Below are 56,570 nucleotides of genomic sequence, written 5' to 3'. Positions count from 1 at the left end.
GATCGGCCTCTTGCATCCGGTGCAAGATCCTGCCGGTTTCTGGTCATGGCACTCTCCCCCCTTGCGTCGACGTCCGCTGGCGTTGCGGCTCTGTTCCGAAGGAACCCCAGTTCCGTGGGTTCCCTGAAGACATCCGCGCGTGATCCCGCTTGCGTAGCCGCCTGGGTGAGGTTGCGTGGGTGACTTAGCGTAACCGTGAGCAAGTGCGCAGGCCGGGTCAAGGCGCGAGTTCGGCTGTATCAGTCTGAAATCATGCGTCAATCGGAGGGAAAACCGTCAACGGGTTTGTCTTTTCGCGGCTTGAGCGGGCAGTTTTCCGTCAGACCGACGGCGCAGGTATCCACCGGTCAGCACAGCGATCCCGACCGGGTCGCGGGTCCGGAACGACAAGTCCGAAACGGCCATGAAGTCCGGATTTTTCAATGGGCTGTTCGTGTTATGCGCGACCAGGCCGCCTTGCGGCCGGATGTCCCGACCCCGACCCGATAGGCGCCGGGATCCGTCGGGTCGCGCCGGACGCGTCCCCATCGGTCACGGTTGCCCGGCATCCCCGTTCGGGCGACCGACCGAACGTTCACGCAGCTTTGAACCGTGTTGGCTGCGTGCCGCGCAAGGTGCCGGCGCCCCTGCAATGGCCGGCGTTGCCCCGGCTTTCCGGCACCTCTGACATGTGTTCAGCCGGGTTTGCCCTGCTCCAGGACGGTCTGGACCGCCTTGGCCAGCGTTTCGACCGTGAAGGGCTTCTGCACCATGATACAGGGAGGAAAGTCGGCAAGGGAATCAGGCTGACCGCCATAGCCGCTGGCCAGGATGAAGGGCACGCCCCTTTCGTTCAGGTATTTCGCGACCGGCAGGCTGGTTTCCGAACCAAGGTTGATGTCCAGAACCGCCAGTGTCAGGCTGTGGGCATCGGCGATCCTGAAGGCCTCGGCGACGGAACCGGCGACATGGGCGGCCTTTGCCCCGAATTCGCCCAGGATGTCGGCGGCGTCCATCGCGATGATCAGGTTGTCTTCCACGACCATCACCGGCCCCGACAGCAGGGCCGTGGCATCCGGTTCCGGTGCGGGGGCAGGCGCGAGCGTTTCCAAAGCCTCGGTCCGGCGTTCCACGAAACGTTCGGCAACCCGGAACGTGGCATGCACGCCGGTCAGGCGAAAGTCGATCTCTGCCGTGCCGGCCAGTTCGAAGGGGATCGACTTTTCGATGATCGTGGTCCCGAAGCCGCGCCGGGTAGGGGCCTGGACCACCGGCCCGCCTGTTTCCTGCCACTCGATCCGGACAAGGCCGTCCCCCTCGAAGGCGCAGGCGACTTCGACCTTGCCCGAAGGCACCGACAGGGCACCGTACTTGACCGAGTTGGTGACCAGTTCGTGGAACACCAGCGCCATGGTCGAAAAGGCATCGGGCGCCAGGTCGATTTCGACCCCCCCGATGTCGATCCGGTCTTCGTCGCCATCCAGATAGGCGCGCAGTTCGGTCTTCAGCAGTTCGCGGAAGGCCACCGGTTTCCATTCGGTTGCCGTCAGCTGGTCATGGGCCTGCGCCAGGGCACGGATCCGCCCGTCGACCGCGGTGGTGAACCCGTCGAGCGAGGTCGCGGTCGCACGGGACTGTTTCACAAGCGACCGGATCAGGCCCAGGATATTGCGCACCCGGTGGTTCAGTTCGGCGATCAGAAGCTCTTGCTGATCCTGGGCGCGCTTGCGTTCCAGGTTCATCTCGTCCGACAGTTTCAGGATGACTTCCAGCAGCGTGACCCGGATGGCCTCGGCCGCGCGCAGCGCCGTGGGCGACCATTGTTCGGACCGGCTGCCGACCTCTTCCTTCCATATCTCGAAACTTTTCCGTGGGGTCAGCCGCGCGCCGAAGGACCCGACCTCGACCGGCTTGTTCGGATTTCCGGCCCAGGCGACCTGCCGGACCGCCTCGGTCCGGAAGAGGACGATGTAGTCCCGGGGCTTGCGCGAGATCGGGATGGCCAGGATGCCCGCGCAGCAGTCCAGCACGTCCCCGATGGACGGCAGGCGCGCGACCAGGTGATCGGTGGCATAGACCCGGGACGCGGCCGAAGTGTTCAGGAACCGCGCGATCTTCTGGAAGTCCTCGAAGCCGGGCGTCGATCCCTGGGTCAGGTACTTGCCTTCGGAATAGAGCGCGATGCCATCGAACTTGATGACCTTCTGGATTTCGGCAGCGATGCCGCCGAACCCCTGTTCAAGGTCCTGGTTGCTGCCCAGTTGCATCATCAGCTTGTCGTGCAGCTTCTGGGCGCGGCCCGTCGTCTCGGTCAGCGCGCGGGCTTCGCGCCGCTCGATCTCGTAGGCATAGAACTGCGCCAGAAGCTCGATCGCGGTGCGGCGTTCGTAATCGATGTAAAGCGGTTCGCGGTGATGACAGGCGAAGAGGCCCCAAAGCTCTCCTCTTATGACGATCGACACCGACATGGACGCCTGCACCTTCATGTTCCGCAGGTATTGCAGATGGATCGGCGATACCGCCCGCGTCACCGCCAGGGACAGGTCCAGCGGCTGTCCTTCGGGGCTGAACTGCGGCACGATGGGCGAGACCTCGTCTTCGACGTCGGCGATCAGGCGCAGAAGGCTGCGCTTGTACAATTCCCGCGCCTGGCGCGGAATGTCAGAGGCAGGGAAGTGCAGCCCCATATAGGTCACGGGGTCCTGTTCGTCTTTCGCTTCCGCGATGACGCTGCCGTCGCCTTCGGGGCCGAACTGGTAGACCATGACACGGTCGAAGCCTGCCAGTTCCCGCAGTTGTTTCGCTGCCATGGCCGAGACGTCGACGATCCCGCCCTCGGCCGAGACGCGGCGCATCATCGGCGTTACGATGGCCATCTCGTCATGGTCGGTGCCGCGTGTCTTGGGCTCGAACTCCAGCACGAAACTCAGGTTCGTCTGGTGCAGACTGATGTCGTAAAGTCTGCCGTCCTGGAACACGTCGAAGCCGAACACGCGGGCCATCGAATTTTCGGTGCTGGTCGCCCGCAGCCGTTCGCGCAGTTTATCGATCGTGCGCTCGGGCAGAAAGTCGTTCAACACGCAACCGACCAGATCCTCTGCCGGTAATCCAAGGATCTGCGCCGTGTTCTGCGAGGCGTGCTGGACGATCCAGTCGGCAGAAATCGCGATGAGCGCACCGAACGACTGGACATTGCCCAGAAGGTGAATGGGTTCGCGGTCGCAGTTGGTCAGGTCAACCGGTGTATCGGTCTGGATAAACGGGTCGGTCATGAAAGCTTTTCGGATTGAAGGTTCATGGTATCGACGCACGCCGAATAGAAGATCGCGAATGCCCTGCACGCGTCGTCGACGGTCTTGCGTCCGGCCCCGGTGTCGCCGGGCATTGTCGACAGGCGTGCCGCCAGAGCCTTCCACGCGGACAGGTCCGGTTCCCGTTCGAAGATGCCGGTACGGTCCCCGGGGCCGAGTTCCTTGCGAAGGACGGTCAATCCCAGCTGGGACCCGAGCGCCACATAGGCCACCGCGTCCGCGCTTAGCCGTCGGTGTCCGGCGTCGCCGTATTGCGGGCCCTTGCCATCGGCAAACCCGTGACGTCTTGCCATGTTGGCCATATGGGTCAAAAGAGGCTCTGCTTCCGCAGCCTCGCCACGGCAGGCCGCCTTCAGGCGGGCGAACCCGCGAAGCTGGATCGACGAAAAGGTTTGCCGGTCATCGCTGCGGCGCAGATCCAGACGAGACATCAGATCATCGACGCTGTCGTGCGATGCACGGGTTGCCAATCTTAGGGCGTGCCGCAGACTGGTGTCCGCATCGATGGTGGTCTCTCTCAATTTCTATCAATCTGACTGATCAAGGCGCATTTGTTGGTCGACTATGTCAACACGGAACTGGCGGGAAGGTTCCCCTATCTTTGATGGAAAGAAAAGTAGCTATCGCTTGCGCCGCTTCCAAACCCCGCTGCGCGAAGCAGACCGGGTGGCCTGACAGTCTGCCACCTTCTGCCCTGGCGGCACGTGCGTGGGGCGGGGCAGACCAGCCTATACCATAACTGGCAGGAAGCCGACGACGGAGAACCGCTCGCGCGGCCTTGCGGCCGGCGGCACCGCGATGTCAGCAGGCGGTGTCATCAGTGTGTGCGATAGGAGCGATTGCCGAGATCCCGAAGACAGGGTCATCGTAGGGGGACGAGGTGCTGCGAGGGGCGCGTCGACCGTGCCCAAATGGGGAAAGCAGGCAGCAGACGCGAGCGGTGCCCTGCCTCGAGATCAGGGTCGCGATCCGCCACCCAGCCCGGAGCGCGTCATTACCGCGTGCGGGGTCGATGCCCTTTGCCTCAGGCATCGACCTGAACGTACCGCTCCCGGCTGCGCAGTGGTAGGCCCGGGATCGGGTTCGCCGTCCGGGATTACCGGAACGCGCAGCCTTCCTTCACGCCGATGGCCTTGAAGATCATGGCCGCCGGGCAGAAGCCGGTGAAGGCCGACTGGATCAAGTTGACCCCGATGAAGACGGTAAACCACACCCACAGCGGATGAACGAACAACGTCAGCACCACGCTCAGCAGGATCATTGTGCCGGCAAAAGCCAGTACAGCACGGTCGAGGGTCATTTTTAGGTTCCTTGTCTAATGTCGTCCAATGGCGGGCATGCCGCTTCTTTCGGTCAGATAGGCGCGCGGACCTTCACATTCAATAACTTGAATTTAAAAATGACGCCAGGTTTTATGTGGGCCATCGGAGCGGCGATACGGCCTGCCCTTCTATCCTAGGGACCTGCGGTGTCCCGGACGCATCATCCCGCGAGGGTATCGTGCGGTCCCGGTGTGCTGGTCTCCGGTGACGGAACCGCCGGAGGGCGGACCGTCCCCGGTCCTGCACGGCCTCCGGAACCTGGGTTGGATCAGTAGGTGCAGCGCCCGCCCGAAATGTCGAAGGTCGCGGCGGTCGAAAAGGAACAGTCTTCGCTGCACAGCCACAGAATCAGGCGCGCGATCTCGGCCGTTTCGACGAAGCGGCCCATGGGGACATTTGCCAGCAGGGCGCGCTGCCGGTCCTCGTCCATGCCGCCGAAGATGTCGGTCGGGCTGGCCGAGGGCGTGACCGCGTTGACCAGCACGCCGGTCCGCGCCAGTTCCTTGCCCAGCGATTTGGTGAAGGCGATCTGCGCGGCCTTGGAGCAGGCATAGGCCGAGACGAAAGGATTGCCGTCCTTGCCCGCGGCCGAGGATACGTTGACGATCCGGCCCCAGCCCAGGGCGGCCATCTGCGGAACCAGCGCGGAACAGCAGTGGAACGTGCCCATCAGGTTCACGCCCATGACACGGGCAAAGGTGTCGGCCGGGTAGTCCCCGACCGCCGCCCGCGGACCCAGGATGCCGGCATTGTTCACCAGGATGTCGACCTTGCCGAACCGGTCCAGCGTCCGGGCCGCGGCGTCCTTCACCTGTGCCTCGTCCGCGACGTCAACGGGCACGGTCAGCGTGTCGTCCCCGACCTTCGCCGCCGCGGCCGCCAGCGGGTCGGGCTGCCGTGCCCAGAGAGCGACCCGCGCACCGCCCGCCGCCAGCTTCAGCGCCACGTCCAGCCCGATGCCCCGGCTGGCCCCGGTCACCACTGCCACCCGGCCGGTAAAGGCGCCCCCGGCTTCCGATATGCCTGCCATTGCGCTTCCTCTTGTTGTCTCGCCACAAAGTGTGCAATCGTTTCCTCAAACACATCGCAGCCGTCGATGCGCCGGGCAACAGCAATCTTCAGCCACGCCCGGGAAAACGGAGGGGAGATGAGGGTGGCGCGATCCGCGGATTGACGTGAGTTCATTTGAGCCCGTCGAAATGCCTGAGATACTCAGAATAATCACCGACAATGCGTTCTCCGGCGGCGCCTTGTCAGATCTGTGGTCCCGCCCGACAACGATCGGAGGGCCGCGCCGGACGTTGGGAGGAAACATGTCACTGACTCTGAAGACGAGAGATATCGTTTACGCAACTGCAGCATTTTCGCTTGCCGCAACCATTGCGGGAACGGCCCTGGCCGAGACCAAGCTGGTCTATGCCGGCTACATCTCGGAACGGTCGATCTCGACCGCGCTGGACGCGTGGTTCATGGACGAGGTCGAGAAGCGCAGCGAAGGCGACATCACGTTCGAACGCTATTACGGCGGATCGCTGATGAAGGCCCCGGACATCTATCCGGGCCTGGCCCGTGGGGCGGTCGATTTCGCGACCGGCGTGCCGCAGGCCTACAATCCCAAGGTCTATCCGCTGTCGAACGTGGTCCTGCCCTGGATCACCGAGAAGGCGGATGCCGTGGTCTATGCGTTCCGCGATCTTTATGCGGAAAACCCCGACCTGCAGAAGGAATTCTCGTCCCAGGGCGTGAAGATGATGTGGGCGTTGCCGTTCCCGGACGGTGGCATCTGGGGCGACTTCCCGGTCCATGAACCGGACGACATGGCGGGCAAGCGCATCCGTGCCGTGGCGGCCATCGCCTGGGGGGTCGAGGCCGGCGGCGGGTCGCCCGTGCCGATGAGCTTTGCCGACGCGGTCGAGGCGGTTAACCGACATGCCATCGACGCGATGGCCAACACGCCTTTCGACAGCGCGGTCAACAACGGCGTGCCGAAAGTTGTCGCCTATGCCTCTGATGCCGGGCGGCTGGGGATCAACAGCGTGTCGATCGCGTCGATGAACCAGAAGTCCTGGGACAAGCTGACCGACGATCAGAAGAAGATCGTGACCGAAGTAGCGGCCGAGGTGCCCGGCCATTATGTCGAACTGATCAATGCCGCCATCGCCAAGGCCGCGCAGCGCTTCATCGACGAAGGCGCAACAACCGAGGTGATCCTGTCCACGGACGAGGAAGCGGCTGCGTGGAAGGCCAAGATGGGCCCGATCATGCGCGAGAAGTTCATCGAACAGGCCTCGGCCGTGACCGAGAACGGTGGCGCGCTTTACGATCAGTTTGTCGCTCTGGTGAGCAAGTACGAACCCGAAGCGGTCTATACGCCGGGGCTGGCCACCTATGTGAAGATGAAGGCGGGCGAGTGATCCACGCCTCTCGGGGCCGGACGCAACCCGGCCGGCCCCGGTGACAGACAAGGGAGCCTGTCCGATGAAGTACTTTCACGCCATTTCGCGCTTCAGCGTCGCCGTGGGCTCGCTGAGCGGGTTGGCTACAGGTGCCATGATGCTGGTGATCCTGACCGACGTGATCGGCCGCGCCTTCTTTGCGTCGCCGCTGCCGCTGGCGACCGAGATCAGCGTCATGCTGCTGATCGCCAAGGTGTTCCTGGGCATGGCGGGCGCGCAGGCCACGGACAGTAATTTCCAAGTGACGATCCTGATCGACAACCTATCGCCCCGTGCCTTGCACTGGCAGCGGCTGCTGTCCTTGGCCGTGGCGCTGGCGGGGATCGGTATCATCGCTTGGTTCACTGCCAAATACGCCATTTCCGCCACGGAACAGGGAGAGGCGTCGTTTGGGGTCTATCACTGGCCGATCTGGCCGGAACGGATCATCCTGTCCGTCGGCCTGTGCCTTCTGGTCCTGCAGATTGCTGTCGACCTGGTGGGCAGTGCCATCTGGGGGGACGAGAAGATGAAGGCCGGCCTTCCGCACCATAGCGGCGCGATCTGAGGAACATCACGTGCAATCCATCGATCTCGCGCTTGGCTTCGGGCTTCTGGGCGGCATGCTCGTCCTGCTCGTCGCCGGCGTACCCATCGCCTATTCCCTTCTGATCGCGGGTCTGGCCGGGCTGATGCTGACCCGGCCCTGGATCGCGACGGAATTCCTGGTCTCGACCTTCCCCTATTCGGCCTCGGCGAACCTGGCCTATGTCGTGCTGCCGCTGTTCCTGTTCATGGGGCACATGAGCTTTTCGGCAGGCATTGCCCACCGCGCCTTCGACAGCGCGCGGGTCTGGGTCGGGGCGCTGCCGGGCGGCATGGCCATCGCCACGGTCTTTGCCTGTGCCGGTTTCGCCGCCGTGTCGGGGTCGAGCCTGGCGACGTCGGCCACCGTAGCGCAGGTCGCCGTGCCGCGGATGCTGAAGGAAGGCTACAGTCACGCGATTTCCGCGGGCTCCGTCGCCGCGGCCGGCACGCTGGGCGTGTTGATACCGCCTTCGGGTCTTCTGATCGTCTATGCGATCGCGACCGAGACCTCGGTCCCCGATCTGTTCCTGGCGGGGATCGTTCCGGGGATCCTGACGGCCGTCCTTTACGCCATCATGCTCTTTGGATGGGTGAAACTGGTGCCGGGTGCGGGGCCCGCGGTCCGCGGACCGCGCACGACCGCACGGCAAAAGCTTGAGGCCGCAGGCCAGAGTTGGGAGATCATCCTGCTGTTCCTGATCGTGATGGGCACGATCTATCTGGGCATCGGCACGGCGACCGAGGCCGCGGCCTTCGGGGCCGCCGGTGCGGTGCTGATCGTGCTGCTGCGCGGCGGCAAGCGGGGCGCCATCATCTGGCGCGGGTTGGTGGACACGGGCGTGACCACGTCCAGCGTTTTCCTGCTGATCATCGGCGCAGGCTTCTTCGGGCTGGCGCTGACGACGACTCAGGTGCCGCAGCAGCTGACGCTGTGGCTGACCCAGTTCGACCTGCCGAAATGGCAACTGACCCTGCTTCTGCTGTTGCCCTACCTGTTCCTGGGCTTCTTCGTCGACGCGATCACGATGATGCTTCTGACCCTGCCGATCATCTTTCCGGTCGTGCTGGATGCGGGCATCAACCCGGTCCTGTTCGGCATCCTCGTCACCAAATGTGCCGAAATCGGGGCGATCACCCCGCCGGTCGGCCTGAACATCTTCGTGGTCAAGAACACGGTGCCCGAGATCGACGTGATGAGCGCCTTCAAGGGAGCCATCCCCTTCGTGCTGGTCGAACTGGTGATCATCGCCCTGCTGGTCGCCTTCAACGACATCGCGCTGGTCCTGATCTGACGGAAGGCTCCGTTCGCCACCCCTTGCTCCACAGGTGAACGGCAACGGGCCGCCCGGGCTGTTCCGGGCGGCCCTTTCATCGCCCGGCACGGCAGGGTCAGAGCGTTTTCGTCACGGTCGCAAGGATCCTTTTCGTACCGGGCAGATGGGCGTCTTTCAGGTTCGGTGTGAAGAGTGTTGTGGCAGGTCGCCATGCGGGCCTTCTGCGCGGGGCTACCGAAGGAAAAAAGAAGGGCCAATGCCGGCGTGCCGCTTCTGTGGGCCATGGCGCCCTCGATGCCGGGAACGACAATGCCTATTGGCGCACGGGGCCGAAGATGTGGCTTGTGCGGGTCTGCTTTAGGACAGGCAGTCCCCTGATGGCCGGTCCGGACCCGGGCACCGCAAATGGCCCCTGGGCCATCTTCGGCACGAGCGAGGGGCATGCATCGCGCGGCGCGCTGCCCCGGGCACCACCTCAGGCGATGAAGGATCCGCCGTTGACGTTCAGCGTGACACCCGTGACATAGGACGACAGGTCCGAGCCGAGGTAGAGCGCGGCATTGGCGATATCCAGCGCCACGCCTGGCCGTCCCAGCGGATAGGCCTTCGCGGCCTCGATCTTGCCTGCGTCGGCTTCGGGCCCCCGGCGCGAGAAGTCGGTCATGATCAGGCCCGGGGCGATGGCGTTGGCACGGATCCCTTCGGGGCCGAATTCCCTGGCCATGGCCCGGGTCAGGCCCAGAACGCCCGCTTTGGCCGCACAGTAGTGCGGACCACCGAAGATGCCGCCGCCCTGCAGGGCGGACAGCGACGAGACGTTGACGATGGCGCCCGCGCCTCTGGTCAGGTGCGGCAGGACGGCCTGCGTCATCAGCAGCGTGCCCTTCAGGACCACATCGGTGACAAGGTCGTAATCGGCTTCGGTCACCTCGGCCACCTTCCGGCGCTGGGTCAGGCCGGCATTGTTGACGATGACGTCCAGCCGGCCCCACTTGTCCATGGCCGCTTCCGCCGCGGTCCTGGCATCCGCGGCCGAGGTCACGTCGCAGTGAATACCAATGGCGCTGTCGCCAAGGGCCTCGGCGGCGGCGCCAGGGTCTTCGGCCGGCAAATCGCACAGGACGACCTTCGCGCCATGTGCAATGAACAGCTGTGCCGTGGCACGACCGATCCCTTGCGGGCGCCCCGCGCCGGTGATGATCGCCACGCGATCCTGAAGCAATCCGTCCATGTCTGTCCTCCCAAGGAATGTCAGGCTGCCGCGCGGACACGGACCGCGCGTCTGACCATCTGCCGGAACCATTGGTTTCCGGGATCGGCATCGCGCGACGCGTGCCAGTAGAGATGAAAGTCCATCCGCCCGATTTCGAACGGCACGGGCAGAAGGTCCACGCCGTCTGAATCGCTGAACATCTCGGCCAGTCGCCGCGGCATTGTCGCTACCAGGTCGGACTGACGCACGACATTGTAGGCCGCCAGGTAGTGCTGGCAGCGAAGCTTGATCTGCCGCCGGTGCCCCAGGCGGCGCAGCTTCGAATCCTCGAAGCCGTCCCCTTCCTGCCGGACGCTGATCAGTACGTGATCGCATGCCAGGTAGGCCGACAGGTCGTGCCGATGACAGGCCAGCGGGTGGTCCCGGCGGGCGACGACGCAGAACTCCTCTTCCAGGATGCGCTCGCTCAGCACCTCTTCGGGCTGTTCCAGGCACACATCGACAGTCGCATCGATGGCACCCGAGGCCAGTCGCGTCGCCATCGCCGACCGTTGCACATGGGCCGACACCAGCGAGACTTGTCCGGCCTCCTCCAGCATCGCGTCTACCAGGGGCGGGATCAGCGAGGCCTCCAGCACGTCGCGCACGCCCAGCGTGAAGGTGCGTGCATTGGCAGTCGGATCGAATTCGGTGCCCTGGTCAAACAGCGCTTCCAGCCGTTCCAGGCCTTCGCGGGCTTCTTCGGCCAGCCTCTTCGCCAGCGGGGTGGAGACCAGCCGGTTGCCCTTTCGAACGAAGAGCGGATCGTCGAACAGCAGGCGCAACCGGCCCAGCCCATGGCTGATTGCCGACTGGGTCAGGTTCAGGCGCTCGGCCGCACGGGTGACGCTGCCTTCGCGGTAGACCGCGCAGAGGATCACAAGGATGTTCAGATCGGGTCGCCGCATTCGCCCACCGCGCCACGGACTCGCCGAGGCATCGCAATATAGAAAAACGTTTACGCACGCTAGGCACGCTCCGGGCACCTGTCAAGCGGGAGGCTGGGCGCCGGGAAGGCACGCAGAGGATCCGAGGAAATTCAGATATAACATTGAATAAATTATGTAAGTTTGAAGTTGGATGGCGCATCGTGTGGGCCCGGGCAAAGGAAATTCGGCGCCATGCTTGACAGCTCATTCGTTCTGCGCGCAACAATAGCAAACGATTCCGCGTTTGCACGGGCGCGCGGACAGGACCAGTCTCGCGGGAGGACGACCTTGACCACAACAGCGAACCTGCCGGAGTCGAAGCGGCTTCCCCTGCGCCAGCCGCCCTATGATGACGAGACCCGGAAGGCGATCGACAACACGGCCTTCAAGGGCCTGTCCCCAGGCAATCTGCGCTTGTCCATGGCCCATCATCCAGCGTTGGCCGGCCGGTTCCAGGCGCTGGCCCACGAGGTTCTGTTCGGAGCCGAGGTTGCGCTGCGTGCAAAGGAAATCGCCATCATGCGCACCACCGCGCGGGCGGGGGCGGAATATCCCTGGGGCATGCATGTCGCGATTTACGGCGACCGCTGCGCGCTGGACCGTGACATGTGCATGGAACTGGCGACCGCCGAAGACTGGCAGGCGCTGACCGATCTCCGTTGGACGGACGAGGACCGGCTGATGGTCCGCATGGCGGACGAACTGCACGAGGACGCGGATGTCGCCGACGCGACCTGGGCGCTTATGAACGAACGCTGGCCCGTGTCGCAGGTGATCGAACTGGTCTTTGCCTGCGGCGTGTATCGGCTGGCGTCCTACTACACTAAAACGACTGCGGTGCCGCTCGAAATCGGGCAGGCCCATTTTCCCGAGGGTCATCGCAGGGAGTAGACGACTTTGACGAAGCGCAGTCGCAAGACCATCAAGGATGTTGCCGCCGCCGCGGGCGTGTCGATCGGCACGGCCTCGCGCGCGTTGAACCGGACCGGCCGGGTCAGCGAGGCAACCGTGATCCGCGTGACGGACGCGGCGCGCAAGCTGGGCTACCAGCCAGATGCCATCGCGCAAAGCCTTCGCCTGAAGTCCACCAAGGTCGTGGGCATGCTGGTCACGGACCTGTCGAACCCGTTTTTTGCCAGTGTCATCCGGGCGGCGGAAAAACGGTTGCAGCAGGCAGGCTATGCCCTTCTGGTCGGCAATACCGACAACGAGGGCACGCGCGAAAAGTTCCTGATCGACCTCTTTCAGCGGCGCCGGGTGGATGGCCTGATTGTGGGCCCCTGCGAGACGGAAAACCCCGAAATGCTGGAAGCGCTGGACAGCGGCGACCTGCCTGTCATCGGCTATGACCGTGACTTTGGCGAGGGACAGAGCGGCCTGCATGTCGACCACCGCCGCGCGGCCTACGAGGCGACCCGGCACCTGCTTAACCTGGGTCATGAACGGATCGCCCTGCTGTCGTCGTCCAGCCTGCTGAGCCCGGGCCGCGAACGCATCGCCGGCCATGCCGAAGCTCTGGCGGAACGGGGGATCGCGCTGAACCAGGCGCTGATCCGGGCGCACAAATCGTCGATGGAATTCGTGGCCTCCGAGGCGCTTTCGCTGATGTCGCTTCGGCCGGCGCCCACGGCCTTTCTGTGCCTGGGCACGCGGATGCTGGCGGGCACCTTGCAGGGCCTGCAGCAGAACGGATTGAAGGTGCCTGGCGATGTCAGCGTGCTGGCGGTCGGCGATACCGACCTGGCGCGGCTTTACACGCCGGCGATCAGTTGCGTGACCTGGGACCTGGACCTGGTGGGCCAGATGCTGGCCGAACTGATGCTGCGCCGGCTGGGCGACGATCAGGGAGAACCGCAGCGGATCATGATCCCGACGCAATTCATCGACCGGCAGTCCTGCGGGGCACCGGGGCAGTGTTCCGGCCCCTGAAACGGTGCCGATCGGGGGGGAGGAGAGAGATGGCAGAGAGACTGAGGAACAGGGTGGCGGCGGTGATCGGCGCGGGCTCCATCGGGAGCGGGCCGTCGAACGGGTCTGCCGTGGCCACGACCTTCGCCCGCGAAGGGGCCAAGGTGCTGTGTGTCGACATCTCGGAGGCGGCGGCCGGCCGGACAGTGGCCGAGATCGAGGCGGCGGGCGGCACCGCCAGTGCCTTTGCCGCCGACGTGGCTGACACGACCCAGATAGACGCGGCGATTGCGGCCTGCATGGACCGTTACGGCCGGATCGATGTCCTGCACTACAATGTCGGCATCGAGGCCTTCGGGGAACTGACGCAGGTCACCGACGAAAGCTGGGACCGGGTCTTCGACATCAACCTGAAGGGGGCCATGGCGGCCGGCCGGGCGGCGGTGCCGCATATGATCGCGCAAGGCGGCGGGTCGATCATCAACGTCTCCTCCATCGCCAGCCTGCGGTGGAGCGCGATGCAATTTCTGTCCTATAACGTGTCCAAGGCGGCGCTGAACCGGATGACCAAGGTGGTGGCCCGCCAGTATGCGCCGCACCAGGTCCGCTGCAATGTCATCCTGCCGGGCCTGATCAATTCGCCCCACGCCGCGGCATTGTTCGATACCGAAGAAGAACGGGACGAGGCGATGAAAGCCCGCGATGCCCGATGCCCGATGGGTCGGCAGGGCACGCCCGAAGACATCGCCATGGCCGCGCTGTTCCTGGCCTCGGACGAGTCCCGTTACATCACGGGGCTCGAGATGGTGGTGGACGGGGGGGTGACCCTGTGAGCCTAGTCGAGGAATTCGAACCGGAAATGTTCGCCATCGGGCCGGATCCGGCCAGCAGTGGGGCCGGCGAAATGGCAGGGCAGCATCAGCTCTCCGCTGTCGGCCAGCCTGCGGGTCAGCGCCTCGCGCGTGGCGCGGGCATGGGGCACGTCCATGTCGCCGTTGTTCACCAGGTGCGGTTCGCGGAACTGGATCGGGTGATGGATCGCGTCGCCGGTGATCAGGCCCTGGCCGGAACGACCTTCGACATTGACGCAGAAATGGCCCGGCGTGTGGCCGGGCGTGGGAAGGAGCGTGATACGTTCTTCCAGCCCCAGCGTGTGGATGAAGTCAAAGTCGACCAACTCGGCCTGACCGGTCTCGACCACGGGCAGGACGCTGTCCGCCCAGGACCCGCGGTTGATCGGCGTTTCCGGGTCAGCTGCCTGCCGGGCGGCATGGCCGTCGAATTCTTTCTGTCCGAAGATGTAGCGGGCATTGGGGAAGGTGGGGACCCATCGTCCGTCTTCCAGGCGGGTGTTCCAGCCGACATGATCGACATGCAGATGGGTGCACATGACCATGTGGATGTCGGCTGTCGTCAGCCCGTGGCGCGCCAGATCCGCCATGTAGCGGTCGCCTGCCAGCTGGTTCCAGAACGGCGTGCCGGGACGGGTCTTGTGATTGCCGACGCAGGTATCGACCAGTACGTTGAAGCCGTTCGCGCGGATCAGGAAGCTGTGAAAGCTGAGGCTGATCAGGTTGGTGGCGCGGTCGAACAGGAAATCCTGCATCCAGGGCAGGTTCCGGTCGATGGTCGGCTGGTCGATATTGTGGAAAAGCCAAAACGGATCGAGCCAAAGGCCCGGGTTCTCGACAATCTTGTCAACGGTTACACCGCCAAGATCGATGGTCTTCATTTCGCCACTCCTTATTCCCCGCTGGCCCGAAGGAAGTCCGAGATTTCGCGGATATCTATTAATTCATTTCGCAGGGTGTTTCGACGATGTCGTAATATGACGGCATACGATATCAAATAAAAGAAAAAAATAACGACTATGAGATTCCGTCGAGCATTCGGCGGGATACGGATACCTGTCTTCAATTCGCGCCTGTCCAGTGACAGGCGAAACGCAGCGTCCGGGTGGCCTGGACATCGCAATCCGGCGCTGCAGATCACGGAAACGTTCAGGGAGGACATCACATGAACCGCACGACACAGACCCGTATCGCCAGCGCCCTTGCGGGGGTTCTGCTGGCTGCCACATCCATGCAATCTGCTGTTGCACAGGACTATTCCAAGGTGACCTTGCGCCATGCGTCGGGGCTGCCGCAGACGTATCCGATGGTTGTCACCACGACCAATTTCAACGAGGACGTCGAAAAGGCCACGGACGGAAAGGTCAAGGTCCAGATGTTCTGGGGCGGATCTCTGGGTGGCATGAAGGAAGCGCTGGACCTCGTTTCGAAAGGGGCTGTCGATATCTCTGATATCGTTCCGGGCTATTTCATTACCCAGCTGCCGCTCTATTCAATGACGAATGCAATTCCGCATACCTTTTTCGACCCGGCAGCCGCAACAGTCGCACTTATGGACGTCAGTGCAAGCAATCCGGAACAGGTGGCTGAATATGAAGAAAACAATATCAAGCCGCTGATCTTCCGGGCACTGGGCAATTTCTATTTCCTATGCACCAGCCCGGTGAAGACGATGGAAGATTTCAAGGGGCTTAAGATAAAGTCCTTCGGTAACTACATCCCGAAACTGGTGGAAGCCTTGGGCGCCACCCCCGTCAACGTCATCGTGTCGGACGCCTACGAGGCGATGAAGCGCGGTTCGCTGGACTGCACCTATTCGTCCTTCCCGGACATGGAGGCGTACAAGTTGCACGAGGTGGCGAAGTACATCGTCGACGTGCCGATGGGCGGGATCGTGGCCTATTCCGACAGCATGAACCTGGCCAAGTTCAATGCGCTGACACCCGACACCCAGGCCTTGTTGGTCGAGGAAGGCAAGAAGCAGACCCTGTGGTGGAACGACCAGATGGAAGCCGACGGCGCGCGTGCCAAGGCCGCGATGCTGGAGGCCGGCGCCGAGATGGTGACCTTTGACGACCCCGAAGCCTTGCACGCCGCTGTGCCGGACATGGTGGCTCTGTGGCTCGCGTCCATGGAGGAGCGCGGGCTGGGGGCCGAGGGCAAGTCCTATGCCGACGCCCTGATGGCCAAGTACCAGTCGCTCGCCAAGACCGAGTGAGCCTGGGCAGAAGCCCCGGACGGACCTGCTGTCGCGGCCGGTCCGTCCCATAGATCGACCCACGCGTCGGGAGGACCCATGCGCCTGATACTGACATCCGCCGACACCGCGATTCGCTGGTTGTGCTATGCGGCGCTGGCCATCGCGGCCGTTTTCATCGCGCTGATGGCCGTGATCGGCACAGCCGACGTCATCGGCACCTCGGTCCTTGGCCGCCCGGTGCCAAGCGCACTGGAGATCTCCGAAGTGGCGCTGGTGATCGTGGTCTTCACCGGGCTGGCGGCAGCACAGATGAAGGGGTCGCACATCACGGTCGACATCTTGTCGGGACGGTTCACCGGCTGGCTGCGCCGATTGTCGATGATCTGTTCCCGGTTGGCGGCCATGGCCTTTTTCGGGGCCATCGCCTGGTTCGGCATGGCCGAAGCGCTGCACAGCTGGCAGATCGACGAACATGCCTCGGGTGCCACGCCGATCGCGCTTTATCCGGGCAAGTTCCTGCTGGCGCTTGGCTGCGCCGTTGCCACCCTGGAGGCCTTCAGGCAGCTGCTGCACATCCTGGCCGGATCCGAGCCTACCATCTCCGCGCACGATGCCGGAGGCATGGCATGACCGACGCCCTGATCACCGGTTTCTGCGCCATCGGCGCCATGATCGCCTTGTCGGCCTTCGGCATCCCGATCGCCTTTTCGATCGGCATCGTGGGTGCGGTCGGGCTGTTCCTGGTCGGCGGCCCCACCTTCCTGTGGGTGATGGTCCAGTCGTTGCCCTATTCGGTGGCCAGCGAATACTCCTTTGCCGTCATCCCGATGTTCGTCCTGATGGGCACCATCGCGGCCTATTCCGGCATCATCGGCGAACTGTACGGCGCCGTGAACCGCTGGATGGAAGGCGTGCGCGGGGGGCTTCTGATGGCGACGACCATGGCCTCGGCCGGTTTTGCGGCGATCTCCGGGTCGACCATCGTGAACGCGGCCATGTTCACCCGGATCGCATTGCCCGAAGTCATCGCGCGCGGCTATCACAAGGGCCTGAGCGCGGGCGTCATCGCCGCGGCCGGAACCTTTGCCGCCCTGATCCCGCCGTCCCTGACCTTCGTCGTCTTCGGCATCCTGACAGAACAGAGCATCGGGCGCCTTTTCATGGCCGGGATCCTGCCCGGGCTCTTGACCGCGGGCTGCTACCTGATCGCGATCCCGACTATCGCCCGGCTCAGGCCCGACTGGATCCCGCCGTCGAAAACGCATTGGTCGCTCCGCGACAAGGTCGTGGGCCTGAAAGGCATCTGGCCGATGCTGGTCCTGGTTTTCATCGTGCTGGGGGGCATCTATTCCGGGATCACGCCGCCAACCACGGCCGGCGCCCTTGGTGCCACGGGCGCCCTCGCCATCGCCCTGGTGCGCCGCCGGATCTCGGCCGCGCAGATATGGTCGTCGATGCGGGAAACGGCCGAACTGACGGCGGTGCTTTTCGTCCTGATCATCGCAGGCCTCTTGTTCTCGCGCTTTCTGGTGCTGTCCGGCTTCGTGTCCGACCTGACCGACCTGGTCACCGGCAGCGGTCTGTCGGCAGGCGGCTTCATCGTCGTCATGGTGCTGATGTATTTCCTGCTGGGCATGTTCATCGACCCGCTGTCGATGCTGGTCATGACGGTGCCCTTCGTCTTTCCGGTCATCAACGCCTACGGGATGGACCCGATCTGGTTCGGCGTCATCCTCTGCAAGATGATCGAGATCGGCGTGATCACGCCACCTGTCGGCCTGAACCTCTTTGCCGTGGTCAGCGCCTCGGATGGCAGGGTCAGCATCGGCGAAGTCTACGTGGGTATCCTGCCCTTTATCCTGATCGAGCTTGGGGTGCTGCTGATCCTGATCCTGGCGCCGGGCATTTCCACCTTCCTGCCCGACACGATGATGTAAAGTCTGAAGGCGAGACCAAAAGCATAGGTCCCTGACCACCCGGTGGCCGAAGCTGGGCGCATGGCTGGCCAGGGCCAGAAGGTCAGCCAACTGCCTTGGACGCCTGCGGGATATGGTTCCGCGCCATATGGCTTGCGGTCTTGGCCACGATGCACCGTTCGGGTCCGGGGCGGGCGACCGACAACGCCCCGGTTCAGACCCCTTTCTCCTGCGGCGGCATCCGTTCGGGCGGTGGATCGCGCGGATTGCAGTCTGGCTGCGGCCCTTCAGAAGCCGACAGGACCGCTTTGCCATACGCTGCTTCTCCGCCCCGGACCTCGGGACGGTTGGTGAACGGGCAGGGGGAAGACTGGATCCTGCTCCTGTCACCATAATGGCGCAGTCGCCAAGCGTCCGGGTTCGAGGCCGAGTGCCGGACTTTTTTATACAAATAGATTGTTATACTTTATCTTATTGAAGTATATTCGGATATCGAGGGAGGAGACTTCGATGCCACAGCTGGAACCGCTGACAGCGGATGACGACCGCATTGCCGATCCCCTGCTTGAAGATCTGGTCGCCAGCTTCGGGTATCGCCCGAACGCGCTTTTGACACTGGCGCGCAAGCCCGGTCTGCTGCCGGTCCTGATGGATCTGGTCCAGCTGGTGGCCCGGGACGAGGCGCAGGTTTCGGTCGAAATGCGGTTCCTGGCCGCTTGCGAAGCAAGTCGCCGTGCGGGTTGCCTGTACAGCGCCTGCCACGCAGCGCATGCGCTGCTTCATTCCGGAACCGCGCCCGAAAAGATCGCGGCGCTGGAGCATTTTCCGACCAGCAGCCTGTTCAGCGACAGGGAGCGCGCCGCGCTCCACCTTGCACGGGCGGGCGGAACTCTGCCCGTGACGGGTGCGCAGGTCGCTTTCGATGCGGCCCGCACGGTTCTGGACGAGGCGGAAATCATCGACGTTCTGGCGGTCGTGGCGCTGTTCGGTTGGTTCAACCGTTGGAACAGCCTTGTCGGAAGCGCGCTCGAACCCATCCCGGCCGCTGTCATCCCCGAAATCCCGTGGTTGCAGAAGATGCGCGCCGTATCGGAGGCGTCGCAGCCGTAACGGCAATCCGAAACGGCAGTGCTGCGTCCCGCCCCGGACCGATCAGAGGAAACCGATACATGAAACTTGCGACATTCACTGCAGGCGACAGCCGGCACCGTCTGGGCGCCGTGGTCGATGACGGCGAAACGATCGTCGACCTTCAGGCAGCGGTTCAGTTCCTGTCCGGGCGGCCGGACGCGTCCTTCGCCTCGCTCCAGGCGCTGATCGAAGGCGGGGACGATGCGCTAGGCCGGGCCTACGACGTGCTCGACACCGCGCCGGGCAGGGCCCGCATCCGGCGGGCGGACGTCAGGCTGCAGGCACCGTTGCAGCCGCCGCCGCAGATCCGCGACTGTGCCTGTTTCGAGGAGCACTTCATCAATGCCTTCCGCGAGGCGCGCAAGGTTCGTGCAGCACTATTTGACGATCCGGACGCCGCCATGCGCGAGATGGAGGAGCGCCAGATCCTGTTCATGCCCAAGGAGTTCTACGAGAGGCCTCTGTACTACAAGGCCAACCGCTTCGCCGTGATCGGCACCGATGACGATGTGATCTGGCCCGGCTATTGCAACACCCTGGATTTCGAGCTGGAGTTCGGCTGCTATATCAAGAAGCCGGCCAAGAACGTTTCGGTCACCGGGGCACGCGACTTCATCTTCGGGTACACGATCTTCAATGACATGAGCGCGCGGGACGAACAGACCCTCGAGATGCCGGGCAACCTTGGGCCGGGCAAGGGCAAGGACTTCGATACGGGCAATCCCATGGGTCCGTGGCTGGTGACTGCGGACGAACTGACCGACCCTTATGCCTTGAAGATGGAGGCCCGCGTCAACGGCGAGATCTGGGGCGGGGGAACCTCTGCGTCGATGTACTGGAAATTCGAAGACCTGATCGCCCATATCTCCCGGGACGAAACGCTTTACCCGGGCGAATTTCTGGGGTCGGGCACGGTGGGCACGGGGGCCGGTATCGAACAGATGCGGTTCCTGAAACCCGGCGATGTCGTGGAACTGTATGTCGAGGGGATCGGCACCCTGAAGAACCGTGTTGTGCGGCCCGGCTGACCATCCGGTTCATGTCTTGCCGTCGGTCCGGCGCAGGTGCTGCGGGTCTACATGATGTTCCATGACCCGCCAGAACGCGTCGAGATCGGCTCGCGGACAACCCGCCAGCGCTGCATCGATCCAAGCATGCTGGGAACGCGACCAGTTCGAAAGGTGTCTGGCGCCGGTCTCTGTCAGATAGTGCCGGCGCAGGCGCCTGTCCCTGCCATCCAGACGCTGCTCGACCAGGCCAGAATTGACAAGCGGCCGGATCATCCGGGCCAGCGCCTGGGTCGAGATCCGCAGGAGCATGCCAAGCTCCCTGACCGTGATGCCCGGATACCAGCGGATGCAGTAAAGCGCCCGGTGATGCGCCCGGTCCAGCCCGATCGCCGTCATCTCGCCATGGGCGGCATCGGTAAGCTGCATCTGTGCGAAGGCGACCAGTTCCAGCAAGGGCAGCCGGTCTTCGGGCGGCGTGTCGGGCAGAGAACCGTCGTCCAAGCGCGACGCGGGCGGCAGGTCGTCCCTGCCAGGGTCGGGGCAACGTTTCGGCACGTCATTGCTCTCCCGCTGCTAGAGGGTCTGCGTGGCACCGGGTCATTTTCCGGAAGTACCTGCGCCGGCCCCGGGGGTCGTCAGTGAGCGGCAAATCCGGCCAAAAGCGTTTCCAGATCGTGCGTGATCTGGTCCGCGCCGCCCTGCCATGTAAACCGGCCGCTGTCGATCAGCGCAAAGGAATGTGCGACGCGCCGGGGCACCTGAAAGTTCTGTTCCACCAACACGATGCCGGTGCCGCTGGCCGCGATCTCGCGCACGGCATCGACGATCTGGTCGACGATGACGGGTGCCAGCCCTTCGGTGGGTTCGTCCAGAAGCAGCATCCGTGGGTTCGTCATCAGCGCGCGCCCGATCACCAGCATCTGCTGTTCGCCGCCCGAAAGCGACGTACCCTGCGCCGTGCGGCGTTCATGCAGCCGCGGAAAAAGGTCATAGACCCGCTGGCGCGTCCAGGGACCCGGTGCGTGGCTCAGCGCCGCGACATCCAGGTTCTCTTCCGCCGTGAGGCCCGAAAACACCTGCCGGTTCTCGGGCACGTAGGCCACGCCCATCCGGCTGAGAGCGTCGACCGACCGATTGGTTACGTCTTCGCCGAAGAGCCTGCGCCGGCCCCTGTCCAGCGGCAGGACCCCCATCATCGCCTTCAGCGTCGTGCTTTTGCCGGCACCGTTCCGGCCCACCAGCGCCACCACCTGCGACGGCGCCACGGCCAGCGACACGTCGTGGAGCGCTATGGCCTTGCCATAGCTGACCTGAGCCTCGATCAGTTCAAGCATCACGGTCCCCCGAACCCAGATAGGCCTCGCGCACGCGCGGATCGGCCTGCACTTCGGCCGCGGTGCCACGCATCAGGATCTCGCCGTTGATCATCACGATGATCTCGTCCGAGATGTTCATGACCACGTCCATGTTGTGTTCGACAAGAAGCACGGTGCGTCCGTGGCGAACCCGTTCGATCAGCGCGACGGTCTGATCGATCTCGGCCTGGCCGACACCGGCAAGCGGCTCGTCGAGCAGCAGCACGCTGGGATCCGACATCAGCGACAGGCCCAGTTCCACCGCGCGCTGGCGTCCGTGGCTCAGCATCGCGGCAGGTGTATCGAGCACATCTGTCAGCTCGACCTCCTCCGCCACGGCGCAGGCCTTTTCGTCAAGGTCGCGCCAGCCGGATACGTCGCGCCAGAACGGCTGGAACCGGAATTTATGCGGCTGCGCCCCAAGGCGGAGGTTTTCGCGCACCGTCATTTCGGGAAAGATGTTGATGATCTGGAAACTGCGCCCCAGTCCCATCGCTGCCCGCCGGTGGACCGGCACGCGCGAGATGTCGGTGCCGCCCAGCATGATCCGCCCGGTGGTCTGGGGCAGCCGCCCGCTGAGCGCGTTCAGCAGCGTCGTCTTGCCGGCACCGTTCGGGCCGATCAGGGCAACGACCTGCCCCGCTTTCACATCGATGGAGACCTTGTTCAGCGCCCGGAAGTCGTCGAAGAACACCGATACGCCGGCGCAGGAAATGGCGGTCGAAGTGGTCATCGCGACTTGTCCCGTCCCAGAAGCAGGCTCACCACGCCTTTCGGCAGGAAGATCGTGCACAGGATGAAGGTGATGCCCAGGATGCCGTACCAGTACTCGGTATAGCTCGACAGGACCTCCTTCAGCAGTTCGAAGAGCGTGACGCCCAGGATCGGACCGGCCAGTGTGCCGGTGCCGCCCAGAAGAGCCATGATCAGTACATCGCCCGAGACCTTCCAGCTGAGGAGCTGCGGGCTGACATACATCAGCAGCGCGCCCAGAAGCGCCCCGGCAAGCCCCGAATAGGCGCCCGAGATCGACAGGACTGCCAGCCGCAGCCGGGCGGTGTTGAAGCCGATCTGGCGGGCGCGTTCCTCGTTCTGTTTCAGGCCGGCGATGGCCTGCCCAAGGGGAGAGCGGTTCAGAACATGCATCGTGACGACAACCGCCAGCAGGATCGCCGCGATCAGCCAGAAGAAGTTCACCGTTTCGAAGAAATCGATCCCGCCGAACATCGGCCGCGGGACGCCTGCAATCCCGTCGTCGCCGCCGGTGAAGCGGCGCAGCCGGGTGACCATGATGATCGCCAGAAGCTGCGCCAGCATCAGCGTCAGCAGCGCGAAGTAAAGCCCGGTCACCCGCTGGCCCACCAGCCCCACGATCACCGCGAAGACGGCGCCGCACAGGATCGCCATCGCCAGCCCTGCACCAAAGCCCAGGCCAAGATCCATCGTGGCCCAGGTATAGCCATAAGCGCCGAGTGCAAAGAACGCGGCATGTCCGAAGGACAGGATCCCCCCGCGCCCGAAACAGAAGTCGAAGGCCAGCGCGAAGATCGACCAGATGACGATCAGCGACAGAAGGAAGAAGACGGATTCATTCCGGGTCACCAGGGGGGCTGCCAGCAGAAGAACGCAAAGCCCCAGCGCAATCAGGAAATCCCGTGTCCAGAAGCGGGTCATGCCGTACGCTCCTTCTTGGAAAACAGTCCCTCGGGCTTCAGCAGAAGCACGAGCACAAGCAGGCTGTAGGTGAAGACATCGACCCATTCCGCGGCCCATTGCTGGCCCACGGCGCGGCTCATCCCCACGACGAAGGCGGCGACGATGGCGCCCCTTATGTTGCCCAGTCCCCCGATGATGATGACGGTGAAGCAGTCCAGCAGGATCGCGTTCCCCATCTGAAGCTGGATCGGCAGCATCGGGCCGGCGATGGCGCCGGCGAAACCGGCCAGTCCTGCGCCCGCGGCAAAGACCATCATCCGCACCCGTTCCACCCTTATGCCAAGGGCCGCGGCCATGTCGGGGTTCACGCTGCAGGCCTTGACCGTCAGGCCGATGCGGGATTTCTCGATCCCCAGCAAAAGCGCGGTCATCACGATGGCACCCACGACGATGACGAAGACACGGTAGCGGGAAACCTCGGTCCCGAAGATGTCGATGCTGCCGACAAGGAAGGCGGCGGGCGAAAACTGCCGACCGCTGAGCCCCCAGAAGAACCGGACGACCTCGTCGATCACCAGGACGACGCCGAAGGTGATCAGCACTTGATAGACATGGTCCGCATCATAGATCGGGCGCAGGGTGACGCGTTCGATCACCAGTCCCAGCACAAGAAGCATCAAGGGCACGATGACGAGGGTCAGCCAGAAGCTGCCCGTCAGCATCGCCACCGAATAGGCCAGATAGGCGCCAAGCATGTAAAGGGCGCCATGGGCGAAGTTGATCACCTGCAACATGCCGAAGATCAGGGTCAGCCCCGCGGCAAGCAGGAAGATGAGCATTCCGATGCTCAGTCCGACGACAATGATAGCCATGAAAGGGGTCTGCTCCGGCACTCGGATACCACCGGGCCGAAGCCGCAGCGGGATTGTCATGGGAATGGAGGAACCCGGAACCGGCTGCGCCGGCTCCGGGCGTTGCGTGTCACTCGCAGGGCGCGAAGAGCTCTTCCGCTTCGAAGCTTTCGGCGATCTCCATCACGATCGGAAGCTCGCCCGACGGATCGGGAACCGCGGTGCCGAACAGCGCAACCTGTTCCGCCTGGTGATCGCAGGCGCGCATCACCTTCAGACCTTCGACCGAACTGTCGCGGACGCTGCCTTCGAAGGCATCGATCCAGGCTTCCTTGTCGAAAACGCCGGTCGCGTCCACGGTATCCAGCCACCAGCTCATCCCGTCATAGGCCTCGCCCGCGTACTGGTTCGGAAGCTCTCCGTACTTCTCGACGAAGGCCGCCACGAAATCGCGGTTCCGGTCGCTGTCCTGGGTGTGGTGATAGCGCAGGGTCGAATTGATGCCGACCGATCCGCGTTCGCCGACGACCATGCCTTGCGTTTCATCCATCAGCATCAGGCCCATGACGGTCATCTTCTCGCCCAGCCCGACATCCGCGCCCTGTTTCAGCGAGGTTGCGACGTCTGCACCGACAACGACCAGGCTCAGACCGTCCGCGCCGGATTCCAGCGCCTTGTTCAGGATGATGGCATAATCGGACGTTCCGATCGGAACGAACTCGGTGCCCACAACTTCGATCCCGTTCTTGGGCAGCTCGGTTTCAAGGATCTTGGCAAGGTCGCGACCTACGGAATAGTCCGCCATCACGATGTACATCTTCTCAAGGTTCTGGTTCTTCGCGAAGGCCAGAAGCGCCGCGACCTCCATCGCCACGTTGTTCGAGGTGCGGAAGGTGTAGCGCGACTTGTCGGCGCCGGTGATCCGGTCATCGGCGGACAGCGTCACGATATGCGGGACCTTGCGCTGTTCGGCCAGCTTCATGATCGCCAGCGTGGTGGTCGAGCTCGCCTCGCCGAAGATCATGTCGACGCCTCGCGCCATCGCCTTGGTGGCCTTCTGGATGGCCACCTGCGTCGAGGTTTCAGTGTCGTCCCAGACCACCTCGATCGGAACGCCCAGCACCTCGCCGCCGCGTTCTTCGATCGCGATGGTGGCGCCCCGGCGCATGTTCTCGCCCAGGATGCCGAAGGCGCCGCTCAGCGGGACCAGCCCGGCGATCCGGAATGTGTCCTGCGCATGTGCCGCGGTGCACGCACCGACCAGTCCCGCCGCAAGCAAAGCCTGCCGCGCCAACCGCGAAATCGAAAAACTCATCAGTCTCCTCCCAGAAACGTCTCGTAGCAATCTCCCCCGCTGAAGCTATGTAAATAAACATAGGTTAGTCAATCTTATTTATATAAATGTCCGGACGCAGATCACCCGCCAAAGGAATGCTCTGAATTTTCAGAGATTAAGTGGGATCAGTCCGAGGTCGTACCGATCCGGTGCCGGCAGGCCGGCCAAGCGCTTCCTGTTCGTGACCAAGCACCCACTGCCGTTCGTGTTCTTCGATCATGTGCCACAGGACCGTCCAGTATCCCTTGACCGATTCGGGGCCGGCCAAATCGAACGCACGGCGGACGCGGGCAAACTGGTGTGAGGTCAGTTGCTTCAGCAATTCGGACCCGCGAGCCGTGGTGTAGAGATTCCGCTGGCGGCGGTCCACTTCCGACGTGCGCTGTTCGATCAGGCCCATCCGGACCAGGTCCCCCATTGGACGGTGAACGTTCTGGTTGGTGACACGGATCAGCCGAAGAAGATGGCCCACCGGAACCCCGGGCATCGCGTCGACGAAGTACAGGATCCGATGGTGGACACGACCGATGCCCAGATCCAGCTCCTTGATCCGAAGGTCGGCATCCGCGATCAGGTTCAGCTGTGACAGGAACTGCAGTTCCATCGTCAGCCAGGGCGCTTTCGGGTCATCGGGGGATGGCAACGTGGGCAGTGGCGTCAGGCTGTCGTCCGGTTCCGGTGCCCGGTCGTCGCTTGGTGCATCATCCATATGTATCGGTCGTCCCTGAACGCAATTGGCGGGGACTTTGGCGAAGGCCGGAAGAATGCACAAGAAGCAAACTATATCTACAATTCGTTTATAACAACTGTATTGACCTAAATTGGCGACGCCCGTACAACTGCCATGCTGCGCCCAACCGCAGCCGGGGGGAAGCAGGCTGGACGAAGGCCAGGGGGACGCGGTCCCCGGCGCCGTTGCGTTCAGCCGGCGGAGGGATTATCGCGATGAGATTGCTGGATTATTTTGAAAAGGGGCTGGAAACCGGGCCGGACCGGGTCGCCTTCGTGGACACGCAAACGTCGCTGACATTCGGCGAGGCGGCCACCGTCGGAAAGAGGATCGCAGCCGCCCTGCATGCGCAGGGGCTGTCCGTCGATACCCGGGCCGCGCTGTTCAGCCCGAACGACGCGCGTGCGTTCAGCTGCCTTGTGGGCATGTTCTATGCCGGCGCTGTCTGGGTCCCGACCAATGCCCGCAACACGGTGGCGGCCAATGCGCATCTGCTGAACCTGACCGGATGCGAGATCCTGTTCTATCATTCCGCGTTGGAAGACGAGGCGCTGGACCTTGCGGCCGCCGTTCCGTCGCTTCGGCTGGTGGTGTGCCTGGACCGGGCGGGCCGCGACGGCGCCCACTCGATGGAAACGTTCACGGCCGGGGCGACCGGACCCGCACCCGACGTGCCCGAAGCTCCCGAACGGATCACATCGATCTTCCCGACCGGCGGCACCACGGGCCTGTCCAAGGGTGCCCGGTGGTCGCAGCGGCTGTGGGGCGTGATGGTCAGCGCCTTCTGGGCGAACATGCCCAGCGACGTGCCGGTCGTGCACCTTGTCGCCGGGCCGATGACGCATGCCGCCGGCGGGCTTGCCGTCATGGCGATGGCGCGGGGCGGAACCAATGTGGTGGTGCCGAGGGCAGATCCGCTGCTGATCATGCAGACCATCGAACAATACGGGATTACCCATCTCTATCTGCCGCCGACCGTGCTCTATGCGATGCTGGCGCATCCGGACGTGCGCAAGTTCGACTATTCCTCGCTCAGGCATTTTGTACTGGCCGCCGCCCCCTGCGCGCCCGAGAAGCTGCGCGAGGCGATATCGGTGTTCGGGCCGGTGATGTGTCAGTGCTATGGCCAGGCCGAGGCGCCGATGTTCATCACCTTCATGCCGCGTGAAACGTTGGCCGCGGCCCATGGCGACAACGACACGACCCTGTTCGCCAGCTGCGGGCGGCCCAGCCTGTTCGTCCGCGTGGCGATTGTCGACGACGCGGGGAACGAACTGCCGACCGGCGAACGGGGCGAGATCGCGGTCAGCGGGCCGCTGGTCTTCGACGGCTACCTGGACAATCCCGAGGCCATGGCCAAGGCGTTCCGGAAGGGCAGGTTGCTGACCGGGGATGTCGGTTATCGCGACGATCAGGGCTATGTCTACATCGTCGACCGCAAGAAAGACATGATCGTCACCGGCGGCTTCAATGTCTATTCGGCCGAGGTGGAGCAGGTGATCCTGTCGCATCCCGCCATCGACGAATGCGCCGTGATCGGCGTCCCCGATCCGAAATGGGGCGAGGCCGTCAAGGCGGTGGTCGAGGTCCGGCAGGGTTCAGAGGTCACCCCGGAAGAGATCATCGGCCTGGTCAAGGCACAACTTGGCGGGGTGCACGCGCCGAAATCGGTCGAAATCTGGCCCGAACTGCCGCGAAGCCCGGCGGGCAAGGTCCTGAAACGCGACATTCGCGACAGGTACTGGGCCCAGGAAACGCGCGCAGTCTGACCGGACCGCGCACAGCCATCCGATCCACAGGAGGGAGAGTGAAATGACAAAGGACAACAACGTCGTTGTCGCCGGCGTCGGCATGATCAAGTTCGCCAAACCTGGCCAGTCCGATCCCTATGACAGCATGGCCGCCGCCGCCGTGCGCGAGGCGCTGGCGGATGCCGGGCTGGGCTATGACGCGATCCAGTCCGCCTATGCGGGCTATGTCTACGGCGATAGCACCAGCGGACAGAGGGCACTCTACTCCGTGGGGATGAGCGGGATTCCCATCGTCAACGTGAACAACAACTGTTCCACCGGGTCCACCGCGCTTTACCTTGCGCGCCAGGCCATTGTGCACGGGATGGCCGATTGCGTGCTGGCCGTCGGATTCGAGCAGATGCGCCCCGGCGCCCTTGGCAATGTCTACGAGGACCGCCCCAGCCCGTTCGATGCCTTCGATGCGGCGACCGATGCCCTTGTGGGCCATGCAGAGGTCCCGCTGGCCCTGCGATATTTCGGCGGGGCGGGTCTGTCGCACATGGAGAAATACGGCACCAGGCTGGAGGACTTTGCCGAAGTGCGCGCCAAGGCCAGTCGCCATGCCGCCAGGAACCCGCTTGCCCTGTTCCGCACCGAGGTCACGGCCGACGAGGTCATGGCCAGCCCGGTGCTCTGGCCCGGCGCGCTGACCCGGCTGATGGCCTGTCCGCCGACCTGCGGCGCGGCCGCCGCGATCCTCGTGTCGCCGGCCTATGCGCGAAAACACGGTCTGAACGACGGCGTCAGCATGATCGCGCAGGAAATGGTGACCGACCGGCCCGGCACCTTCGACAGCGGCGACATGATGCGCGTGGTGGGCTACGACATGACCGCCGAAGCCTCGGCCCGGGTTTACGAAACGGCAGGCATCGGGCCCGAAGACATCGATGTGGTCGAACTGCACGACTGTTTCGCCCAGAACGAGCTGATCACCTATGAAGGGCTGGGCCTTTGCCCCGAAGGCGGTGCAGCCAGGTTCATCGCCGATGGCGACAATACCTATGGCGGGCAGGTGGTGACAAATCCGTCGGGCGGGCTCTTGTCCAAGGGGCATCCGCTGGGTGCGACGGGGCTGGCGCAGTGTTTCGAACTGACACATCAGCTGCGGGGCACCGCCGGTGAACGGCAGGTGGATAGTGCCCGAATTGCGCTTCAGCACAACCTGGGTCTGGGCGGTGCCTGCGTCATCGCCGCGTATCAGCGCAACTAGATCCGTCGGTCCCTGGCGGCGGCCCCGGTGTCCCGTCCGCCAGGGACTTGCGTATGGCAAGGCACTGCGCAAGCTTGGGGCCTGGGCTGCAGCAGGACGTCGTTGCCGGGCTCTCTACCGCTCTGAAAGGTCTTGAGTCGCGCGAGGGGTCGATCACTGGCTCTACGGCGCTGGTGGCGGTCATGGTCGCGCCCGTAGCGATGGGCATTGCAGGGGCTGTCGCCGCAGCCGCTTCAGCCTGCTGCGATAGCCCGAAGGCGCCTTGGCCGCTTCCCCGTATGCCGACGCCGGCAAGGCCAGCGCGTCGGTGTCGACAGCGCGCGCCGCGATCCCCTGCAATTCGGCGCAGCGCCAGACCGGGCGTCGGCACAAGCTGCGCCGCTTCACGCCGGAAGCGCGGGGGTGTCCTTTTCCACCCATGGAATGCCTCCTGCTTGCTCGGCGGCTGCCTCCTCGTTCCCGGGCGCGGTTCACACGACCTTGTCCGCAACGCATCGGGACAGGACCGTACAGACGGGTCTCCAGGACGGGATTGCGGAGCATGTGTCGCGGGGCGTCCGGCGACGATTCCGGTTAGGCGCGTTCGCGTTGTGGCGCGATCACCATGAAATTGGCCGATAAAGCCGAAGGTGCGGCGGTTTCGATGATCGTTCAACAGGTTAGAGCGTTCAATTTTTGGCCAAACCGCCCCCTTGCTAGGCGGAATGAACACCGCAATGCTTAACAAGCAATTTGTCGCACTTTGGCCAGGAGGAGAACGGCCAAAGCACCCCGACAAACCGGAGGAGACAATCCCTAGACGTTGGGCATGGCGCCTAACCTCTTAAGATCGTGCCGCTTTCTGCCCTGCCCGGTGGATTGTCGGAGCGGTGAAGCTATGAGGATGCGAATGAGTTTTTCACATATCAGCGTCGAGCCTTTGACCCCGACTATCGGCGGCATCATTCACGGGGTGGATCTGAACGCGGTCAAGAACCCGGCGGTCTACGAGGAGATAAAGCAGGCCCTGTGGAAGCACGGAGTCATTTTCTTCCGAAATCAGCCGATCAAGCCAGAGGCCTATCTGAACCTTGGCCGCGTCTTCGGCGAACCGGAAAAGCACGAATTCTTCCCGCATGTCGAAGGCTTTCCACAGATCCAGAAGATTTCGCACCAGGGGTACAGCAAACCCGACACCGACCGCTGGCACCATGACGTGTCGTTCCGGAAAAGTCCGACACTGGTGTCGATCCTGCGCGCCAACCAGCTGCCGCAGTCGGGTGGCGACACGATGTGGATGAACTGTGCCCGGGCCTTCGAGGAACTGGGACCGGGCCTGCAGAGCCTGCTTCTGGGGGTCGAGGCGGTGCATGACCTGCCCTGGTCGTTCCGCAAGAACGACAACTACGCGACCATTGCCGAGATGAACGGCGTCGACCGGCTGGAATACGAGCTGGACATGATCCGCAAGAGCCCCGAGATGGCCCACCCGGCCATCGTCAACCACCCGGTCACGAAGAAGCTGACGCTCTACGTGAACTCGATCTGGACGCGGAAGCTGCGGGGCATTCACCCCGACCTTTCGGACGCGCTGCTGGCAATGCTGTTCGAATGGGTGAAGAAGCCCGAATTCATGTGCCGCTTCCGGTGGGAACAGGATTCCATTGCGATCTGGGACAACCTGGCCACCCAGCACTACGCCGTCTTCGACTATGCTCCGCATTACCGCGAGATGCTGCGCATGACCGCCGGCAATTTCACCCCCGAACTGGACCGCGCCACGGTCCCGGCGGAAATGGTTCCGGCGTCCTGGCATTCTTCGCCGTCGGCCCAGCGGGCGCTGGACAGCATCGTCGACAAGTCGCGGCTGGCGCAGTCCAGCCCGCAGGAACGGGCTGCCGTCGGCGCCATCTTCGAAGCCCTGGACCGGGTCGATCTCGATGCCCTTGCCGCACGTGCCAAGCGCTGAAGGGAGGCAGGCCGATGAACATGGTTCCGGACCTCGACAAGGACCTGATGGCGCTGCAATCCGCGCGACATCTTCTGGCAAATGCGCGGCATGCAGCAACGGCCTTTGCCGCGTTCGACGAGGCGACAGCGAAGGAGATCGGGCGGACGATCGCGGAACGGATGTCCCTCCGGGCTGAGCATTACGCCAAGGCAGAGCTGCGTGAGGGCGGCTTTGGCAACTTGGCGGACAAGCTGACCAAGTTTCGGCTGACGACGCTGCCGTTGTACGAAGAGCTGAAGGACCTGAAGCTGGGCGGCGCCCGGCGGGTTGCGGCGGACAAGGTGGTGGAGATCTGTCGCCCCGCGGGCGTGATCGTGGGCCTGTCGAACTCGACCTCGCCCGTGACCACGGTCATCTTCAAGGCGATCTGCGCGATGATGACCCGCAATGCCATCGTCTTCAGCCCGCATCCCGCGCTTCTGGACTGCACGGTCGAGGCGGCGCGAGAGATCGCGGCGATTGCCGAGGCCGCCGGCGCGCCGAAACACGCGATCCAGGTGCTGGACACGCCCACGATGCAGGCCGTCGACGCGATGATGAAGTCGCCCTTGACCGACCTGATCCTGGCGACCGGTGGCGGACCGATGGTGCGCGCGGCCTATTCGTCGGGCAATCCGGCGCTGGGGGTCGGGCCCGGCAATGCGCCGGTCTATGTCGATGCCTCGGCCGACCTGGACCGCGCGGCCGAGATGATCCTGGAAGGCAAGGATTTCGACCACGGCACACCCTGTTCGGCGCCGTCGGTCATCCTGGCCGACCGGCCCGTGGCGGCAAAGCTGCGCGAGCTGCTGCAGGCCCGGGGCGGGCATGTCTTCTGCGAAGACGGCACCCGGGCGCTGCGCGATCATGCCTTCCCGGGGGGAAAGCTGAATGTCGCCATCGTCGGCAAATCGTCAGAGACCATCGCCAGCAGCGCGGGCCTGTCGGTGGCGCAGAACTGCCGCGCCCTGATCTGCCCGCTGGCGAACCCGGACCGGACCGAGCCGTTGCTGAAGGAAAAGCTTTCACCCGTTCTGGGCTTTACCGAGGTCGACGGGATCGACGGCGCGATCGACGTGGCGCGCGAGATGCTGACACTGGCCGGCGCAGGCCACACCTGCGGGATCTATACTGCCGATCCGGGGCAGGCGGTCCAGTTCGGGGTCATGCTGGATTACAACCGGATCGTCGTGAACGAGAACGTCACGACAGGCGCCATCGGCTTCAACACGGGGCTGCCCACCACGACGACCATCGGCACCGGCTTCGCGGGGCGCAGTTCGGTCGACCACAATGTGGGCCCTCTGGACCTGATCAACTGGAAGCGTGTGGCTTTCCCGCTGGAGCTCCGCGATCTGGACGCCGTTGCGCCGCCGCCCGCCACGGGCGCGGTCCCCGAAACCTGGAAAAACGAACTGCGCGCGCTTCTGCGCGAGGAACTGGCAAGGACGGTGTAGGCATCATGGCAAATCTTCGATCTTACATCTTCCTGGACCAGCTGCAGCCGCAGACCATGTGCCTGCTGGGTGCAAACATGCGGGGGTTTCTGCCGCGGGCCAACGATGCCGCCCTGATCGTCGAGGTGGCGCCCGGCATGGATATCGAGTGGATCACCGATGTCGCGCTGAAGCATGAGAACGTGAAGCCCGGGAACCTGGTCGTCGAACGGCAGTTCGGTTATCTCGAATTCCATTCGCCGTTCTCGTCTTCGGTCAAGTCGGCAGGGGCCGAGATCCTGGACAGCATCGGTGCCAGCGCATCCGATGCGATCCGGCCGGAAATCCTGTCGTCGCGGGTCGTGGACCGGGTCGACAACCTGCATTCCTTTCTGATCAACCGCACCAAGACGGGGTCGATGCTGCTGCCGTCGGAATCGCTTTTCATCCTTGAAACGCAGCCCGCGGCCTATGCGCTATTGGCGGTGAACGAGGCCGAGAAAGCCGCGGACGTGAAGCTGGTGGAATGCCGGTTCATGGGGGCGGCAGGGCGCATCTATCTGTCGGGCGAGGCATCGAGCGTCCGCGCTGCACAGGATGCGGCCGAACGGGCGCTGCAGATGGTCGAGGGGAGGGCTGTGTGATGTCAGCCGACCTGTCGACCCTTGTGCGCGAAATCGTGGCAGAGACCTTTGCAGGCACCGCCGGCGATAGCGCGGGCCTGGTCATCCCGGTGAAGGTCGAGACGGATGAGGACCGCGCCATCTTCGTCGAGCTTCTGCTGGCCATGGCCACGGCACCGGCGCTTGGGGATCTGCTGGGCAAGCGGGTGATCCGCTTCTGTGCCGGGCAGACCGGCAAGGGCCCTGCGCCGGAGCCTGCGAAAGCCCCGGCTCTGGCGAAACCCCTGCCATCCGCGAAGCCGAAGACGGAGCCGAAGCCCCAACCGAAGGTCCAGGCAAGATCCCAGGCAAAGCCCCAGCAGCGGCCCGACCTGCCGCGCGATATCGCCCCCAAGCGCGTGATCACCGAACGCATGGTCCGCGATCTGGGGCAGGGCGATCTTGTCGTGCCCGTCAATGCCGTGATCACACCCCTGGCGCGCGAGGCCGCGCGAAGGTGCGGCGTCACGATTCGGAGGGAGACGCCATGAAACTGGGCACCGTCACCGGGCGGGTCTGGGCCACGAAGCGGCTCGATCGATTGCCACCGGGGGCGTTGCTTCTGATCGCGCTCGACGGGTCGGAGGAGACCATCGTCGCCTTCGACACGCTGGGCTGCGGCGACGGTGAGCGTGTGATCGTGTCAGAGGACGACGGCGCCGCAGACCTGATCCTTGGGCAGGACACCGTGATCGACGCCCTGATCGTTGGGATCGTCGATACCCAAAGCTGAACTGAATTCGAGACTTCAAAGGAGAAACCCATGTCTCAGTCCATCGGAATGATCGAAACCCGCGGCTACATCGCCGCCTATGCCGCCGCCGACGCCATGGTGAAGGCCGCAAATGTCACGATCAGCGGCTATCATCAGGTCGGCGGCGGCCTGGTCACGGTCGAGGTGACCGGCGATGTCGGCGCCGTGAAGGCCGCGACCGAAGCCGGGACCGAAGCCGCCAACCATGTGGGTGAGGTCGTGTCCGTCCACGTCGTCCCGCGGCCCCATGCCGATGTCGCGAAGGCGTTCGGAAAGTAACCTTTTTCCGCGCACCAGCCGCATTCCCCCGCAACGACCGGAGGCCGAAATGAGCAAACCGCAACTGCGCGTGTATCTTCCAATTCCCGACCTGCAGCGCCAATTCGCGGCATTCCTCAGTTCGCCTTTGCCAGCCCGGGGATATGTACCGCTGGAAGGGACGAATTCGCTGTTCATCGAGATCGCCCCGGGCCTGTCGATCGAGCGCATGCTTGACCTTGCCCTGAAGAAGGAGCCCGGCGTCGAGCCGGGCATGCTTGCCGTGGAACGCCAGTTCGGCATGCTGGAGATCCACAGCGACGACACCCAGGCCCTGGACCGGGCCGGCAAGGCCATGCTGGACTGGCTGGAAACCGACGCAGACGCACAGATCCCGCCCGAGCTGATGTTTTCGGACATCATCGAGGACATTTCCGACCGTCATGCCGTCATGATCAACCGGGCCAAACAGGCCAGCATGCTGCTGCCCGGCCAGTCCCTGCTGATCATGGAGGTGACGCCCGCGCTCTACGGTGCCTATTTGGCCAATGCTGCGGAAAAGGCAGAACCCGGCAATGTTTTGGTCGATTGCCGATTGATCGGGGCCAGCGGACGCATCTACGTGTCCGGGACGCCCGAACGTCTTGCGCGGACGCGGAAAGCGGTCGAGGCCGGGATCAAGACCCTGTCGCGCCCCAAAGCGGCATCGACGGGCAAGTCGTAGTCAATCCCGGGGGCGATGCCATGCAGCACAGGACCGATCGCGAAGCAGGTGCTTCGGGCAAGCCGTCGCAGCGGGCCCCCGGCAAGACGCGCATCGCCATCGTGCTGCCGCCCAATGCGCTCGTCTCGGCGGTGTGCGGAGCCTATGACATCCTGTCGTCGGCCGGGATGATCTGGTCGACGCTGCGCTACGGCGTGTCGCGCGATCCGATCTTCGATATCTCGGTTGTCGCCCCCAGGGCCGGCCCCGCCGAATGTCTGTGGGATATCCAGATCTTCGCCCACAAGGCGCTGAGCGAGGCCACGGACAGCGACATCGTGGTGATCCCCACCTTCGAGGCCAGCACGGTCTCGCGGCCCCGGCCCGAGCTCGATCACCCGGACATGCTGGAAATCATGGACTGGCTGAAGGGCATCCATGATCGCGGCGGCATGCTGTGCAGCATTTCGACAGGGTCGCTTCTGCTGGCCGAGATGGGGCTTCTGGACGGGGAAGAGGCTACGACGCACTGGGCCTACGCACAGGCGGTCGAGGCCTGGTATCCGAAGGTGAAGTTCAACTATGAACGCGCCGTCTATCGCGTGGGTCCGGACCGGAGGATCTGGGTCGCCGGCGGCGGGACCTGCTGGCAGGATCTTGTCGTCCAGCTGATCGCACGCGCGGCGGGCCCGCTGGTGGCGGCACAGACCGCGCGGTCCTTCACCATCTTCGGGCAGCGCGGTGGGCAGCTGCCCTTCACCGAATTCCAGCCGCGCCTGGATCATGGCGATGCCGCCATTCTTCGGGCACAGACCTGGATCGATGAACAACACGCCGCGCCGGATGCCATTTCCGGCGCGCGCGAAGCCTCGGGGCTGACCGACCGGACCTTCAAGCGCCGTTTCAAGAGCGCGACCGGCCTGCCGCCCACCGTCTACCTGCAGAAGACACGGGTCATAGAAGCCCGGATGCTGCTGGAATCGACCAACCTGCGGATCGACGAGGTCGCCGAGGCTGTCGGTTATGGCGACGCGGCCTTCTTCCGTAACCTGTTCAAGAAGGTGCTGGGCCTTCACCCCAGCGAATACCGCGATCAGTTCAGCCTGCTCGGGGCGGAACCGGAAGACCGACTTCCGGGCGGCCGCGCACAGCGCCGCTGACAGAAAAGACAACTAGGGAGGAATAACATGTACCGAATTGCAAGCGCGGCCCTGGCCATCGCCATCGCATTGTCGACCACGCCGCTGGACGCCCGGGAAATCCGTTCGGGCGGCGCGGCCCCCGAAGCTTCGCCCTGGGGCAAGCTGATGAACGACTATGTCGCCCATGTCGCCGAGGTTTCGGGGGGCAAGCTGACGGTCAACCATTTCCACAACAGCGAACTGGGCGACGAACAGACCATGGCCCGCCAGACCGCACGCGGGCGGCTCGACATGGCGCTTTTGTCGAATACCGGCGCCTCGATGCTGGTGCCCGAATATGCGCTGACGGCGGCACCCTATCTTTACAGCAGCGCGGCACAGGCGGATTGCGTTTCGGACGAACACCTGACCAACGCCTTCGGCGACGCTTTCGAGGCGGCCGGCGTGCATCCCGTCGTCTCGATGTTCACCGGCAACCAGATCCTGCTGGGCAAGACGCTGATCCGGTCGCCCGACGATCTTCACGGCCTGAAGATCCGCACCGCGCCGACCATTCCCGATACCGTCTACCTGAAGACCGCAGGCGGAAATGTCGTGCCCCTGGGGACGGTGGACACCATGCCGGCGCTGAAGACCGGAAACGTCAATGCCGTCAGCTGGCCCGCCCTCTACGGGATTGCCGCCGGCTATGCCGCCGAGGCCCCGCAGATCACAGTGACCAATCATTCGGTCCAGGTCGGTCTGATGGTGGTTTCCAAGCGGCTCTGGGACAGTCTCAGCGACGAGGAAAAGGGTTGGCTGACGCCGCCGCCCGAAATGTTCGATGGCCTGCGCGAAACCGTCCGCCAGACCGAGAAGTCGCTTCTGAACAAGGTCGAGGCCGAGGGGGCAACCGTCTATTACCCGGATGCCGAGGATCTGGCCGCTTGGAAGTCCTTTGCCCCTGCCGCACAGAAGGCGATTGTCGCCGACATGGGGGGTAATGCGGCAGAGGTCTGGAAGACCCTCGTCGCCGCCACGGCCGCCTGCAGCGACTGATCCAGGGGCTGACGTGGAACGCGCATTGGGCATATTGACCCGTGTCGAAAGCGTTGTTGCCGCGATGGCTTACACCATCGTGGCAATTCTGCTGATCGGTGACGTGATCGGGCGGGAAGTCTTCAACGTCTCGATCCTGGGAACGAAGATCATCGCCGTCTACACGGCGATTGTCGCGGGCTTCGTCGGGTTCTCGCTGGCAACGGCGGCGAACGCACATCTTCGGCCCGAAGCCTTCGATCGGCTGGTGACGGGCCCCGCGGGTGACGCCCTTGCCCGGACCGGCGACGCGGTCACGGGGGTCTTCTATCTGGTGCTGGCCTGGTTCGGCTTCACCTTCGTGCAATTTTCGATGGAAGCCGGGGACCGGGCTGCGGTCCTCTACTTCGCGCTTTGGCCGATACAGCTGATCATCCCCTATACCTTCGTTTCCTCGGCCATACGCCACTTCGCCTTTGCCTGGCGGCCGGAACTGAAGCCGAACAACGTGGCGGGAGAACGCTGATGGCTGCGCTGGGACTTATCCTGCTCGTTCTGGCCGGGCTGATCATCCGCGTGAATGCGGTCGTCATCCTGCTTGGCGGTCTGGCCTATATCCATCTGGTCTGGGGGGACGGGCACCTGGAATACCTGGTCGAGGACATGTGGATCAGCCTCGACAACGATCTTTTGCTGGCCATCCCGATGTTCCTGATCGCCGGCAACATCATGACGCGCGGATCGATTGCCAAGCGGCTGATCCGTGTCACCACCCTGTTGACCGACCCGCTGCCCGGCGGCATGGGCGTCGCCACGATCCTCAGCTGTGCGATCTTCGCCGCGATTTCGGGTTCTTCTCCGGTGACGCTACTGGCCGTCGGATCTGTCCTTTATCCTGCGCTGCGCGAGGCCGGATACTCGAAAAGCTTCTCGCTGGGCGCCATCACCTCGGGCGGGACGCTGGGCATCATCATTCCGCCATCCATTCCGCTGATCGTCTACGGGCTGGTGACGGAAAAATCGATTGCCGACCTGTTCATCGCCGGGATGATCCCTGGGCTGTTGATGGTGGGTGCGCTGGGGTTCTACAGCTTCTGGATCAATCGCCACCTGCCGTCCAAACCTTTCGACTTCCCGGCGCTGATCCTGGCGCTGAAGGAAGGGATCTGGTCGCTGATGCTGCCCGTCATCCTGCTGGCCGGCATCTATTCGGGCTATTTCTCGCCCACCGAAGCTGCGGCGGTGGCCCTGGCCTACGGTCTTTTCGTCGAGGCGTTCATCCACCGCGAGCTGGGCATCCGCGACTTCTTCCGCACCACCGTCGACACGGCCGTCATGCTGGGCATGCTGTTTCCGATCATCGCCGTGGCGCTCAGCCTGAACACAGTCCTGACGATCGAGCGCGTGCCCCACAGCCTGGCCGACTGGGTGGTGTCCGTGACCGACAGCAAGATTGCCTTCCTGCTGGCCGTCAACCTGCTGCTGCTGCTGGCCGGCTGCCTGATCGACGCGGTGTCCGCGATCCTCATCCTGGGTCCGCTGCTGCTGGCGCCGGCGATGGCGTATGGCATCGATCCAATCCATTTCGGGGTGATGATGGTCATCAACCTGGAAGTCGGATTCCTCACTCCGCCGATCGGGCTGAACCTCTTCGTCGCGATGAGCGCCTTCCGCGTGACCTTCCTGGAAGTCGCCCGCGCCGTCCTGCCCTTTGTCCTGATCATCTTCGGAGTGCTGATGCTGGTGACCTTCATCCCCGGCATATCGCTGGCTTTGCTGAGATGACGGTCGATGCGCGCGCAATCGTCCGAAGCGGCGATAAAAAATGTCAGCGGGATACGCTGGATCCACCAGCGGCAGGGGCCGGGACGAACAGGCAGCCTATTCGGGGAATGACCCGGCCAACCTGAGCGAACCTTCCGGCCGGACACTCTCGAACGCGTCCGGGGATGTCGATCTATCCCCGGAACAATCGGCTGGGGTCAGGGCTCGTTCTCGCTTGAAGTCAGAAGAGGACGGGCGCGGCGAGTGCTATGGCTGAGGAGACGGTTTGCGGGCCACGGTCGTGCCGTGTCGCGACCCGCAAGATCAGCCCGCAGCGCGCCGCCGGTAATGTGGAAGGCCCCGCGCGTCTTCACCCGGAAAAACGCGTCGCGGACCGTTTGGTCGAAGGGCACGACAAAGCCTCTTGTCCTGCGCGCCGTCACCCCGGTCCGGTGCTTCAGGAATTGCGGCCGTCGTGGCGTGCATGGTTCACACGGATCCGGCCTTGGGCTTTCCGGATCCACCTCTGAAGGATGACAGCTTCGGCACCCGGCGCCTACGGCTTCGACGCGATGTCGACCAGCGTTCGGGCGGCCATGCCGGGGCTTGCGCCCATCCCGGTTGCCAGCGCGTTGCAGGCGGACAGGACCCCGTCCTCGTAGGTCGAGCGTGCGTCGCCGATGCGCGCGGTCATCGCGGCAACGGTTGCAGCGGCGATGCCTCGCTCCTGCAGGGCCGGCAGGCGCGAGGTCGCCTCGCCGCCTGCGTCGTTGAACAGGGCCAGGAACGCGTCGGCTTTCAGCGCATTCGCCGGATCGCCGCCGAAGATCGCGCCGTGCGAACCGGTGACGATGATCTGTCCCGCGTCCGCGGGTCGGACGAGGCTGGCGGAATCCACGAGAACAAGGCGCCGTCCGCCCGGGAACGGCTGCCGCTCCTCGCGGGCTTCCCCTGCCGGTCCCGCTGCGACGTCCAGCAAGGCCACGGCGTCGGCGCAGGCCATGCCGCTTTCGGCCCCAGCGGCCCTGGCCACCGCGTTGACATGCGAAATGACCCCGTGGTCCAGCATCGCCTGGGCATTGCCGATGGGGGCGCTGCGGTAATCCACGGCCGCTGCCGCCACGCCCGCTGCCCCAAGCCAGTCAAGCCCGCCGATGCCCGCCTGTTCAAGGCCGATGCCTGCGTCATGGAACACTGCCGCCCTGCAGCCCGAGCGGAAGGCGAGGCAGGCGGCGAAGACGCCGCCATGCGATCCGGTGACCACGACACGGCCGCTGGCATCGCCCAGCTTCGTGACGCTGTCGGCCAGCAGGGGCTCAGGCAACGCGGTCGCCCTTCTTGACCTTGACGGCGCGGCTGTCGGCGGCGGGCAGCATCTTGCCCGGATCGCGCGTCACCACCACGTCCAGAACCGTCGGTCGCCCGGTTTCGGCCAGTCCCCGGCGGATCGCATCGCCCAGGGCGTCCGGCGTTTCGACCCGGATGCCAAGGCAACCCATCGCCTCGGCGACCACGGCGTAATTCGTTTCGGCCAGGTCGCTCGACTGATAGTTGCCGTCGCCGTACATCAGGTGCTGAAGCGCCTTCACATAGCCCGAGGCCGCGTTGTTCACGACCATGATGACGGGGGCAAGCTTCATGCGGCGGGCGGTCTCGATCTCGCCCAGGACCATGTTGAAGCCGCCGTCGCCGGTGATGGCAAAGACCGCGCGTTCGGGCGCAGCAAGGCAGGCGCCGATGGCGCCGGGCAGGCCGTAGCCGATCGAGGCGAAACCCCGGTCCGGCACGAAGCCGCGGCCTGGCCGCTTGCTGTCATAGAGCAGCCCGCCCCAATGCGCCGCGAAGCCGCCATCGGCGATCAGGATCGCGTCGTCGGGCAGGTTTTCGTTCAGTTCCCCGATCATCCGGCCCATCGACACCGGGACCTCGGTACTGGTCAGGCGGGCACTGGCCATCTTGCGCCATTCGTCCATCTTCGTGACGACACCCTCGCACCACGCCTTCCGGGCCCCGGGCGCGGCCTTTCCTTCAAGCGCGGTGTGCAGGTCGCGGATGCCCTCGCGGGCATCCCCCCACAAGGGAAGTTCGGGCGAATAGGTGCGGCCGATCTCCTCGGCCACACAATCCAGGTGGATCACCCGCTTGCCCGGCCCCGGCACGGTATAGCGTTTGGTGGCGATTTCCCCCAGTTTGCAGCCGACGACCAGCAGGCAGTCGCTTTCCTCGATCAGCCCGTTGGCGATCCGGTCGTAGCGGCCGAACAGTCCCGCCGACAGGGGGCTGGTACAGGCGATTGCGCCCTTGCCGCTCATCGTGTGGGCCACGGGGATCTGCGCCGCTTCGGCGAAGGCCTGCAGGTCTTCGGCCGCTTGCGAGATATGCACACCGCCTCCGGCCAGGATCAGCGGGCGTTCCGCCTCGGCGAGCATTGCCGCTGCCTGAGCCAGGGCCGCGGCATCGGGACGGCAGCGCAGGGCGGGCGCGGCTTGGTACCGGGGGTCGCAATGGAAGTCGTCGTCTTCGAACCCGTAGGTTCCATGCGCGATGTCTTCGGGCACGATCAGGACGACGGGCCCGGGCCGCCCTGTCGTTGCCACGGTGAATGCGCGCCGCAGCAGTTCGGGGATGCGCTGGATCACTTCGACCCGGATCACTTCCTTCGCCGCAGGGCGCAGGATCTCGGCCTGCTGGGTTTCCTGCGTCATGTTCTTCCACGAATGATCGCGGTGGGTGTCGCCCACGATGGCCACGATCGGCGATCCAGCGTTCAGCGCCTCGACCAGACCGGTCACAAGGTTCGTGGCCCCCGGGCCCAATGTCGCGTCGACCAGCCCCACCCGGCCCGAGATCTTGGCATAGGCATCGGCCGCGAAGGTGCCGCAGCGTTCGTCGTTGATCAGGTGGTGGTTCAGCCCCAGCCGCCGGGCGGCATCGTAGAAGGGCAGCAGTTGAAAGCCGCCCATGCCGAAGACCGGCCCCGCCTTGTGGGCGAGAAGCGCCCGCACCAGTGCTTCGCCGCCGGTCATCTCGTTCGATTCAGTCATGTGTCAGGTCCATTCAGGTGATGCGATAGCCCAGCAGCCTTGGCAGCCACAGTGCGATTTCGGGGAATGCCAGGATCAGCCCCAGCGCGACGGTCATGGCCAGCAACAGCCAGCCAACCCAGCGGAATGTGGATTCCAGCGGGACGTTGGCGACCTTGGCCGTGACCATCAGGTTCACGGCGACCGGAGGCGTGAACTGCCCCATGGCGATGTTGATCGCCATCACGACGCCGAACCAGACATAAGACCAGCCGAAGGCCTGAACTATCGGCACCAGAAGCGGCAGCGCGATCAGATAGATCGACACGCCGTCCAGCACCATCCCGGCCAGAAGCATGAGGATCATCAGCAGGACAAGGATCACCCACTGGTTTTCGCTGACCGACAGCAGCGCCCGCGTGGTCGCGTCGAATGCCCCCATGGTCGAGCCCGCCCAGGCGAAAAGCCCGGCCAGGGACAGGATCATCATCAGCACGCCCGAGATCTTGGCGCTTTCGGCCAGTACGTCGTAGACGTCGCGCAGGCTCATCGTGCGGTAAAGGACGGTGCCCACGAAAAGCCCGTAGAATACGGCGACCACCGCCGTTTCGGTCGGCGTGAACAGACCTGACCGCAGGCCGCCCAAGATGATGACCGGCGCCATCAGCCCGGGCAGGGCGCGGCGCAGGCTGGCCCAGAAGGGGGGACGTTCGGCGATCTCCTGAAGGCCGAAATCGTGTTTGCGGCTCAGGATCATCGTTGGCACCGCGACGGCGGCACCCAGCAGGATCCCGGGCACAAGGCCGGCGGCGAAGAGGGCCCGCAGGTCCATGCCGGGGATGATCACCGAATAGACGATCATCGCGATCGACGGCGGGATCAGGATCGCGGTCGAGGCCGAGGCCGCGATGACGCTGGCCGTGAAGGGCCGCGGATATCCCGCCCGCGCCATCGACGGCAGCATCACCGTGGCCACCGCCGCGGCGTCGGCGGGGCCGGACCCGGACATGCCCCCCATGATCATGCAGACAAGGATCGCTACCAGCGCCAGTCCGCCCCGGCGCGGCCCGATCATGGCCTGGGCGAATTCCACCAGTCGTGCGGCAACGCCCGAGCGTTCGAAAACCGCGCCGGTCAGGATGAACAGCGGAATGGCGATCAGCGGATATTTGGCAATCGCCGCATAGGTGTTCGGACCGATCATGCCCATCGCGGACGCGTCGAGCCCGAAGAACACGCCGACCGCCCCGCCGATGCCAAGCGCGACGGCGATCGGGGTGCCGATCATCATCAGACCGACGAAAACAAGAAGCAGCATCAGGTTGACGGTGATCATCGCGACGCTTCCCGACGACGGAACAGAACGGCCCATCCGCGGCCCAGCACGCGCAGCAGGATCGCCACGCACAGGATCGGCATCCAGATCGTGTAGATCCAGCTGGGGTTGCCCAGGCCGGGCGTCGTTTCTTCCCAGTACCATTCCGAATAGGTGACGCGCGCGCCGTAATAGAGCACGAGCGAGAACATGAGCGTCGTCGCCAGAAGCGTGATCAGCTCGCAGATCCATTGCAGCGCCGGTGGCAGCCGGTCGAGAAGGAAGGTGATGCGGATATGCTGGTTTCCGGCGAACGCGGCCGAGGCGCCGACGAAGGTCATGAAGACCAGCAGGAAGACCGAGTATTCCTCGGTAAAGGCAAAGGACACGTTGGTCGCGTAGCGCACCACGACATTGCCGAAGGAAATCAGGCAGATCGCAGCCATTGCGGCGGCGCCAAGCGCCTCTTCGATACGGACCGGAACAATGGTGTGGGCGGTGTCCGCGTCTGAGGGGTTCACTTCGACGGACTCGCCGTCTGGCTCGGTCGCCATCGCGCGCTCCTGGTTTAGGTAGAGTTTCAAATCCCGGCGGGGACCGCACAGTTCGCGCGGTCCCCTTGGTGCATCAGCGGTTTGCGATCGATTGCTCGGCCTCGTTCACCAGCTCGACACCGATCTTCTTCTTCCACGCGTCGTATACGCCGCGGGTCGCATCGACGAATTGCTGGCGCTCGGCATCGGTCAGCGTGACCACGTCGACCCCATAGCCCTTGACCTCGTCGATCAGCGAGGTGTCGCCGTCCGTCAGACCCTTGCGCGCAACCTCGATCCCGTAGGCGCCCGCGTCCTTGGCAGCCTGACGCAGGATCTCCTGATCCTCGGGCGTGAAGCTGTTAAAGACATCGGGGTTGACCGCGAAGATCAGCGGGTCGGCAACATAGCCCCACAGTGTCACGTAGGTCTGGCCCAACTCGTGCATCTTCAGCACCGTGTAGATGGTCAGCGGGTTTTCCTGCCCGTCGACAGCACCGGTGGTCAGTGCCGGTTGCGCATCCGCCCAGCTCATCTGGGTCGGGTTCGCGCCAAGGGCGGTGAACATGTCGTTGTAGATCGGCGATCCGACAACCCGCAGTTTCAGCCCCTTCATGTCCGCGGGGGTGTGGATCGGATGCTTGGAGTTCGTGACCTCGCGAAAGCCGTTCTCGGCCCATGCCAGCGGGATCGCGCCCTTCTTCTCGATCACCTCGAACAGCTGCTCGCCTACGGGGCCCTGGGTCAGCGCGTCCAGCGCCTTGTAGTCGGGCATCAGGAACGGCAGCGAGAACAGGTTCAGTTCGTTGATCTGCGGCGACCAGTTGATGGTCGAGCCGACCGCCATGTCGATCACGCCTTGCCTCAGCGCGGTAAACTCGCGCGTCTGGTCCCCCTGCACAAGCTGGACGCCCGGGTAGATCTTCATGTTGATCCGCCCGTCGGTGCGTTCGGCCACAAGTTCGGCCCAGCGATTGGCGGTCAGCCCCCAGGGAAAGGGCGCCGGAACCACGGTCGAGACGCGATATTCGTCCTTGTAGTTGTCCTGTGCCATCGCGGGCCCGACGCCCAGCGTGGCGATTGCCGCCCCCGCGGCGATCCATGTCTTGACGTTCATCATGTTTCTCCTCCCATGATTTTTGATATCCGGGGACTCCCCGGCGGCCTCTGGTTTCAGGACACCTCGGCCGGCTGCACAGTCTTTCGCACCGCCGCGACGATCCGTTGCGGGCTGACCCGGGCCTCGTCCTCCATCGTCGGTGCATAGGCGATCGGGATCCGCGGCGCGCCCAGACGCGCGACCGGTGCCTTCAGGCGGAAATGCAGCGCCTCGGCCACGCTTGCCGCGATTTCGGCCCCGAAGCCCGACACCGCCACGGCTTCGTGCACAACGACCAGCCGCCCGGTCTTCTCGACCGAGGCCATCACCGTATCGCGGTCCCATGGCCAGAGCGTGCGAAGGTCGATCACCTCCGCTTCGATGCCTTCGGCCGACAGCGTCTCGGCCGCCTTCAGGCAGCCCTGCCGCATTCCCGACCAGGTGACCAGTGTGGCGTCCCGGCCTTCCCGGGCGATATCGGCCTTGCCGAGGGGCACGATGTGCTCGCCCTCTGGCAACTCGCCCTCCAGCGCCCAGAGGTTCTTGTGCTCCATGTAGACGACGGGATCGTCACAGCGGATCGCGGACTTGAGCAGGCCCAGATTGTCGGCCGGCGTCGCCGGGGCGACGACGACCAGCCCCGGAATATGCGTGTACCAGCTTTCCAGCGACTGCGAATGCTGCGCCGCCGACGACCGCCACATGCCCACGGGTTCGCGCACCACCAGCGGCACCCGCATCTGGCCCCCGAACATGAACCGCGCCTTGGCCGCCTGGTTCACCAGCTCGTCGATGGCGCAGAGCGCGAAATCGGAAAACCGCATCTCGACGATAGGCCGGGTCCCGGTCATGGCTGCCCCCACGGCGGCGCCCATGATGCAGGCCTCGGAAATCGGCGTATCCGCGATGCGACCTGCGCCGAACATGTCCTGCAGGCCCTTGTACTGTCCGAAGACACCACCCCGGCCCAGGTCTTCGCCCAGGGCCCAGACCGACGGGTCGCGCTCCATCTCTTCAATCACGGCGCGGCGGCCGGCTTCCAGATAGGTCGAATTGGTCATCAGTACGCCCTCTCGCGCGGGTCACCCACATCCTGCACATCGGTGAAGGCGCCCACGGCCTCCGGCCAGTCGGTCTCGCGCGCGGTGCGGGCGATATCGGCCATGGCCGCGGCTTCCGTGCGGTGCAGGTCGGTCAGCTGTGCCTCCTCGATCCCGGCCATCCGCAGCGCGACTTCCAGCCGGGCGATGGGATCGTTGCCGCGCCATTCCTCGACTTCCTGCGCCGGGCGATAGGCCGCCGGATCGACCGAAGTATGCCCCGTCATCCGGTAGGTATGGCAGGTCAGGAAGCGCGGCCCCTGACCGGCACGCACGGCCTCGATGGCCACGCGCGCCGCGGCATCGACGGCGATCAGGTCGTTACCGTCCACCTCGGCCGTGTCGATCCCCAGGCTTTCGGCCCGTGCTCCGGCGCCGGCACCCCCGGTCATGTCGCGCGTGCGCGTCGTGGCCGAGAAATTGTTGTCCTCGCAGACGAAGAGCACCGGCAGGTCGAAGACCCGGGCCCAGTTCAGTCCTTCCATGAAGGGGCCCCGGTTAACGGCGCCGTCTCCGAAGATGCAGGTCACGATCTGGCGCGAGCCCTGGAGCTTCAGCGCATGGGCCGCCCCGGTGGCAATCGGGATATTCGCGCCGACGACGCCGTTCGCGCCCAGCATGCCCACGCCGAAGTCCGCGATATGCATGGAACCGCCCTTGCCGCCGCAGGTGCCGCCCTCGCGGCCGAACAGTTCGCGCATCATCGCCAGGGCATCGGCGCCCTTGGCCAGCGTATGACCGTGGCCGCGGTGGGTCGACAGCATCAGGTCGGCCGTTTCAAGATTGCCGCAGACGCCCGCCGCTACCGCCTCCTGACCGATCGAGGGATGGATGGCGCCCAGCACCAGCCCTTCCTTCTGGCCGGCGATCGCCTCCTCCTCGAAGGCGCGGATGCGATGCATCAGCGCCAGGCGCTCCAGGAACCGCTCGCGGTCGAAATTGTCACGCCGCAGGCCCGGGTCTTCCTTCATGTTCTCTCCCCCTCCGTACCATTTCCGGTGGCCGCGCATCGCTGTCGCGACGCTGGCCGATCACTTTTCCCAGTTCGTCCGCTTCGGCCTTCAGCAGCGCCGCGATCTCCTCCAGACGCGGCGGTGCCACCCGTTCGCGGATCGCCGCGATCGACAGCGCTGCAGCCACCCGGCCATCCGCATCGATCACCGGCACACCCACGGCATTCATCGCGCTGACGATGTGACCATCGTTGACGACATAGCCCCGCACCCGCGATGCCCTAATCATCTCGCGCAGCGCATCGTCGCCGAAGGCGGGGAAGGGCCGGCGCGCCTCGCGCGTTCCGGCGATGATGCGGTCGATCTCCGCCTCGGTCTCGAAGGCCAGAAGCGCGAGCGAACCGGCGCCGACCCCCAGCGGACGGCGGTCGCCCACCGAAAGCGTCAGGGTGCGGATTGGATAGGCGCCGGTCTGGCGGTCGACGCAATGCGCCTGATCCCCGTCGCGAAGCGACAGGAATATCGTATCGTCCGTCGCCGCCGCCAGCCGTGCCAGCGCTGGCCGGGCGAGTTCAATGATGTGAAAACGCCGCGCGGCATTGCCAAGATTGAAGAGACAATAGCCCAGCCGGTAGCGCTTTCCCGACGCGTCGGTCTCTACATAGCCGACATCGATCAGCGCCCGCAGAATCCGGGAAACGGTCGACTTGCCCAGCCCGCTGGCCAGGGCGACGTCGGACAGGCGCATGCCTTCAGACGCGCCCTCCGACAGTACCTTCAGCACCATCGAGGCACGCCCGATCATCTGCACGGATGCAACACCAGTGTCCGGCAAGACTTTCCTCCCTCAAATGGGTCCCCAGCCCATTTGTTCCATTAGGTGGCACTGATTCGGCCAAAAAGTGAAACATTTTCTTCCAGCGGAGATGCACGCGGCCCGATGTGGCGACTGGCCCACCGTCAATGCGCCGATCTTCCCGGTAAGTTGTGTGGTCAGAAGCACTGGCCAAATCGAGAGCTGAGGCTGATCGACCGCCGCGCCCGCAGTCCGACGTCATGAACGCACGCCAGGCCCAGGTCACAGGTCACAGGTCACAGGCCGGATCTCACATAATGAGAGTTATGTTAAGTTATGTTTCGGAACTGTGTTGGGTGCGATCAGACTTAGACGTCGTTCTTGCGGGCCATTCCGGCCGCAAAGGTCGGCCCGTCTTCGCGCAGCGATGCGGTCGAAGAAACAGAGTTGAGGCCGCGCGGAAAACGCACCGGGTCCGGGCGTCCGGAAAAGGCCATGACAATGGGCGCGGACGGTGCGGCCAGCGAGACAATCATGGGCGCCGGGGCATTCCGCCGAACTTGCCTTATCCGGATGTCCGGGCCTCGTCCCTCGGCCTGGATGAAACGCCTTGCCGGCGATCCGCAGCGGGCGGGCTGAGGCAGAAGGCCCGGAGGGACCCCGGACCAAAAGGCCGGACCGCTGTCCGGTCCGGCCCTTCCTGCCAAAGCGACGGTGTTACGCCCAGCCGTCGGCCGGACGGGCGGGAAGACCTTCGATATAGGCCGCGACCTCGTCGGTCGGGATCACGTCTGCATATTTGCAGTTCAGGTCGAACAGGTTCATCGCGTGGCTCGATTCGAACCGGTCGAATGCGGTTTCTTCCGGGATCACGACCTTGAAGTTCAGCGAATAGGCGTCGACCGTCGTGGCCCGCAGGCAGCCCGACGTGGTGCAGCCGGTCATGATCAGCGTGTCCACATCCAGAAAGTTCAGGTGGCTCATGAAGATCGTGCCGAAGAAAGCCGAAGGCTTGCGCTTGCCGATCAGGATGTCCTGCGGCTGGGGGGCCAGCGGCGCCACGGTCTGTGTCGCGTGGCTGCCTGCGGTCGAGGTTTTCTCGGTCCCGCGGTGGCTCTTGCCGACCTGCACGCCGCTGTCGATCATGTCGGGCCGGCGTTCGGACACGGTGTAGAACACCGGCAGGTTCTTTTCGCGCGCCAGCTTCAGCAGCCGTTCGATATGGGGCACGGCTTTCCAGCCGGCCTCGCCGCAATGGGTGCGGTACTGCTTAAGGCCGTCTTCATGTTCCTGCCCCGGTTCGTCGCCGGTGAAGTTGTACTGCACGTCGATGATGAACAGCGCCGGCCGCTTGCCGAAGCCCCCACGCTTGCCATAGCCGGCCAGCTGGAAGATGCGCTTGTCCTTTTCGGTCAGGAACTTGTCCCAGATGCGTTCGGTCATGTCTTGCTATCCTTCAGACGGGCGTCAGTTGGCCCGGAACATGTAGTGGCCACCCGCGGTGCCCAGGTCCGGCGCCAGCGCGCCAGCCTCGGCGATCACCCGGCCGCGCAGGACGGTATGGGTGACGGAACCGCGGAACGTCATGCCCTCGTAGGGCGAATAGTCGGAATGCGAGGGGTAGTCGGCATGGGTCACGGCTGTCTTGCCATCCGGGTCGATCACGGCCAGATCGGCGTCGAAGCCCGGCGCGATCTGGCCCTTGTTCGGCAGGTTATAGAGCTTGGCGACATTGGCGCTGGTCGCCGCTGCCAGCGTCTCGATCGCAATGCCGCGCTTGTGGAAACCTTCGCTGACCAGCGCCGGCAGGATCTGCGCGATCCCCGGGAACCCGGCGGAGGCGGACCAGATGTCCGGCCCCTTCGTCGCCAGCTTGCGCGCAACATGGTCCGATCCGATGGTGCTGACCGATCCCGTCCGCACCCCTTCCCACAGCCGGTCCGCGTCTGCCTGGCTCCGCAGCGGCGGGTTCACCTTGCCGATGTCGCCGAGGGGGCTTTCCCGTGTCAGGCACAGGTAGTGGATGCAGGTTTCGACATTGATCGCCGGCCGGTCCGGGCCGCGCATCCGTTCGACCAGGTCCAGGCTTTCGCCGGCCGACATGTGGACAATGTTGACCGGGCACCCGGCCTTTTCGCCGAAGAAGGCCACCCGAAAGACGTTTTCGGTTTCCAGGAACCCGGGGCTCTGGTCGTCCCATGCGCCCAGATCCATTCGGCTTGCGGCCTTCACCGGATCGCGGAAGACCGGGATGACCTCGGTATTCTCGCAGTGGACGCCGACGACCCCGCCCTTCACCTGCGCGCCGGCCTTAAGCGCCGCGAACAGTAGCGCGTCGTCGACCTCGTCGAACCCCTTCGCCCGGCCGGTCGCGCCCTTGTACATCAGGTAGACCTTCAGGGACGTCACGCCGAAACGTTTGGCCAGCGCCGGGAAATCCTCGGCATGGCGGCGGGCGGTGACGCCGAAGTGGAAGCCGAAGTCGATGACCGACCGCGCCTCGCCATCCGCCTGCCAGCCGGGGGTGGACGCGGCCAGATCGTCCGAACGCCAGAAGGTCATCAGGCCGGTGACACCGCCGAGCGCCGCGGTGCGGCTTTCGGTGGTCCAGTCCTCTTCCTTGGCGCCAAAGCCCACATGGGTATGCGGGTCGATGGCGCCCGGCATGATCCAGCGGTCGGTGCAGTCGATCACACGGGCGCCTTCGGCGGCTTCGGACGGGTCCAGGATCGCGGCGATCTTCCCGCCCGTGATGCCGATGCTGCCGCGTTTCACGCCTACGCCGGGAAAGACGATTTCCCCGTTCTTCAGAACCAGATCGAATGTCATGTCCCAGCCTCTTTCTGCATGGCAATCAGCCGTTCGCCCGCGTCGTTCCAGACGTGTTGTTTCAAGATCCTGTCGCCTTCGAATTCGAACCAGTCGACAAAGCGGATCCCGTCAAAGGGCGATCCGTCGGGCCATTCGCCGTAAAGCGTCCCGGCGATCATGACCCGGACCCGGCCGTCCGAAATCCAGCCGTCGCGCGTCTCGATCCGCTTTTTCACGAAGCGGTAGCGGCCGGAGGAATTGGCCACGATATCGCGGATGTTTGCGAAAGTACGCCCACCCGGGAAAATCAGTTCAAGATCGGTTGCGACGACAAAACCGCCGGCCGTGTCCAGGTCGCGGGCTTCCATCGCTGCAAGATAGGCCAATGCCCGTTCGATGGCCGATGCAGGATCGGTCATGCGCGTTCTCCGTTTCGGTTGTCTGGCGCGGCAAGCGCCGATTGCAGGATGCCCGCGAAAATGCCGCCCTCGCCCAGCAGCGCGCGTTCATGGGCGCTCGTGACATCCAGGCGGGCTGAAAACTCGGTTTCTGTCCCGTCCGGCGCCGTGGCACGGATTTCCACCGGGGCGCCCTGCCCAAGGGCCGCATGCAGATTGGCAAAGCGGAAGGTCTCGAAGCCGCTCAACCCAAGGCTGTCGATACTGTCGCCCGGGGCGAAGATCATCGGCAGGATGCCCATGCCGATCAGATTGGCCCGGTGGATCCGTTCAAAGCTTTTCGCCAGGATCACCCGAACGCCCAGAAGCTTTGGCCCCTTGGCGGCCCAGTCGCGGCTGGAGCCCATGCCGTAGTCGCTGCCGGCCAGCACGATGGCAGGCGCACCTTCGGCCTTCAGCCTCTCGGCCGCGTCGAAAATCGTCATCGCCGGTCCATCCGGGGTCAACCGGGTGACACCGCCCTCGGCCCCGCCGGCCAGCCGGTTCTTCATCCGCTGGTTGGCAAAAGTGATCCGCGCCATGAAGTCGTGATTGCCCCGCCGCTGGGTCACAGCGTTAAAGTCCGCGGGGGCCACGCCATGGTCGATCAGGTATTGGCCGGCCTGCGAGTCCGGCAGAATCTCGCCCGAGGGCGTCACGAAATCGGTGGTCAGGGAATCGCCCGCCACGACCAGCGCCCGCGCGCCGTCCAGCCGGTCAGGCATCGACTGCGCATCCAGTTCGAAGAAGGGCGGCCGTTTGATATAGGTCGAGGCCGGGTCCCAGTCGAAGGTCGGGCCTTCGGGGTTCTCCAGATCCTGCCAAAGCCGGGTGCCGTCGAACAGCGTGGCATAGCTTTGCCGGAACCGGTCGGGCCGCTGGCTTTGCCGTTCCAAGGCTGCCACCTCGTCGCGGTCGGGCCAGATGTCGGCCAGCATCACCGGGCGGTTTTCGCGATCGAAACCCAGCGGTTCGCGCGCCAGGTCGATGTCGACCCGCCCCGCAAGGGCGAACGCCACCACCAGCGGCGGCGAGGCAAGGTAGGACGCCCGCGCCGACTTGTGGATCCGGCCTTCGAAATTGCGGTTGCCCGACAGGACGGCGGCACAGACCAGCCCGGCTTCGGCCACCGCCTCGGACACGCCGGGAGCAAGCGGACCGGACTTGCCCGAACAGGTGGTGCAGCCGAAGCCCACGATGTTGAACCCCAGCGCGTCCAGCGGATCCATCAGACCGGCGTCGGTCAGATAGTCCTCGACCAGCCGCGAGCCAGGCGCGAGCGAGGTCTTGACGTGACCCGGCACGTTCAGCCCCCGGGCCACGGCATTCCGCGCCAGAAGACCGGCCGCCAGCATGACCGACGGATTGGAAGTATTGGTGCAGGAGGTGATCGCCGCGATCACCAGGCTGCCATGGCGCAGGGTGACGGGACGGCTGTTGATCGTGACCTCGGCCTGGGCATCGACCGCCGTCTGGGACAGGCCGAAACCCTTGGGGCCGACCGGCGCGGTCAGGGACTGACGGAAATCCGCCGCTAGGCCGTCCAGCGGCACCCGGTCCTGTGGCCGTTTCGGCCCGGCAAGGCTGGGCACGATGGCTCCCAGGTCGATATCGACAACTTCGGTGAACTCGGGCTCTACCTCTCCCGGGCCGGACCAGAGGCCCGTGGCACGCGCATAGGCCTCGATCCCGGCCACATGGTCCGGGCTGCGACCCGAGGCGGCCAGATAGGCAACGGTCCGGGCGTCGATAGGAAAGAAGGCGCAGGTGGCGCCATATTCTGGTGCCATGTTGGCGATGGTCGCGCGATCCGGCACCGACAGGGTCGATGCACCGGGACCGCAGAATTCGACGAAGGCACCGACGACACCCGTCTGGCGCAGCCGTTCGGTGATCGTCAGGACAAGATCGGTGGTGGTCGACCCGGCAGGCAGTTCGCCCGTCAGCCGCGCGCCCACCACGCGGGGGATGCGGACTTCGTAAGGCAAGCCTAGCGCCGCGGCCTCGCCATCGATCCCGCCGACACCCCAGGCCAGCATGCCGATACCGCCGACCATGGTCGTGTGGCTGTCGCAGCCCAGCACGAATTCCGTGGTCAGCAACTCGCGGCCGTCGGGCAGCATCACCGGTGCCACCACGCGGGCGATGCTTTCAAGGTGCACCTGATGAATGATGCCGGATCCTGGCGGCACGACCGACAGCCGGTCAAAGGCCTGTTTTGCCCATTTGAAGAAGCTGTAGCGTTCGCGGTTGCGGCGGAATTCCTCGGCGATGTTCCGGGCGCGGGCATTGGGATGACCGGCCACATCGACAATCAGCGAATGATCCACGACCAGCGTCACCGGCACCGCCGGTTCCACCCGGCCCGGATCGCGGCCTTCGGCTACCAGCACGTCGCGCGCCGCTGCAAGATCCATCAGGGCCGGCAGGCCGCTGCTGTCCGGCAACATCACCCGCGCTACGGCCAGCGGCACGGCGATTTCGGCCGTGTCCGCGCCCCAGTTCGTCAGCGCCCGGATCGCCGCCGCGACATCGGCGCCGGACAGCGCCTGGCAGGACAGGTTTTCAAGAACCACGCGCAGGCTGCGCGGCAGGGGTTTCTTCCGACCGGACAAGAGCCGCGGAAGATCGATGGCAATGGCGTCGCCCGCCGACCCTCCGAAAGAGAGCAGCGGAATTCCGGCAGCATCGGTCACAATCGCTTCGTCCATGCCGGATGGATAGGCCGAACCCGCAAAAGTGTCAACAGTACAGGCAAAGAAGGGTGCCATGGCGGAGTATTTCGTTTACTCGCCCCGAAACAGGCGCTATGTTCCCCAAAAGTGTTGACAGAATGGAGGGAGAATGACCGGTCCGCAGCGTACGCTTGTCGACACCGTCTTCGATGGCATTTTCCAGCTCCTGGTGTCCGGGGAAATCCCCTTGGGCGGTGTCGTGAACGAGGTCGCGCTGGCCGAACGGTTCAAGGTCAGCCGCGGACCCGTGCGCGAAGCCGTCAAGGCGCTTCAGGGCCGGGGCCTGATCGTGAAGGAGCCCTATTTCAAGGCCCGTGTCGTCGATCTCGATGTCGAGGACATGATAGAGATTTTCCAGCTGCGCGAAAGTGTCGAGGGGATGAGCGTCAAGCTCGCCACGAAGGTGATGTCGGACGAGGCCATGGACGCCCTTCTGCAGGATTTCGAGATGGCCCGCGGCAACGGACGCGTACTCGACCTTCATGTGCGTATCGCAGAGGAAAGCGGCAATCGCCGCATCCAGTCACTGTTGTGCGACGAGCTTTACTATCTGCTGCGGCTCTACCGCGCACGGTCCGGGTCGACCCCGGGACGACACGACAATGCCTCGGCCGAGCATTGGCAGATCCTGCGCGCGATGCGCCTCAGGGATGCCGACCTGGCCGAGTCGCTCATGCGGACGCACATCTCCCGCGCCACCGAGGCGCTGCAGCGCCTGCTGGTTACAGACCCTTCGCCCGTGCCGCCATCCAGGCGCGACGGGCGACGCAGAAAGGAAGAAGAATCGTGAAACCCACCAAACGCCTGCGCGAGTTGCTGGCCGGCGACGACATACTCGTGTCTCCCGGTGTCTATGACGGCTATTCCGTCCGGCTGGTCGAGAAGATGGGCTTCAAGACCTGCTGCACCACCGGGGCGGGCCTTGCCAATTCGCGGCTGGGGCAGGAAGACGTCGGCATCATGGGCCTGACCGACAACCTGGATGCCTGCCGGGTGCTGGCCGGGTCGGTGTCGATCCCCGTCATGGCCGATGCGGATACCGGGTACGGCAACCCGGCGACGGTCTGGCACACGACGCGGATGTTCGAAGAAACCGGCGTTGCCGGCATCAACATCGAAGACCAGGTCAGCCCCAAGCGTTGCGGTCACATGGCCGGCAAGGACGTGATCGACATGCGCGAGATGGCCCGCAAGATCGAGGCCGCCTGCGACGCCCGCCGCGACGACGACTTCGTCATCCTGGCCCGTACCGATGCCATCGCCCTTGAAGGGCTGGAAGGCGCGATCCGCCGGGCCAAGCTTTACGAAAAGGCCGGGGCCGACCTGGTCTTCGCCGACGCGATCAAGGGCGAGGACCAGATCAAGGCGCTGGTCGATGCGGTGGACATCCCCGTGTCGGTCAACATGGGCTTCGGCATCCGGTCCCGGCCGACGACGCCGCTGATCCCGGTCAAGCGGATGGCGGAACTGGGCGTGCGGCGCGTGACCCTGCCCCGGATGCTGCCCGCGGCGGCGATGAAGGCCATGGAAACCGCCCTGCAGATCATGATGGACGCGATCCCCACGGGCGAAGTCGTGGACCGGCCGGACCTGCTGTCCTCGATCGAGGATATCTGGGGCCTGATGGGCTTCAACGAATTCCGCAACCTGGAAGCACGGTTCAACGATCTGGACGGTGTCGAAATCGGGGAACCCGAGGCCGAGCGTCAGGCGGGCTGATCCTCTTCCCACGCCACAAGAAAGGCCCGGTCGCGCAAACGACCGGGCCTTTTCTTTTGTCTCCTGCAAGGGCAGCGTCCGGACCCCGGACAAGGGTGCCCAAATAGAATGCGGCCCGACCGATGACCGGCCGGGCCGCAAGCTGTGGACAGCGCCCGCTGGGGCAGGCGCCATCCGTCATTCCATCTTCAGGGTCGGCAGAAGCTCGGCAAAGAACGCGTCTTCTGCTTCCAGCACCTCGGTGAAGGCGGCCGCATCTGCATAGTCGACAGCGGTCAGGCTGCTTTTCGCGAAGGTCTGGAAGGTTTCGCTTGCCGCCGCGGTTTCGGCCGCCGCGGACAGGGCTGCGATCACCTCGGTCGGGGTGCCTGCGGGCGCCCAGATGCCGGTGTTGGGCGGCAGGGCCAGGTCGACGCCGCTTTCAATCAGGGTCGGCACGTCAGGCGCGACAGCGGTACGCTCGTCGCTCAGCTGCGCCAGCGCGGTCAGCTTGCCGGCCTCGGCCTGCGGCAGGATCGCCGAGGCGAACCCCAGAACCAGGTCGACATCGCCTGCAACGGCTGCGGCCACCGCGGGCGTCACGCCGTTAAAGGGAATGTGGAACAGCTCGATTCCGGCGGCGCGGGCAAAAGCCTCGGCCGCGATGTGGGTCGCACCGCCGGTCCCGGCAGAGCCATAGCTGACCTGGCCCGGGTTTTCCTTGGCATAAGCCACCAGTTCCTCGACCGTCTTGAACGGTGCGTTGGCGCGGGCCCCCATCATGTTCGGGCCGATGGCCACGCGAGCCACGGGCGCCAGCGAATCGAAGTCATAGGGCAGGTCGCGCTGGTGCGGGGCCACGGTCTGGACCGAGGAGACAGCGAAAAGCAGGGTATAGCCGTCCGGATCGGCGCTGGCGACAGATGCCGCACCGATGGTACCGCCGGCGCCGGGCCGGGTTTCGACCACGACCGGCTGACCCAGTTCGTTCGACATCTCGGCGGCCAGCGTGCGGGCCATGGTGTCGGTGGACCCCGGCGAATAGGGCACGACAATTGTGATCGACCGCGTCGGATAGTCCTGGGCGGATGCCGACATCGCGCCGAGCGCCAGCATGGCCGCACCGAGCGCGCCGCGAAGAGCGAATTTCATCTGCAGACTCCTTGTCTGTTCATTGTCCTTGATTCGACGGCTGGAAACTCCGCGAACCGCGCCGTGCCGGCGCCATGGATGCGCCCGCCCCGGGCAGCGCATGTCGGGTAAGAAACTCGGGCCACCCGTCACATGGCGTTTCGATCACAGCATAAAGTGTCAACACTATGAGAGAA

General features: G+C 64.6%; 54 protein-coding genes. 26 read left to right on the top strand and 28 right to left on the bottom strand.

What is annotated here, in order from left to right:
* Window positions 1-674: 674 nt before the first annotated feature.
* The 4 genes from FQK05_RS20300 to FQK05_RS20285 all read right to left on the bottom strand — a co-directional run bounded on the left by FQK05_RS20300 (window position 675) and on the right by FQK05_RS20285 (window position 5,642).
* Entirely contained in the window at window positions 675-3,251 is a 2,577-nt protein-coding gene (locus FQK05_RS20300) for an HWE histidine kinase domain-containing protein (protein WP_158970300.1), read from the bottom strand.
* On the bottom strand, window positions 3,248-3,811 hold the full coding sequence (locus tag FQK05_RS20295) for a heme oxygenase-like domain-containing protein (RefSeq protein WP_158970298.1): 564 nt from the start codon (window positions 3,809-3,811) through the stop codon (window positions 3,248-3,250). Before FQK05_RS20295 ends, FQK05_RS20300 begins: the two co-directional genes overlap by 4 nt.
* Window positions 3,812-4,386: 575 nt before the next feature.
* Complete coding sequence (locus FQK05_RS20290; RefSeq protein WP_158970296.1) at window positions 4,387-4,590, bottom strand: YgaP family membrane protein; 204 nt, start codon at window positions 4,588-4,590, stop codon at window positions 4,387-4,389.
* A 290-nt stretch (window positions 4,591-4,880) separates the two neighbouring features.
* A complete protein-coding gene (locus FQK05_RS20285) occupies window positions 4,881-5,642 on the bottom strand; it encodes an SDR family NAD(P)-dependent oxidoreductase (protein ID WP_158970294.1) in 762 nt (253 codons plus the stop codon).
* Between the two features lie 283 nt (window positions 5,643-5,925).
* Here FQK05_RS20285 and FQK05_RS20280 point away from each other — a divergent pair, with 283 nt between their 5' ends.
* The 3 genes from FQK05_RS20280 (at window position 5,926) to FQK05_RS20270 (ending at window position 8,927) form a co-directional block, all read left to right on the top strand.
* On the top strand, window positions 5,926-7,026 hold the full coding sequence (locus FQK05_RS20280; protein ID WP_158970292.1) for a TRAP transporter substrate-binding protein: 1,101 nt from the start codon (window positions 5,926-5,928) through the stop codon (window positions 7,024-7,026).
* A gap of 64 nt (window positions 7,027-7,090) precedes the next feature.
* Window positions 7,091-7,615: a TRAP transporter small permease subunit gene (locus tag FQK05_RS20275; RefSeq protein ID WP_158970290.1), complete on the top strand. Its 525-nt coding sequence runs from the start codon at window positions 7,091-7,093 to the stop codon at window positions 7,613-7,615.
* A gap of 10 nt (window positions 7,616-7,625) precedes the next feature.
* Entirely contained in the window at window positions 7,626-8,927 is a 1,302-nt protein-coding gene (locus FQK05_RS20270; RefSeq protein WP_233270600.1) for a TRAP transporter large permease, read from the top strand.
* A gap of 457 nt (window positions 8,928-9,384) precedes the next feature.
* On the opposite strand, the gene FQK05_RS20265 is transcribed toward FQK05_RS20270, so the two are convergent.
* Both FQK05_RS20265 and FQK05_RS20260 read right to left on the bottom strand, forming a co-directional pair.
* Window positions 9,385-10,140 carry an SDR family NAD(P)-dependent oxidoreductase gene (locus tag FQK05_RS20265; RefSeq protein WP_158970288.1) on the bottom strand — a complete coding sequence of 252 codons (756 nt, stop codon included), beginning with the start codon at window positions 10,138-10,140 and terminating at the stop codon, window positions 9,385-9,387.
* Window positions 10,141-10,160: 20 nt separating this feature from the next.
* Window positions 10,161-11,069 (bottom strand): LysR family transcriptional regulator, encoded by a 909-nt coding sequence (locus tag FQK05_RS20260; RefSeq protein WP_158970286.1) that lies wholly within the window; start codon window positions 11,067-11,069, stop codon window positions 10,161-10,163.
* 309 nt (window positions 11,070-11,378) lie between these two features.
* Here FQK05_RS20260 and FQK05_RS20255 point away from each other — a divergent pair, with 309 nt between their 5' ends.
* Genes FQK05_RS20255 through FQK05_RS20245 form a run of 3 tightly spaced genes read left to right on the top strand, consistent with a single transcriptional unit; the run spans window position 11,379 to window position 13,831 of the window.
* On the top strand, window positions 11,379-11,981 hold the full coding sequence (locus FQK05_RS20255) for a carboxymuconolactone decarboxylase family protein (RefSeq protein ID WP_158970284.1): 603 nt from the start codon (window positions 11,379-11,381) through the stop codon (window positions 11,979-11,981).
* A gap of 6 nt (window positions 11,982-11,987) precedes the next feature.
* A complete protein-coding gene (locus FQK05_RS20250) occupies window positions 11,988-13,019 on the top strand; it encodes a LacI family DNA-binding transcriptional regulator (RefSeq protein WP_158970282.1) in 1,032 nt (343 codons plus the stop codon).
* Window positions 13,020-13,048: 29 nt separating this feature from the next.
* Window positions 13,049-13,831 carry an SDR family NAD(P)-dependent oxidoreductase gene (locus tag FQK05_RS20245; protein ID WP_158970280.1) on the top strand — a complete coding sequence of 261 codons (783 nt, stop codon included), beginning with the start codon at window positions 13,049-13,051 and terminating at the stop codon, window positions 13,829-13,831.
* A gap of 2 nt (window positions 13,832-13,833) precedes the next feature.
* On the opposite strand, the gene FQK05_RS20240 is transcribed toward FQK05_RS20245, so the two are convergent.
* On the bottom strand, window positions 13,834-14,730 hold the full coding sequence (locus FQK05_RS20240) for an MBL fold metallo-hydrolase (protein WP_158970278.1): 897 nt from the start codon (window positions 14,728-14,730) through the stop codon (window positions 13,834-13,836).
* A 284-nt stretch (window positions 14,731-15,014) separates the two neighbouring features.
* On the opposite strand from FQK05_RS20240, the gene FQK05_RS20235 reads away from it, so the two are divergent.
* The 5 genes from FQK05_RS20235 to FQK05_RS20215 all read left to right on the top strand — a co-directional run bounded on the left by FQK05_RS20235 (window position 15,015) and on the right by FQK05_RS20215 (window position 20,124).
* Window positions 15,015-16,067: a C4-dicarboxylate TRAP transporter substrate-binding protein gene (locus FQK05_RS20235; protein WP_158970276.1), complete on the top strand. Its 1,053-nt coding sequence runs from the start codon at window positions 15,015-15,017 to the stop codon at window positions 16,065-16,067.
* A gap of 78 nt (window positions 16,068-16,145) precedes the next feature.
* The gene (locus FQK05_RS20230) at window positions 16,146-16,679 is read left to right on the top strand and encodes a TRAP transporter small permease (RefSeq protein WP_158970274.1); all 534 of its coding nucleotides are present in this window, start codon (window positions 16,146-16,148) and stop codon (window positions 16,677-16,679) included.
* A complete protein-coding gene (locus FQK05_RS20225) occupies window positions 16,676-17,986 on the top strand; it encodes a TRAP transporter large permease (protein ID WP_158970272.1) in 1,311 nt (436 codons plus the stop codon). The genes FQK05_RS20230 and FQK05_RS20225 overlap by 4 nt, the downstream gene beginning before the upstream one ends.
* Before the next feature lie 489 nt (window positions 17,987-18,475).
* Window positions 18,476-19,075, top strand: a complete 600-nt coding sequence (locus FQK05_RS20220) for a carboxymuconolactone decarboxylase family protein (RefSeq protein ID WP_158970270.1) — start codon at window positions 18,476-18,478, stop codon at window positions 19,073-19,075.
* A 59-nt stretch (window positions 19,076-19,134) separates the two neighbouring features.
* On the top strand, window positions 19,135-20,124 hold the full coding sequence (locus tag FQK05_RS20215) for a fumarylacetoacetate hydrolase family protein (protein ID WP_158970268.1): 990 nt from the start codon (window positions 19,135-19,137) through the stop codon (window positions 20,122-20,124).
* A 9-nt stretch (window positions 20,125-20,133) separates the two neighbouring features.
* On the opposite strand, the gene FQK05_RS20210 is transcribed toward FQK05_RS20215, so the two are convergent.
* The 7 genes from FQK05_RS20210 to FQK05_RS20180 form a co-directional block, all read right to left on the bottom strand.
* Window positions 20,134-20,661, bottom strand: a complete 528-nt coding sequence (locus tag FQK05_RS20210; RefSeq protein ID WP_233270599.1) for a MarR family winged helix-turn-helix transcriptional regulator — start codon at window positions 20,659-20,661, stop codon at window positions 20,134-20,136.
* Between the two features lie 80 nt (window positions 20,662-20,741).
* A complete protein-coding gene (locus FQK05_RS20205; protein WP_158970264.1) occupies window positions 20,742-21,440 on the bottom strand; it encodes an ABC transporter ATP-binding protein in 699 nt (232 codons plus the stop codon).
* The gene (locus FQK05_RS20200) at window positions 21,433-22,194 is read right to left on the bottom strand and encodes an ABC transporter ATP-binding protein (RefSeq protein WP_158970262.1); all 762 of its coding nucleotides are present in this window, start codon (window positions 22,192-22,194) and stop codon (window positions 21,433-21,435) included. The genes FQK05_RS20205 and FQK05_RS20200 overlap by 8 nt, the downstream gene beginning before the upstream one ends.
* Window positions 22,191-23,135, bottom strand: coding sequence for a branched-chain amino acid ABC transporter permease (locus FQK05_RS20195; protein ID WP_158970260.1), 945 nt, complete (start codon window positions 23,133-23,135; stop codon window positions 22,191-22,193). Before FQK05_RS20195 ends, FQK05_RS20200 begins: the two co-directional genes overlap by 4 nt.
* Complete coding sequence (locus tag FQK05_RS20190) at window positions 23,132-23,989, bottom strand: branched-chain amino acid ABC transporter permease (protein ID WP_158970258.1); 858 nt, start codon at window positions 23,987-23,989, stop codon at window positions 23,132-23,134. The genes FQK05_RS20195 and FQK05_RS20190 overlap by 4 nt, the downstream gene beginning before the upstream one ends.
* Before the next feature lie 109 nt (window positions 23,990-24,098).
* Complete coding sequence (locus tag FQK05_RS20185) at window positions 24,099-25,283, bottom strand: ABC transporter substrate-binding protein (protein ID WP_158970256.1); 1,185 nt, start codon at window positions 25,281-25,283, stop codon at window positions 24,099-24,101.
* 136 nt (window positions 25,284-25,419) lie between these two features.
* A complete protein-coding gene (locus FQK05_RS20180; RefSeq protein WP_158970254.1) occupies window positions 25,420-26,013 on the bottom strand; it encodes a MarR family winged helix-turn-helix transcriptional regulator in 594 nt (197 codons plus the stop codon).
* 236 nt (window positions 26,014-26,249) lie between these two features.
* On the opposite strand from FQK05_RS20180, the gene FQK05_RS20175 reads away from it, so the two are divergent.
* The 13 genes from FQK05_RS20175 (at window position 26,250) to FQK05_RS20115 (ending at window position 38,763) form a co-directional block, all read left to right on the top strand.
* Window positions 26,250-27,803: a class I adenylate-forming enzyme family protein gene (locus tag FQK05_RS20175; protein ID WP_158970252.1), complete on the top strand. Its 1,554-nt coding sequence runs from the start codon at window positions 26,250-26,252 to the stop codon at window positions 27,801-27,803.
* Window positions 27,804-27,846: 43 nt separating this feature from the next.
* Complete coding sequence (locus tag FQK05_RS20170) at window positions 27,847-29,037, top strand: lipid-transfer protein (protein ID WP_158970250.1); 1,191 nt, start codon at window positions 27,847-27,849, stop codon at window positions 29,035-29,037.
* A gap of 889 nt (window positions 29,038-29,926) precedes the next feature.
* A complete protein-coding gene (locus FQK05_RS20165) occupies window positions 29,927-30,985 on the top strand; it encodes a TauD/TfdA dioxygenase family protein (protein WP_158970248.1) in 1,059 nt (352 codons plus the stop codon).
* A gap of 14 nt (window positions 30,986-30,999) precedes the next feature.
* The gene (locus FQK05_RS20160; RefSeq protein WP_158970246.1) at window positions 31,000-32,463 is read left to right on the top strand and encodes an aldehyde dehydrogenase family protein; all 1,464 of its coding nucleotides are present in this window, start codon (window positions 31,000-31,002) and stop codon (window positions 32,461-32,463) included.
* Window positions 32,464-32,468: 5 nt separating this feature from the next.
* Window positions 32,469-33,086: a BMC domain-containing protein gene (locus FQK05_RS20155; RefSeq protein WP_158970244.1), complete on the top strand. Its 618-nt coding sequence runs from the start codon at window positions 32,469-32,471 to the stop codon at window positions 33,084-33,086.
* Window positions 33,086-33,595, top strand: coding sequence for a hypothetical protein (locus FQK05_RS20150; RefSeq protein WP_158970242.1), 510 nt, complete (start codon window positions 33,086-33,088; stop codon window positions 33,593-33,595). The genes FQK05_RS20155 and FQK05_RS20150 overlap by 1 nt, the downstream gene beginning before the upstream one ends.
* Window positions 33,592-33,837 (top strand): EutN/CcmL family microcompartment protein, encoded by a 246-nt coding sequence (locus FQK05_RS20145; protein WP_158970240.1) that lies wholly within the window; start codon window positions 33,592-33,594, stop codon window positions 33,835-33,837. The genes FQK05_RS20150 and FQK05_RS20145 overlap by 4 nt, the downstream gene beginning before the upstream one ends.
* A gap of 30 nt (window positions 33,838-33,867) precedes the next feature.
* Window positions 33,868-34,137: a BMC domain-containing protein gene (locus tag FQK05_RS20140; RefSeq protein WP_158970238.1), complete on the top strand. Its 270-nt coding sequence runs from the start codon at window positions 33,868-33,870 to the stop codon at window positions 34,135-34,137.
* Between the two features lie 49 nt (window positions 34,138-34,186).
* Complete coding sequence (locus FQK05_RS20135; protein ID WP_199252721.1) at window positions 34,187-34,840, top strand: hypothetical protein; 654 nt, start codon at window positions 34,187-34,189, stop codon at window positions 34,838-34,840.
* Window positions 34,841-34,860: 20 nt separating this feature from the next.
* Window positions 34,861-35,979: a GlxA family transcriptional regulator gene (locus tag FQK05_RS20130; protein ID WP_158970236.1), complete on the top strand. Its 1,119-nt coding sequence runs from the start codon at window positions 34,861-34,863 to the stop codon at window positions 35,977-35,979.
* 27 nt (window positions 35,980-36,006) lie between these two features.
* A complete protein-coding gene (gene dctP / locus FQK05_RS20125; RefSeq protein ID WP_158970234.1) occupies window positions 36,007-36,999 on the top strand; it encodes a TRAP transporter substrate-binding protein DctP in 993 nt (330 codons plus the stop codon).
* Window positions 37,000-37,012: 13 nt separating this feature from the next.
* Window positions 37,013-37,504, top strand: coding sequence for a TRAP transporter small permease (locus FQK05_RS20120; protein WP_158970232.1), 492 nt, complete (start codon window positions 37,013-37,015; stop codon window positions 37,502-37,504).
* On the top strand, window positions 37,504-38,763 hold the full coding sequence (locus FQK05_RS20115) for a TRAP transporter large permease (protein ID WP_233270598.1): 1,260 nt from the start codon (window positions 37,504-37,506) through the stop codon (window positions 38,761-38,763). The genes FQK05_RS20120 and FQK05_RS20115 overlap by 1 nt, the downstream gene beginning before the upstream one ends.
* Window positions 38,764-39,298: 535 nt before the next feature.
* Here the strand turns inward: FQK05_RS20115 and FQK05_RS20110 are convergent.
* The 13 genes from FQK05_RS20110 to acnA form a co-directional block, all read right to left on the bottom strand.
* On the bottom strand, window positions 39,299-40,066 hold the full coding sequence (locus FQK05_RS20110) for a hypothetical protein (RefSeq protein WP_158970230.1): 768 nt from the start codon (window positions 40,064-40,066) through the stop codon (window positions 39,299-39,301).
* Entirely contained in the window at window positions 40,059-41,786 is a 1,728-nt protein-coding gene (locus FQK05_RS20105; protein ID WP_158970228.1) for a thiamine pyrophosphate-binding protein, read from the bottom strand. The genes FQK05_RS20110 and FQK05_RS20105 overlap by 8 nt, the downstream gene beginning before the upstream one ends.
* 13 nt (window positions 41,787-41,799) lie before the next feature.
* Entirely contained in the window at window positions 41,800-43,101 is a 1,302-nt protein-coding gene (locus tag FQK05_RS20100; RefSeq protein ID WP_233270597.1) for a TRAP transporter large permease, read from the bottom strand.
* A complete protein-coding gene (locus FQK05_RS20095) occupies window positions 43,098-43,634 on the bottom strand; it encodes a TRAP transporter small permease (RefSeq protein WP_158970226.1) in 537 nt (178 codons plus the stop codon). The genes FQK05_RS20100 and FQK05_RS20095 overlap by 4 nt, the downstream gene beginning before the upstream one ends.
* Before the next feature lie 73 nt (window positions 43,635-43,707).
* Window positions 43,708-44,730, bottom strand: coding sequence for a DctP family TRAP transporter solute-binding subunit (locus FQK05_RS20090; RefSeq protein ID WP_233270596.1), 1,023 nt, complete (start codon window positions 44,728-44,730; stop codon window positions 43,708-43,710).
* Window positions 44,731-44,786: 56 nt separating this feature from the next.
* Window positions 44,787-45,773 (bottom strand): alpha-ketoacid dehydrogenase subunit beta, encoded by a 987-nt coding sequence (locus FQK05_RS20085; protein ID WP_158970222.1) that lies wholly within the window; start codon window positions 45,771-45,773, stop codon window positions 44,787-44,789.
* Complete coding sequence (locus FQK05_RS20080) at window positions 45,773-46,783, bottom strand: thiamine pyrophosphate-dependent dehydrogenase E1 component subunit alpha (protein ID WP_199252719.1); 1,011 nt, start codon at window positions 46,781-46,783, stop codon at window positions 45,773-45,775. The genes FQK05_RS20085 and FQK05_RS20080 overlap by 1 nt, the downstream gene beginning before the upstream one ends.
* The gene (locus FQK05_RS20075) at window positions 46,755-47,600 is read right to left on the bottom strand and encodes an IclR family transcriptional regulator (protein WP_158970220.1); all 846 of its coding nucleotides are present in this window, start codon (window positions 47,598-47,600) and stop codon (window positions 46,755-46,757) included. The genes FQK05_RS20080 and FQK05_RS20075 overlap by 29 nt, the downstream gene beginning before the upstream one ends.
* A gap of 329 nt (window positions 47,601-47,929) precedes the next feature.
* On the bottom strand, window positions 47,930-48,097 hold the full coding sequence (locus FQK05_RS20070) for a hypothetical protein (RefSeq protein WP_158970218.1): 168 nt from the start codon (window positions 48,095-48,097) through the stop codon (window positions 47,930-47,932).
* A gap of 181 nt (window positions 48,098-48,278) precedes the next feature.
* A complete protein-coding gene (locus FQK05_RS20065; protein ID WP_158970216.1) occupies window positions 48,279-49,004 on the bottom strand; it encodes an isochorismatase family protein in 726 nt (241 codons plus the stop codon).
* Between the two features lie 24 nt (window positions 49,005-49,028).
* On the bottom strand, window positions 49,029-50,390 hold the full coding sequence (locus FQK05_RS20060) for a dihydroorotase (protein WP_158970214.1): 1,362 nt from the start codon (window positions 50,388-50,390) through the stop codon (window positions 49,029-49,031).
* Window positions 50,387-50,791, bottom strand: a complete 405-nt coding sequence (locus FQK05_RS20055) for a nuclear transport factor 2-like protein (protein ID WP_158970212.1) — start codon at window positions 50,789-50,791, stop codon at window positions 50,387-50,389. The genes FQK05_RS20060 and FQK05_RS20055 overlap by 4 nt, the downstream gene beginning before the upstream one ends.
* Entirely contained in the window at window positions 50,788-53,580 is a 2,793-nt protein-coding gene (gene acnA, locus FQK05_RS20050) for an aconitate hydratase AcnA (protein WP_158970210.1), read from the bottom strand. Before acnA ends, FQK05_RS20055 begins: the two co-directional genes overlap by 4 nt.
* A 73-nt stretch (window positions 53,581-53,653) precedes the next feature.
* Between acnA and FQK05_RS20045 the strand changes: the two genes are divergently transcribed.
* Window positions 53,654-54,334 (top strand): GntR family transcriptional regulator, encoded by a 681-nt coding sequence (locus FQK05_RS20045; RefSeq protein ID WP_158970208.1) that lies wholly within the window; start codon window positions 53,654-53,656, stop codon window positions 54,332-54,334.
* A complete protein-coding gene (locus tag FQK05_RS20040; RefSeq protein WP_158970206.1) occupies window positions 54,331-55,263 on the top strand; it encodes an isocitrate lyase/PEP mutase family protein in 933 nt (310 codons plus the stop codon). The genes FQK05_RS20045 and FQK05_RS20040 overlap by 4 nt, the downstream gene beginning before the upstream one ends.
* A gap of 177 nt (window positions 55,264-55,440) precedes the next feature.
* On the opposite strand, the gene FQK05_RS20035 is transcribed toward FQK05_RS20040, so the two are convergent.
* Window positions 55,441-56,394 (bottom strand): Bug family tripartite tricarboxylate transporter substrate binding protein, encoded by a 954-nt coding sequence (locus FQK05_RS20035; RefSeq protein ID WP_158970204.1) that lies wholly within the window; start codon window positions 56,392-56,394, stop codon window positions 55,441-55,443.
* Window positions 56,395-56,570: the final 176 nt, after the last annotated feature.

It is taken from the genome of Chachezhania sediminis, from assembly GCF_009765275.1.
In the GTDB taxonomy this organism is placed as follows: Bacteria; Pseudomonadota; Alphaproteobacteria; order Rhodobacterales; family Rhodobacteraceae; genus Chachezhania; species Chachezhania sediminis.
Note: the sequence above shows the minus strand (reverse complement) of the source record. Positions and strands in the feature narration are given on the sequence as shown.

Excerpts from the sequence above, each read along its gene's own strand:
- FQK05_RS20190 (WP_158970258.1), bottom strand. The coding sequence starts at position 23,989 with ATGGCTATCATTGTCGTCGGACTGAGCATCGGAATGCTCATCTTCCTG.
- FQK05_RS20180 (WP_158970254.1), bottom strand. The coding sequence starts at position 26,013 with ATGGATGATGCACCAAGCGACGACCGGGCACCGGAACCGGACGACAGC.
- FQK05_RS20105 (WP_158970228.1), bottom strand. The coding sequence starts at position 41,786 with ATGACTGAATCGAACGAGATGACCGGCGGCGAAGCACTGGTGCGGGCG.
- FQK05_RS20145 (WP_158970240.1), top strand. The coding sequence starts at position 33,592 with ATGAAACTGGGCACCGTCACCGGGCGGGTCTGGGCCACGAAGCGGCTC.
- FQK05_RS20140 (WP_158970238.1), top strand. The coding sequence starts at position 33,868 with ATGTCTCAGTCCATCGGAATGATCGAAACCCGCGGCTACATCGCCGCC.
- FQK05_RS20260 (WP_158970286.1), bottom strand. The coding sequence starts at position 11,069 with ATGCGGCGACCCGATCTGAACATCCTTGTGATCCTCTGCGCGGTCTAC.
- FQK05_RS20080 (WP_199252719.1), bottom strand. The coding sequence starts at position 46,783 with ATGAAGGAAGACCCGGGCCTGCGGCGTGACAATTTCGACCGCGAGCGG.
- FQK05_RS20200 (WP_158970262.1), bottom strand. The coding sequence starts at position 22,194 with ATGACCACTTCGACCGCCATTTCCTGCGCCGGCGTATCGGTGTTCTTC.
- FQK05_RS20175 (WP_158970252.1), top strand. The coding sequence starts at position 26,250 with ATGAGATTGCTGGATTATTTTGAAAAGGGGCTGGAAACCGGGCCGGAC.
- FQK05_RS20240 (WP_158970278.1), bottom strand. The coding sequence starts at position 14,730 with ATGAAGACCATCGATCTTGGCGGTGTAACCGTTGACAAGATTGTCGAG.
- FQK05_RS20275 (WP_158970290.1), top strand. The coding sequence starts at position 7,091 with ATGAAGTACTTTCACGCCATTTCGCGCTTCAGCGTCGCCGTGGGCTCG.
- FQK05_RS20055 (WP_158970212.1), bottom strand. The coding sequence starts at position 50,791 with ATGACCGATCCTGCATCGGCCATCGAACGGGCATTGGCCTATCTTGCA.
- FQK05_RS20115 (WP_233270598.1), top strand. The coding sequence starts at position 37,504 with ATGGCTGCGCTGGGACTTATCCTGCTCGTTCTGGCCGGGCTGATCATC.
- FQK05_RS20155 (WP_158970244.1), top strand. The coding sequence starts at position 32,469 with ATGGCAAATCTTCGATCTTACATCTTCCTGGACCAGCTGCAGCCGCAG.
- FQK05_RS20100 (WP_233270597.1), bottom strand. The coding sequence starts at position 43,101 with ATGATCACCGTCAACCTGATGCTGCTTCTTGTTTTCGTCGGTCTGATG.
- FQK05_RS20085 (WP_158970222.1), bottom strand. The coding sequence starts at position 45,773 with ATGACCAATTCGACCTATCTGGAAGCCGGCCGCCGCGCCGTGATTGAA.
- FQK05_RS20070 (WP_158970218.1), bottom strand. The coding sequence starts at position 48,097 with ATGATTGTCTCGCTGGCCGCACCGTCCGCGCCCATTGTCATGGCCTTT.
- FQK05_RS20185 (WP_158970256.1), bottom strand. The coding sequence starts at position 25,283 with ATGAGTTTTTCGATTTCGCGGTTGGCGCGGCAGGCTTTGCTTGCGGCG.
- FQK05_RS20225 (WP_158970272.1), top strand. The coding sequence starts at position 16,676 with ATGACCGACGCCCTGATCACCGGTTTCTGCGCCATCGGCGCCATGATC.
- FQK05_RS20265 (WP_158970288.1), bottom strand. The coding sequence starts at position 10,140 with ATGGACGGATTGCTTCAGGATCGCGTGGCGATCATCACCGGCGCGGGG.
- FQK05_RS20170 (WP_158970250.1), top strand. The coding sequence starts at position 27,847 with ATGACAAAGGACAACAACGTCGTTGTCGCCGGCGTCGGCATGATCAAG.
- FQK05_RS20090 (WP_233270596.1), bottom strand. The coding sequence starts at position 44,730 with ATGAACGTCAAGACATGGATCGCCGCGGGGGCGGCAATCGCCACGCTG.
- dctP (WP_158970234.1), top strand. The coding sequence starts at position 36,007 with ATGTACCGAATTGCAAGCGCGGCCCTGGCCATCGCCATCGCATTGTCG.
- FQK05_RS20130 (WP_158970236.1), top strand. The coding sequence starts at position 34,861 with ATGCAGCACAGGACCGATCGCGAAGCAGGTGCTTCGGGCAAGCCGTCG.
- FQK05_RS20135 (WP_199252721.1), top strand. The coding sequence starts at position 34,187 with ATGAGCAAACCGCAACTGCGCGTGTATCTTCCAATTCCCGACCTGCAG.
- FQK05_RS20290 (WP_158970296.1), bottom strand. The coding sequence starts at position 4,590 with ATGACCCTCGACCGTGCTGTACTGGCTTTTGCCGGCACAATGATCCTG.
- FQK05_RS20280 (WP_158970292.1), top strand. The coding sequence starts at position 5,926 with ATGTCACTGACTCTGAAGACGAGAGATATCGTTTACGCAACTGCAGCA.
- FQK05_RS20060 (WP_158970214.1), bottom strand. The coding sequence starts at position 50,390 with ATGACATTCGATCTGGTTCTGAAGAACGGGGAAATCGTCTTTCCCGGC.
- FQK05_RS20065 (WP_158970216.1), bottom strand. The coding sequence starts at position 49,004 with ATGACCGAACGCATCTGGGACAAGTTCCTGACCGAAAAGGACAAGCGC.
- FQK05_RS20300 (WP_158970300.1), bottom strand. The coding sequence starts at position 3,251 with ATGACCGACCCGTTTATCCAGACCGATACACCGGTTGACCTGACCAAC.
- FQK05_RS20235 (WP_158970276.1), top strand. The coding sequence starts at position 15,015 with ATGAACCGCACGACACAGACCCGTATCGCCAGCGCCCTTGCGGGGGTT.
- acnA (WP_158970210.1), bottom strand. The coding sequence starts at position 53,580 with ATGGCACCCTTCTTTGCCTGTACTGTTGACACTTTTGCGGGTTCGGCC.
- FQK05_RS20205 (WP_158970264.1), bottom strand. The coding sequence starts at position 21,440 with ATGCTTGAACTGATCGAGGCTCAGGTCAGCTATGGCAAGGCCATAGCG.
- FQK05_RS20045 (WP_158970208.1), top strand. The coding sequence starts at position 53,654 with ATGACCGGTCCGCAGCGTACGCTTGTCGACACCGTCTTCGATGGCATT.
- FQK05_RS20215 (WP_158970268.1), top strand. The coding sequence starts at position 19,135 with ATGAAACTTGCGACATTCACTGCAGGCGACAGCCGGCACCGTCTGGGC.
- FQK05_RS20165 (WP_158970248.1), top strand. The coding sequence starts at position 29,927 with ATGAGTTTTTCACATATCAGCGTCGAGCCTTTGACCCCGACTATCGGC.
- FQK05_RS20150 (WP_158970242.1), top strand. The coding sequence starts at position 33,086 with ATGTCAGCCGACCTGTCGACCCTTGTGCGCGAAATCGTGGCAGAGACC.
- FQK05_RS20220 (WP_158970270.1), top strand. The coding sequence starts at position 18,476 with ATGCCACAGCTGGAACCGCTGACAGCGGATGACGACCGCATTGCCGAT.
- FQK05_RS20160 (WP_158970246.1), top strand. The coding sequence starts at position 31,000 with ATGAACATGGTTCCGGACCTCGACAAGGACCTGATGGCGCTGCAATCC.
- FQK05_RS20035 (WP_158970204.1), bottom strand. The coding sequence starts at position 56,394 with ATGAAATTCGCTCTTCGCGGCGCGCTCGGTGCGGCCATGCTGGCGCTC.
- FQK05_RS20285 (WP_158970294.1), bottom strand. The coding sequence starts at position 5,642 with ATGGCAGGCATATCGGAAGCCGGGGGCGCCTTTACCGGCCGGGTGGCA.
- FQK05_RS20095 (WP_158970226.1), bottom strand. The coding sequence starts at position 43,634 with ATGGCGACCGAGCCAGACGGCGAGTCCGTCGAAGTGAACCCCTCAGAC.
- FQK05_RS20245 (WP_158970280.1), top strand. The coding sequence starts at position 13,049 with ATGGCAGAGAGACTGAGGAACAGGGTGGCGGCGGTGATCGGCGCGGGC.
- FQK05_RS20195 (WP_158970260.1), bottom strand. The coding sequence starts at position 23,135 with ATGACCCGCTTCTGGACACGGGATTTCCTGATTGCGCTGGGGCTTTGC.
- FQK05_RS20230 (WP_158970274.1), top strand. The coding sequence starts at position 16,146 with ATGCGCCTGATACTGACATCCGCCGACACCGCGATTCGCTGGTTGTGC.